General features: G+C 67.1%; 58 protein-coding genes (1 of these 58 cut by a window edge). 31 read left to right on the top strand and 27 right to left on the bottom strand.

Going from position 1 to position 54,817, the window contains the following annotated elements; all coding sequences use genetic code 11:
- The 5 genes from modB to VHL31_RS26295 all read right to left on the bottom strand — a co-directional run.
- Positions 1-335, bottom strand: the 5' end (the start) of a protein-coding gene (gene modB / locus VHL31_RS26315) for a molybdate ABC transporter permease subunit (protein WP_329664220.1). 367 nt of this gene lie to the left of the window's left edge; the window shows 335 of its 702 coding nt (coding positions 1-335); its start codon is at positions 333-335; its stop codon lies beyond the left edge, outside the window.
- A 75-nt stretch (positions 336-410) separates the two neighbouring features.
- A complete protein-coding gene (gene modA, locus VHL31_RS26310) occupies positions 411-1,196 on the bottom strand; it encodes a molybdate ABC transporter substrate-binding protein (protein ID WP_329664219.1) in 786 nt (261 codons plus the stop codon).
- A 58-nt stretch (positions 1,197-1,254) separates the two neighbouring features.
- A complete protein-coding gene (locus VHL31_RS26305; protein ID WP_329664218.1) occupies positions 1,255-2,574 on the bottom strand; it encodes an O-acetylhomoserine aminocarboxypropyltransferase/cysteine synthase family protein in 1,320 nt (439 codons plus the stop codon).
- 27 nt (positions 2,575-2,601) lie between these two features.
- Positions 2,602-2,838 carry a hypothetical protein gene (locus VHL31_RS26300; RefSeq protein WP_329664217.1) on the bottom strand — a complete coding sequence of 79 codons (237 nt, stop codon included), beginning with the start codon at positions 2,836-2,838 and terminating at the stop codon, positions 2,602-2,604.
- A gap of 74 nt (positions 2,839-2,912) precedes the next feature.
- On the bottom strand, positions 2,913-3,230 hold the full coding sequence (locus VHL31_RS26295) for a hypothetical protein (protein ID WP_329664216.1): 318 nt from the start codon (positions 3,228-3,230) through the stop codon (positions 2,913-2,915).
- A 51-nt stretch (positions 3,231-3,281) separates the two neighbouring features.
- Here VHL31_RS26295 and VHL31_RS26290 point away from each other — a divergent pair, with 51 nt between their 5' ends.
- Together VHL31_RS26290 and VHL31_RS26285 are read left to right on the top strand one after the other, a co-directional pair.
- Entirely contained in the window at positions 3,282-3,503 is a 222-nt protein-coding gene (locus tag VHL31_RS26290; RefSeq protein WP_329664215.1) for a hypothetical protein, read from the top strand.
- Positions 3,478-3,834, top strand: coding sequence for an MliC family protein (locus VHL31_RS26285; protein ID WP_329664214.1), 357 nt, complete (start codon positions 3,478-3,480; stop codon positions 3,832-3,834). The genes VHL31_RS26290 and VHL31_RS26285 overlap by 26 nt, the downstream gene beginning before the upstream one ends.
- A gap of 18 nt (positions 3,835-3,852) precedes the next feature.
- Here VHL31_RS26285 and VHL31_RS26280 read toward each other — a convergent pair whose 3' ends face one another.
- The 3 genes from VHL31_RS26280 to VHL31_RS26270 all read right to left on the bottom strand — a co-directional run bounded on the left by VHL31_RS26280 (position 3,853) and on the right by VHL31_RS26270 (position 6,672).
- Entirely contained in the window at positions 3,853-4,437 is a 585-nt protein-coding gene (locus tag VHL31_RS26280; RefSeq protein WP_329664213.1) for an HPF/RaiA family ribosome-associated protein, read from the bottom strand.
- A gap of 116 nt (positions 4,438-4,553) precedes the next feature.
- Positions 4,554-6,170 (bottom strand): FAD-dependent monooxygenase, encoded by a 1,617-nt coding sequence (locus VHL31_RS26275; protein WP_329664212.1) that lies wholly within the window; start codon positions 6,168-6,170, stop codon positions 4,554-4,556.
- 31 nt (positions 6,171-6,201) lie between these two features.
- Positions 6,202-6,672: a VOC family protein gene (locus VHL31_RS26270; RefSeq protein WP_329664211.1), complete on the bottom strand. Its 471-nt coding sequence runs from the start codon at positions 6,670-6,672 to the stop codon at positions 6,202-6,204.
- 149 nt (positions 6,673-6,821) lie between these two features.
- On the opposite strand from VHL31_RS26270, the gene VHL31_RS26265 reads away from it, so the two are divergent.
- Positions 6,822-7,004, top strand: a complete 183-nt coding sequence (locus tag VHL31_RS26265; RefSeq protein ID WP_329664210.1) for a hypothetical protein — start codon at positions 6,822-6,824, stop codon at positions 7,002-7,004.
- A 15-nt stretch (positions 7,005-7,019) separates the two neighbouring features.
- Here VHL31_RS26265 and VHL31_RS26260 read toward each other — a convergent pair whose 3' ends face one another.
- Positions 7,020-7,955 (bottom strand): acetamidase/formamidase family protein, encoded by a 936-nt coding sequence (locus tag VHL31_RS26260; RefSeq protein ID WP_329664209.1) that lies wholly within the window; start codon positions 7,953-7,955, stop codon positions 7,020-7,022.
- A 152-nt stretch (positions 7,956-8,107) separates the two neighbouring features.
- Between VHL31_RS26260 and VHL31_RS26255 the strand changes: the two genes are divergently transcribed.
- A complete protein-coding gene (locus VHL31_RS26255; protein WP_329664208.1) occupies positions 8,108-8,563 on the top strand; it encodes a YaiI/YqxD family protein in 456 nt (151 codons plus the stop codon).
- A 49-nt stretch (positions 8,564-8,612) separates the two neighbouring features.
- Here VHL31_RS26255 and VHL31_RS26250 read toward each other — a convergent pair whose 3' ends face one another.
- From VHL31_RS26250 to VHL31_RS26240, 3 genes are all read right to left on the bottom strand, one after another.
- On the bottom strand, positions 8,613-9,035 hold the full coding sequence (locus VHL31_RS26250; protein ID WP_329664207.1) for an organic hydroperoxide resistance protein: 423 nt from the start codon (positions 9,033-9,035) through the stop codon (positions 8,613-8,615).
- 108 nt (positions 9,036-9,143) lie between these two features.
- Positions 9,144-11,300 carry a calcium-binding protein gene (locus VHL31_RS26245; RefSeq protein WP_329664206.1) on the bottom strand — a complete coding sequence of 719 codons (2,157 nt, stop codon included), beginning with the start codon at positions 11,298-11,300 and terminating at the stop codon, positions 9,144-9,146.
- Positions 11,301-11,479: 179 nt separating this feature from the next.
- The gene (locus tag VHL31_RS26240) at positions 11,480-14,818 is read right to left on the bottom strand and encodes a DEAD/DEAH box helicase (RefSeq protein ID WP_329664205.1); all 3,339 of its coding nucleotides are present in this window, start codon (positions 14,816-14,818) and stop codon (positions 11,480-11,482) included.
- Positions 14,819-14,912: 94 nt separating this feature from the next.
- Between VHL31_RS26240 and VHL31_RS26235 the strand changes: the two genes are divergently transcribed.
- The 9 genes from VHL31_RS26235 (at position 14,913) to VHL31_RS26195 (ending at position 21,717) form a co-directional block, all read left to right on the top strand.
- Positions 14,913-16,097: an N-acetylglucosamine-6-phosphate deacetylase gene (locus VHL31_RS26235; protein ID WP_329664204.1), complete on the top strand. Its 1,185-nt coding sequence runs from the start codon at positions 14,913-14,915 to the stop codon at positions 16,095-16,097.
- A gap of 86 nt (positions 16,098-16,183) precedes the next feature.
- Positions 16,184-16,624, top strand: a complete 441-nt coding sequence (gene gspG, locus VHL31_RS26230; RefSeq protein ID WP_329664203.1) for a type II secretion system major pseudopilin GspG — start codon at positions 16,184-16,186, stop codon at positions 16,622-16,624.
- A complete protein-coding gene (locus VHL31_RS26225) occupies positions 16,593-17,048 on the top strand; it encodes a prepilin-type N-terminal cleavage/methylation domain-containing protein (RefSeq protein WP_329664202.1) in 456 nt (151 codons plus the stop codon). Before gspG ends, VHL31_RS26225 begins: the two co-directional genes overlap by 32 nt.
- The gene (locus VHL31_RS26220; protein WP_329664201.1) at positions 17,038-17,514 is read left to right on the top strand and encodes a prepilin-type N-terminal cleavage/methylation domain-containing protein; all 477 of its coding nucleotides are present in this window, start codon (positions 17,038-17,040) and stop codon (positions 17,512-17,514) included. The genes VHL31_RS26225 and VHL31_RS26220 overlap by 11 nt, the downstream gene beginning before the upstream one ends.
- Entirely contained in the window at positions 17,501-18,172 is a 672-nt protein-coding gene (locus tag VHL31_RS26215) for a prepilin-type N-terminal cleavage/methylation domain-containing protein (RefSeq protein ID WP_329664200.1), read from the top strand. The genes VHL31_RS26220 and VHL31_RS26215 overlap by 14 nt, the downstream gene beginning before the upstream one ends.
- Positions 18,169-19,374, top strand: a complete 1,206-nt coding sequence (locus tag VHL31_RS26210; protein ID WP_329664199.1) for a hypothetical protein — start codon at positions 18,169-18,171, stop codon at positions 19,372-19,374. Before VHL31_RS26215 ends, VHL31_RS26210 begins: the two co-directional genes overlap by 4 nt.
- The gene (locus VHL31_RS26205) at positions 19,371-20,624 is read left to right on the top strand and encodes a PilN domain-containing protein (RefSeq protein WP_329664198.1); all 1,254 of its coding nucleotides are present in this window, start codon (positions 19,371-19,373) and stop codon (positions 20,622-20,624) included. Before VHL31_RS26210 ends, VHL31_RS26205 begins: the two co-directional genes overlap by 4 nt.
- Positions 20,621-21,187, top strand: coding sequence for a type II secretion system protein GspM (gene gspM / locus VHL31_RS26200; RefSeq protein WP_329664197.1), 567 nt, complete (start codon positions 20,621-20,623; stop codon positions 21,185-21,187). The genes VHL31_RS26205 and gspM overlap by 4 nt, the downstream gene beginning before the upstream one ends.
- Positions 21,184-21,717, top strand: a complete 534-nt coding sequence (locus tag VHL31_RS26195) for a hypothetical protein (protein WP_329664196.1) — start codon at positions 21,184-21,186, stop codon at positions 21,715-21,717. Before gspM ends, VHL31_RS26195 begins: the two co-directional genes overlap by 4 nt.
- On the opposite strand, the gene VHL31_RS26190 is transcribed toward VHL31_RS26195, so the two are convergent.
- The 5 genes from VHL31_RS26190 to VHL31_RS26170 form a co-directional block, all read right to left on the bottom strand.
- Positions 21,714-23,531 carry an ATP-binding cassette domain-containing protein gene (locus VHL31_RS26190; RefSeq protein WP_329664195.1) on the bottom strand — a complete coding sequence of 606 codons (1,818 nt, stop codon included), beginning with the start codon at positions 23,529-23,531 and terminating at the stop codon, positions 21,714-21,716. The two genes, VHL31_RS26195 and VHL31_RS26190, sit on opposite strands and share 4 nt — an antisense overlap.
- A gap of 4 nt (positions 23,532-23,535) precedes the next feature.
- Positions 23,536-24,372, bottom strand: coding sequence for a phosphoenolpyruvate hydrolase family protein (locus tag VHL31_RS26185; protein ID WP_329664194.1), 837 nt, complete (start codon positions 24,370-24,372; stop codon positions 23,536-23,538).
- A gap of 10 nt (positions 24,373-24,382) precedes the next feature.
- Entirely contained in the window at positions 24,383-25,579 is a 1,197-nt protein-coding gene (locus tag VHL31_RS26180) for a Tm-1-like ATP-binding domain-containing protein (RefSeq protein ID WP_329664193.1), read from the bottom strand.
- Positions 25,580-26,567: 988 nt separating this feature from the next.
- Positions 26,568-27,659, bottom strand: a complete 1,092-nt coding sequence (locus tag VHL31_RS26175; protein ID WP_329664192.1) for a Gfo/Idh/MocA family oxidoreductase — start codon at positions 27,657-27,659, stop codon at positions 26,568-26,570.
- A 79-nt stretch (positions 27,660-27,738) separates the two neighbouring features.
- A complete protein-coding gene (locus tag VHL31_RS26170) occupies positions 27,739-28,122 on the bottom strand; it encodes a hypothetical protein (RefSeq protein ID WP_329664191.1) in 384 nt (127 codons plus the stop codon).
- Between the two features lie 714 nt (positions 28,123-28,836).
- Here VHL31_RS26170 and VHL31_RS26165 point away from each other — a divergent pair.
- From VHL31_RS26165 to VHL31_RS26155, 3 genes are read left to right on the top strand one after another with little or no spacing between them, the layout of a single operon-like run.
- Positions 28,837-29,625, top strand: coding sequence for an ABC transporter ATP-binding protein (locus VHL31_RS26165; RefSeq protein WP_329664190.1), 789 nt, complete (start codon positions 28,837-28,839; stop codon positions 29,623-29,625).
- A gap of 17 nt (positions 29,626-29,642) precedes the next feature.
- Positions 29,643-30,503 (top strand): ABC transporter permease, encoded by an 861-nt coding sequence (locus VHL31_RS26160; RefSeq protein ID WP_329664189.1) that lies wholly within the window; start codon positions 29,643-29,645, stop codon positions 30,501-30,503.
- A 26-nt stretch (positions 30,504-30,529) separates the two neighbouring features.
- On the top strand, positions 30,530-31,639 hold the full coding sequence (locus VHL31_RS26155; RefSeq protein ID WP_329664188.1) for an ABC transporter substrate-binding protein: 1,110 nt from the start codon (positions 30,530-30,532) through the stop codon (positions 31,637-31,639).
- A 68-nt stretch (positions 31,640-31,707) separates the two neighbouring features.
- Here VHL31_RS26155 and VHL31_RS26150 read toward each other — a convergent pair whose 3' ends face one another.
- The 5 genes from VHL31_RS26150 to VHL31_RS26130 form a co-directional block, all read right to left on the bottom strand.
- Positions 31,708-32,214 (bottom strand): DUF1993 domain-containing protein, encoded by a 507-nt coding sequence (locus VHL31_RS26150; RefSeq protein ID WP_329664187.1) that lies wholly within the window; start codon positions 32,212-32,214, stop codon positions 31,708-31,710.
- A gap of 98 nt (positions 32,215-32,312) precedes the next feature.
- Positions 32,313-32,771 carry a cyclic nucleotide-binding/CBS domain-containing protein gene (locus tag VHL31_RS26145; RefSeq protein ID WP_329664186.1) on the bottom strand — a complete coding sequence of 153 codons (459 nt, stop codon included), beginning with the start codon at positions 32,769-32,771 and terminating at the stop codon, positions 32,313-32,315.
- A gap of 156 nt (positions 32,772-32,927) precedes the next feature.
- Entirely contained in the window at positions 32,928-33,476 is a 549-nt protein-coding gene (gene ppa, locus VHL31_RS26140; RefSeq protein ID WP_329664185.1) for an inorganic diphosphatase, read from the bottom strand.
- 32 nt (positions 33,477-33,508) lie between these two features.
- The gene (gene hemF / locus VHL31_RS26135) at positions 33,509-34,345 is read right to left on the bottom strand and encodes an oxygen-dependent coproporphyrinogen oxidase (protein ID WP_329664184.1); all 837 of its coding nucleotides are present in this window, start codon (positions 34,343-34,345) and stop codon (positions 33,509-33,511) included.
- Positions 34,342-34,878, bottom strand: coding sequence for a tRNA (cytidine(34)-2'-O)-methyltransferase (locus VHL31_RS26130; protein ID WP_329664183.1), 537 nt, complete (start codon positions 34,876-34,878; stop codon positions 34,342-34,344). The genes hemF and VHL31_RS26130 overlap by 4 nt, the downstream gene beginning before the upstream one ends.
- 119 nt (positions 34,879-34,997) lie before the next feature.
- On the opposite strand from VHL31_RS26130, the gene petA reads away from it, so the two are divergent.
- The 10 genes from petA to VHL31_RS26080 all read left to right on the top strand — a co-directional run bounded on the left by petA (position 34,998) and on the right by VHL31_RS26080 (position 44,331).
- Entirely contained in the window at positions 34,998-35,549 is a 552-nt protein-coding gene (gene petA, locus VHL31_RS26125) for a ubiquinol-cytochrome c reductase iron-sulfur subunit (RefSeq protein ID WP_329664182.1), read from the top strand.
- Between the two features lie 75 nt (positions 35,550-35,624).
- On the top strand, positions 35,625-36,917 hold the full coding sequence (locus tag VHL31_RS26120) for a cytochrome b (RefSeq protein WP_329664181.1): 1,293 nt from the start codon (positions 35,625-35,627) through the stop codon (positions 36,915-36,917).
- Positions 36,918-36,921: 4 nt separating this feature from the next.
- Positions 36,922-37,848 (top strand): cytochrome c1, encoded by a 927-nt coding sequence (locus VHL31_RS26115; protein ID WP_329664180.1) that lies wholly within the window; start codon positions 36,922-36,924, stop codon positions 37,846-37,848.
- A 107-nt stretch (positions 37,849-37,955) separates the two neighbouring features.
- A complete protein-coding gene (locus VHL31_RS26110; RefSeq protein ID WP_329664179.1) occupies positions 37,956-39,380 on the top strand; it encodes an amidase in 1,425 nt (474 codons plus the stop codon).
- A 45-nt stretch (positions 39,381-39,425) separates the two neighbouring features.
- Positions 39,426-40,427, top strand: a complete 1,002-nt coding sequence (gene iolG, locus VHL31_RS26105) for an inositol 2-dehydrogenase (RefSeq protein WP_329664178.1) — start codon at positions 39,426-39,428, stop codon at positions 40,425-40,427.
- Positions 40,428-40,431: 4 nt separating this feature from the next.
- A complete protein-coding gene (locus VHL31_RS26100) occupies positions 40,432-41,223 on the top strand; it encodes an HpcH/HpaI aldolase family protein (RefSeq protein ID WP_329664177.1) in 792 nt (263 codons plus the stop codon).
- On the top strand, positions 41,223-42,176 hold the full coding sequence (locus VHL31_RS26095) for a hydroxyacid dehydrogenase (RefSeq protein WP_329664176.1): 954 nt from the start codon (positions 41,223-41,225) through the stop codon (positions 42,174-42,176). Before VHL31_RS26100 ends, VHL31_RS26095 begins: the two co-directional genes overlap by 1 nt.
- Positions 42,173-43,315 (top strand): Gfo/Idh/MocA family oxidoreductase, encoded by a 1,143-nt coding sequence (locus tag VHL31_RS26090; protein WP_329664175.1) that lies wholly within the window; start codon positions 42,173-42,175, stop codon positions 43,313-43,315. Before VHL31_RS26095 ends, VHL31_RS26090 begins: the two co-directional genes overlap by 4 nt.
- Positions 43,312-43,938 carry an MT-A70 family methyltransferase gene (locus VHL31_RS26085; protein ID WP_329664174.1) on the top strand — a complete coding sequence of 209 codons (627 nt, stop codon included), beginning with the start codon at positions 43,312-43,314 and terminating at the stop codon, positions 43,936-43,938. Before VHL31_RS26090 ends, VHL31_RS26085 begins: the two co-directional genes overlap by 4 nt.
- A 6-nt stretch (positions 43,939-43,944) precedes the next feature.
- Positions 43,945-44,331: an MAPEG family protein gene (locus VHL31_RS26080; RefSeq protein WP_329664173.1), complete on the top strand. Its 387-nt coding sequence runs from the start codon at positions 43,945-43,947 to the stop codon at positions 44,329-44,331.
- 281 nt (positions 44,332-44,612) lie between these two features.
- Here the strand turns inward: VHL31_RS26080 and wbaP are convergent, their stop codons facing one another.
- On the bottom strand, positions 44,613-46,088 hold the full coding sequence (wbaP, locus tag VHL31_RS26075; RefSeq protein ID WP_329664172.1) for an undecaprenyl-phosphate galactose phosphotransferase WbaP: 1,476 nt from the start codon (positions 46,086-46,088) through the stop codon (positions 44,613-44,615).
- A 123-nt stretch (positions 46,089-46,211) separates the two neighbouring features.
- Complete coding sequence (locus VHL31_RS26070; RefSeq protein ID WP_329664171.1) at positions 46,212-47,315, bottom strand: glycosyltransferase family 4 protein; 1,104 nt, start codon at positions 47,313-47,315, stop codon at positions 46,212-46,214.
- 70 nt (positions 47,316-47,385) lie between these two features.
- On the opposite strand from VHL31_RS26070, the gene VHL31_RS26065 reads away from it, so the two are divergent.
- Together VHL31_RS26065 and VHL31_RS26060 are read left to right on the top strand one after the other, a co-directional pair.
- Complete coding sequence (locus VHL31_RS26065; protein ID WP_329664170.1) at positions 47,386-47,556, top strand: hypothetical protein; 171 nt, start codon at positions 47,386-47,388, stop codon at positions 47,554-47,556.
- 29 nt (positions 47,557-47,585) lie between these two features.
- Positions 47,586-48,170 (top strand): glutathione peroxidase, encoded by a 585-nt coding sequence (locus VHL31_RS26060; protein WP_329664169.1) that lies wholly within the window; start codon positions 47,586-47,588, stop codon positions 48,168-48,170.
- Here the strand turns inward: VHL31_RS26060 and hutI are convergent.
- Positions 48,141-49,379, bottom strand: coding sequence for an imidazolonepropionase (gene hutI, locus VHL31_RS26055; RefSeq protein ID WP_329664168.1), 1,239 nt, complete (start codon positions 49,377-49,379; stop codon positions 48,141-48,143). The two genes, VHL31_RS26060 and hutI, sit on opposite strands and share 30 nt — an antisense overlap.
- Positions 49,380-49,452: 73 nt before the next feature.
- Between hutI and VHL31_RS26050 the strand changes: the two genes are divergently transcribed.
- Positions 49,453-51,135, top strand: a complete 1,683-nt coding sequence (locus VHL31_RS26050; RefSeq protein WP_329664167.1) for an adenylate/guanylate cyclase domain-containing protein — start codon at positions 49,453-49,455, stop codon at positions 51,133-51,135.
- 7 nt (positions 51,136-51,142) lie between these two features.
- On the opposite strand, the gene VHL31_RS26045 is transcribed toward VHL31_RS26050, so the two are convergent.
- Positions 51,143-51,838 carry an aquaporin gene (locus VHL31_RS26045; RefSeq protein ID WP_329664166.1) on the bottom strand — a complete coding sequence of 232 codons (696 nt, stop codon included), beginning with the start codon at positions 51,836-51,838 and terminating at the stop codon, positions 51,143-51,145.
- A 254-nt stretch (positions 51,839-52,092) separates the two neighbouring features.
- On the opposite strand from VHL31_RS26045, the gene VHL31_RS26040 reads away from it, so the two are divergent.
- Entirely contained in the window at positions 52,093-52,872 is a 780-nt protein-coding gene (locus tag VHL31_RS26040) for an ABC transporter ATP-binding protein (protein WP_329664165.1), read from the top strand.
- 58 nt (positions 52,873-52,930) lie between these two features.
- Complete coding sequence (locus VHL31_RS26035) at positions 52,931-53,710, top strand: transporter substrate-binding domain-containing protein (RefSeq protein ID WP_329664164.1); 780 nt, start codon at positions 52,931-52,933, stop codon at positions 53,708-53,710.
- Between the two features lie 25 nt (positions 53,711-53,735).
- On the opposite strand, the gene VHL31_RS26030 is transcribed toward VHL31_RS26035, so the two are convergent.
- A complete protein-coding gene (locus VHL31_RS26030) occupies positions 53,736-54,752 on the bottom strand; it encodes a DHA2 family efflux MFS transporter permease subunit (protein WP_329664236.1) in 1,017 nt (338 codons plus the stop codon).
- Positions 54,753-54,817 lie beyond the last annotated feature (65 nt).

Genomic DNA, 54,817 nt, shown 5'->3' with positions numbered 1-54,817 from the left:
ACGAGGAGCGGAAACCCCATGACGGCGCAGGCGAGTGCGGCGCCGGTCCAGCGGAACGCGAAGACAATGCCCAGATGCTCGGCCAGGAAGGCGCCCAGTGGGGCACGGCGGCCGAAGGTCAGGAGCAGCAGATAGCCAGTCACCACGGGGGGCAGGACCAACGGAAGGTGGACGAGGATGTCCAGGACTGCACGTCCCCAGAACCTGCCGCGGGCGAGCAGCATGCCCACCAGGATGCCGAACGGCAGGCTTGCCAGCATCGCCACGAGCGACACCCACAGGCTCAGCCGGACAGCCATCCACTCCTCCGGCGTGAGCGCCATCCAGCCGGTCATGGCGAACCGGACTCCAGGAAGGCCGGACAAGGGACGTGCGCGATCATGAGCCGGCCGGCCGGTTGCGTCGGACGCTCACGAGGCCGGAGGATGAAGCAGCTTGAAGCCGGCCTTGCGGAAGATGGGAGTGGCCGCATCACTCTTCAGGTAGGCCAGGAAGGCCATCGCACCGGGCTTGGACGCGCCCGCCCTGATCAGGGCCAGGGGATAGACGATCGGCGGATGGCTGGTCTCGGGGAACATGCCCACGATCTTGACGCCCGCCTCGGCGGCGGCGTCGGTCGCATAGACGATGCCGAGCGGTGCCTCCTCGCGCGCCACGAGGGCCAGCGCGGTCCGGACATTGTCGGACTGGGCGAGCCTCTGCTCGACGCTGTTCCACAGGTCCAGCTGCAGGAGCGCCGCCTTGGCGTACCTGCCGGCCGGCACCGAATCGACCTGCCCCGTCGCTAGCCTTCCCTCGCCCAGCAGGCCGGCCAAGTCGAGCTGCCCGTCGACCGTAAGTGCGCCTAGATCGCTCGCGGCGGGCGCCACCAGGACCAAGTCGTTGCCGAGAAGGTCGAGCCGGCTGGAGGCGTCGATCAGCTCACGCTCCGCAAGGTAGTCCATCCAGGGGATATCAGCCGAGAAGAACAGGTCTGCCGGCGCCCCCGCCTCGATTTGCTTTGCGAGCGCCGAGCTGGCTGCATAGGACGCAACCACCTCCGCACCGGTCGCCTTGCCGAAGACCGCGATGGCTTCGTCCAACGCGTTCTTCAGGCTGGCCGCCGCGAACACGGTGATCCGCTCCTCCGCACGCACCGCCGTCGTGAGCAGCAGGGCAACGACAAGAGCGAGGGCAGCGAGCGGGCGTCGGAACATGGAGCCTCCGCAGGCGATATTTCCAGACAGATACATCGCCTGCGGGGTGCCGCCAAGCTCATGCCGCGGCGCGGGTGATCCGGCTGGAGGCTAGGAGCGCCTGATCGAGGTCGGCCAGAATGTCGTCGATATGCTCGATTCCGATGCTCAGGCGGACATAGCCGTCGGTCACGCCCGTCTGCTGCTGCTCGTCGGCGCTCAGCTGGGAATGGGTGGTCGTGGCCGGATGGATCGCCAGCGACCGGGCATCGCCGATATTCGCGACATGGTAGAAGAGCTGCAGCGCGTCGATGAAGCGGCGCCCGGACTCGAGCCCGCCCTTCAGCTCGAAGCCGACCAGCCCGCCATAGCCGCCCTTCAGGTAGGTGTCCGCGCGGCGGCGGGCTTCCCCTTCCTGCAGGCTCGGATGGATCACGGTCGCCACTTCCGGGCGCCCCTTGAGCCAGGCTGCGACCGCCGACGCGTTCTTGACGTGCTCGCGCATCCGCAGCGGCAGGCTTTCCACGCCCTGGATGGCCAGGAACGCGTTCAGGGGTGCGATCGCCGAGCCCAGGTCGCGCAGGAGCGTGACCCGTGCCTTGATGATGTAGGCGATCGGCCCCAGCGGCTTGACCGCCTCGACCCAGACGGCACCGTGATAGCTCGGGTCGGGCTGGTTCAGCAAGGGCTGGCGGGCCGGCACGGCCGCCCAGTCGAACGTGCCGCTGTCCACGATGATGCCGCCGATCGAGGAGCCGTGCCCGCCGATATACTTGGTGAGCGAGTGCACCACGATCGCGGCACCGTGGTCGATCGGGCGGGCCAGGATCGGTGCCGCGGTGTTGTCCACGATCAAGGGGATGCCCAGCGGCCGGCCGATCTCCGCAACCTCGCGGATCGGGAAGACCTGCAGCTTGGGGTTCGGCAGGGTCTCGGCGTAGTAGGCGCGGGTGCGCTCGTCGGTGGCGCGGCGGAAGTTCTCCGGATCGGCCGGATCGACGAAGCGGACCTCGATTCCCTGCTGCTTCAGCGTGTTCGCGAACAGGTTCCAGGTGCCGCCATAGAGATCGGTGGAGCTGACGATGTTGTCGCCGGCCGAGGCCAAGTTCTGCACCGAGAAGGCCGAGGCCGCTTGGCCGGAGGACAGCGCCAGCGCCGCCACGCCGCCTTCCAGTGCCGCGATCCGCTTTTCCAGCGCGTCCTGGGTCGGGTTCATGATCCGCGTGTAGATGTTGCCGAGCTCTTCCAGGCCGAACAGCTTGCGGGCGTGCTCGGTGTCGCGGAACTCGTAGGAGGTCGTCTGGTAGATCGGGACGGCGACGGCCCCGGTGGCAGGGTCGCTGCGCCAGCCACCATGCAGCGCCAGCGTTTCAGGATGCTTGGACGTAATGTCCGACATGAGAACGGTCCTATGAGGAAGAAGATGTCAGTGCTGGGTGTCCCGGGCGGACGGGGCGCCGCGGCCGCCTGTCTCGCGCAGCGCCCGTTTCATGGCGCCGGCGGCCCGCTGCACCTGCTCAAGGCGGCGGAACCTGCTGCCGTCGAGCAGGCGGAAGGCCGGGTCGGCGGCAACGAAGCGAAAGACGTCACCGGTCCGCACCAGCAGGCCGACATGCTGGTTGTCCACCACGACATGAAGGGGAGATGATTGCGCGCAGATCATCGTTCGGATCCAGGGCAAAGCGATGGTAGCTAGGGCCGGATTGGTCCGGGTGCCGGCCAGATCAGCCGGCGTGGCTACAGGCTCGCAGGCCACAGGATCCCGATGAGGATGGGATGACGTTGGTTCGCATGGATCGGCTCGCCTTTCACAAGGTGAACCACGACCAGGTCGTGGCGCTTTAGCGTTTGTTGACGCGGCGCAAGCTGGGCCTTCAAATTGCCGCGGCCGGCCAACAGGCCGACACTGATAACTACTACCATGAGCAGCATTTCGTTCAACGACGCGCTGCCCGCATGAGAATCAGTAATACTAAGCCCTGCATCAACCTTGGGGCATGAACGAGGCCGGACAATGGTCGGGCGCCTTTGGGTCATTCCGCCGGCTTCGGCCACGATGCTGGATCCTCTGCGGGCCCGCGCTTCCACGTATGGGGCCTTGATGGCATGCCGGCAGGAGATGGGGGCTGCCTGCCTTGCGGCGCGACCGGCCGCCTTCTGGAGGATGCCACGGCTGGGCTGGATCCGTTCGGAAGCCCCTCCTATGACCTTGCGCTGGTGCAGGGGAAGCCCAAGGGTGGGCAGGGACGGGCAACAATGATCTGCGTCTATGACAAGGCGGGCGGAAAGGTGGAGGTCGGCAGTGCGATCGACGGGACGGACAATTGACGGTGGCGGGGCCGCCTTTCTCGGTGCGGCCCTGATGGCGCTGGGTGGATGCGCCACCCAGCCGGCGGACGATCCCGAGATCAAGGCCGTCTCGACCGTGGAGTATCGCTGCGAGGACGGTACCCGGCTCGGGATCTGGTTCGAGCCGGACACCGCGATCATCACTGAGAACGGCGGCGAGACCCTGATCCTCCCCCAAAAGCTCGCCGGCTCGGGGATCTGGTACGGTACCGACCAGTTCGACTTCCGCGGCAAGGGCGACCAGGCGACCTGGACGTCCGGCAGCCGGCCGCCCACCGAGTGCGCGGTGGAAAAGGCTCCGCCCGCCTGACGTCCTGCCGGGACAGGTTCAGGAGGCGGCGCGTTCCTTGGTGAACAGGCGGACCTCCGTCGCCCGCGGGCCCATCGGCCCCTCGGCCGGCGACGGGGTCACCTGGACCATGGCGCCGACCTCGATCTCGTCGAACCCGCCGCTCACGACGTCGTCCTTGGTGAAATGAAGGTCGGGCGAGCCCACGATCTCGATGAAGCCGTAGCCGGCATCCGGGAAGATCCGGACGACCTGGCCGGTACGCAGGGTGCCGCCGTCGATGTGACGGGCGTGGTCGCGCTGGGTCCGGACCGAGTCCTCGAGCTGGCGCTGCGCCGCGTCGAACGCGCGGTTCACGACCGCGGTATGGTCGTTCTTCACCTCGCGCCGCTCGGTGTCGCTCCGGCCGACGATCAGGTTACGGCCGGGTACCTCGACCTCGACCGCGACGGCGATCGCGGTCTTTCCGCTATCGGGGCTGCGGTGAGGCACCTCGACGGCGACCCGGCAACCGATCACATGGGGATGGTGTCGCTCCAGGCGCTCCGTCCGTTCGCGGATCATCGCGTCGAGAGAGGGTGAGGACTCCAGTCCCTTGTAGGTGATCTGCAGCTGCCGTTCCATGCGGAGCTCCCCGTTTCGTTCGAGTGGGCGAATGCAGGTCCTCAATGACGAACGTCGGTACGAGGTTCCAATCGATCAAGGGGCCATGCCCGCGGCTCACCGGCCCGGCAGCTGTATCAGGCGGGCGCCAGGACCTTCTCCAGGTACCGGATGGGGCCGTCGCCCTCCAGGCCGCGATAGCCGATATGGCCGTCGGGGCGAACCACCCAGGCCCGTTGGCGTCCGCTGCCGTAGGCGGCGGCGAACATGCCGTCGGCATCCTCGATCAGCGGGAGGAGCGGAAGGTCGGTACGCCCCTGGCCCGGTGCCACGATCCCGTAGCAGCGCACCCGCCGGCCGAACCGGTGCCGGAGCAGTGACGCCGTGGCTACCCCGCGGCCTGCCTCGTCGTCGTCCTGAACGTCGAGCAGCAGCACGTGCTCGGTCCCCCGCAGAAGATCGAACAGTCGCACCGGCATGCCAAGGCCCAGGCGGCGCAGGCCGGATGCATCCGGCGCCCGGTCGCCCGCGGCGGGACCATCGGCCTCGCCTGACATCTCGTCGACGACCCAGGCGCTGTCCCGATAGGCGATCGTCAGCTGGGAGTCCTCCAGCCGCGTATCGCTGCCGCGCTTGCCGCCGGTCTGGCCCGTCCGGAACGCCGCGGTCTGCGCGATCGTGCGCTCGAGCACGTCCATGCCGACCGGGCGACGCTCCGCCTCATAGCTGTCGAGCAGCGTTCCCGGTGCTTCGCCACGGACGACCAGGGCCAGCTTCCAGGCCAGGTTGTACGCATCCTGGATTCCGGTGTTCATGCCTTGGCCCCCTGTGGGGGGGTGGATATGGGCGGCATCCCCGGCAAGGAAGAACGGCCCCTTTCGATAGGCGTCGGCCAGGCGCATGCTGATCCTGAAGATCGAGGACCAGCGCAGGTCGGACAGCGTGACGCCCGGCATCAGCCGCTCGGTGATGGCCTGCAGGACCGCCAGGTCGGGGGGAGTCCGCTCCGCCTGGATCCCGTGAGCATCGTCCGACTGCTGGCCAGGCTCCTGGGCAAGCTCGGGCGGGGCGTAGGAGGTGAGCCGGTATCTTCCCTTGTCGGGCAGCGGCACCGCTACCAGGAAGCCGGTCATTTCCCCGTCCTCCATCTGCACGGCCCGGATCCCCACCCCACGCGGCACCGGCCAGTCGACCGCGACATCCCCCAGCATGAACTCCACCGGGTAGGCCTCGCCCGGAAAGCCGATGCCGGCTGCCTTGCGGACCATGCTGTGGGCACCGTCGCACCCGACCACGTAGCGGAAGTTGGCCTCCTCGGTGCGGCCGTCCTCGTGCGCGAGCCTGACCGCGACCCCGTTTAGGGAAGGTTCGGCGGACTGCAGGGACGTGCCGCGCTCGGGCAGGATGCCCAGGCGGCGAGCATGCTCGCCCAGCACGAACTCGGTCTCGTATTGCGGAAGGCCCAGGGTAAGCCCGTAGGGCAGGGCCGGCAGCCCCTCCGTGATCTCCTTGACCAGCTCGCCGTTCACGATCAGCCGCAGGCCGGTCAGCCAGAGCCCGCCTTCGATCATCGGACGGACGATGCCCATGTCCTCCCAGACTTCCAGCGTGCGCGGCGTGACGCCCAGAGCCTTGCAGTAGCCGGTGGGCTGCGCCAGCTGGTCGATGATCCGGCAGGTGGCGCCGTGGCGGGCAAGTTCGGCAGCCAAGGTCAGTCCGACCGGGCCCGCCCCGACGACCAGGATATCCGTCATGAAACCGCTTCCTTCTTGCCTGTGCGACCGTTCAGGTTGGGTAGCGGCGGTCAGGCCCGGGGATCCGCCCGGCATTGCCGAGCTCGATCACGTAGCCGAAGTCCTTTTCCGTATCGAGGTAGTAGTGCTCGTCCTGGTCGAACCGGCCGCTCTGGGTGACCGGGTAGCCCCGCCGCGCATAGTCAGCCACCGCCTTGGCGCAGTCGGCATGGAAGAGCTTCACGTGGTGGAGGCCCTCGCCCTTCTTCTCCAGGTGCTCGTCATAGATGCAGTAGCCGCTCACCGGCTGCAGCAGCTCGAGCTGCATCCCGCCGCTCCAGGCCAGCGCCAGGAGCGCCTGGTGGTCCGCGGGGCGACCGCGATACACGAAGTCGTCCACCTTCGTCGCATCGAACTCGTACACGTCCCAGGGTCCGATCCCGCAGACCTCCCAGTGGCGCTTCATGGCCGCCTCGATGTCGCGCACGACATAGGCGACCTGGATGATGCTTCCCTCGATCATGCCGTTGTTCTTTCTTCTCGCCGCACGGAGCTTCCCGCCCCGTCCTTCATCGTGCGCCCGCTGGCAGAAGGGCTCAACTCCGATCGTCGTCCGGACGGAACGACCCCGTGGCGCCGCCGTTCTCAAGGCAGGCCAACCGGAGTTCAGCCATGAGCAAGACGCCCCCGATCCCCGAGGCGAACCGCGATCCAGGCATGACCGGGCACACGCCCAGCCAGCCGAAGACCGGCCACACGCCGAAGGCGCCCGTGAACAGCAACCTCAAGGAGGTTGGTCGCCAGGGCAACATCAACCAGAACACCCACAATCAGGGCTACCAGCAGGGCCGCTGAGCCCTGGGGAGCGGCCTAGAGCCGCTCCTTCGCCAGCATCATGTGGCAGCCCTTCTGGCCGTCGACCGTCTGCGTGACGCGGAGGTCGGCGGCCAGCGAGCATAGCATGTAGGCCTGGTTTCGGGTCAGGGCCGTACGACGGCAGATATGCTCGACCATCTGTCGCACCGCCTGGGCCGCCGCATCGTCCAGGTCCTCGTGCAGGCCGATCGAGATCAGGTGCGTTGCATTTTCCGCGAACGGATAGGTGTAGCCCAGGTCCTTGCGGACGGTCAGCCGTACCGTGCCGGTCAGCGCCGTTTCCAGCGCAGTGATGCAGACCTCCCCATCGCCTTGCACGCCATGACCATCCCCGGCGCTGAACAGGGCGCCCTCGTTGAACACGGGCAGGTAGAGCGTCGCCCCAGGCTTCAGCTCCTTGTTGTCCATGTTGCCGCCGAACACGCGCGGCGGCGGTGTCGGCTGCCGGCCCCAGGCCTTGGGCGGGGCTACGGCGATGACGCCGAAGAACGGGTCGAGCGGCTGCTCCTTGCCCCAGGGCCAGGTCATCGTGCCCCGGTTGCGATCGATGGTCGGATGGATCGTCTCGTACTCGGTGAATTCGTCTGGCAGCGTGCCGAGCAGCGGCAGGATCGACACGAACCCCCAGTCATAGGGGAACTCGTGGGAGAGGATGTCGATCTGCAGGATGTCGCCGGGCTCGGCGCCACGCACATAGATCGGCCCGGTCACGAAGTGAGGGCCGTTGCCGGGCGTCCGCTCGAACGCGTCCAGATGCGCCTGCAGGACGCGCGAGCGATCCGCCGGCAGGCTGTCCAGGCCACCGGCCGGCCAACTGGTCAATGTCACCGTATCGCCGGAATCGACTTCGAGGATGGGCGGCAGGCTCGCATCGAAGAACCCGTAGATCATGTTCTCGGGTAGCGGCTCGATGACGTGGTGGCGGCTCATGGCGTTCTAGTTCCCCTGGGAGCTGCCCGCCAGCATATGGAGCGGCACAGGATCGGCAAGGCTAAGCCGCTGATATTCTTTGCTTATCATCGCGCCATGGCGCCCGCCCCGCGATCAGTTCATGATCACGGCGCGAGCATTGGGAAGGCAGCTTGAACACGATCTTCATCGACGCTGACGCCTGTCCGGTAAAGGACGAGGTCTATCGCGTCGCCGATCGCTACCAGTGGAAGGTGGTGGTCGTCGCCAACATGTGGCTGCGCGTGCCGGACCATCCGCGGATCACCCGAATGATCGTGAACGAGGGGCTGGACCGTGCCGACGACTGGATCGCCGAGCATGCCGCCGAGGGCGACATCGTGATCACGGCCGACGTGCCACTGGCCGATCGCTGTGTGAAGACGGGCGCACGGGTGATCGGACCGGCAGGCAAGGCCTTCACGCCCTCCTCGATCGGCGCCGACCTCGCCATGCGCAACCTGATGACGTCGCTGCGCGAGACCGGCGAGATCCGTGGTGGCGGGCGGCCGTTCGCCAAGGAGGATCGCTCACGCTTCCTCGTGGCCCTCGATACCGCCGTGCAGGCCATCCGCCGCACCGGGCGCTGAAAGCGGCCCGGCGCAAGCCGGGCGCGCTTCTACGGCGCTCGCGGGATCGTCAGACGATGTTCGTCTTCACGTCGACGTTACCCTTGATCGAGTGCGAGTACGGGCAGACCACGTGGGCATCCTTGGCCAACTGCTCTGCCGTGGCGCGATCGATGCCGGGAAGGCTGACGTCCATGGAGATCGCAAGACCGAAACCGCCCCCGTCCTCGCGCGGGCCGATGCCGACGCTGGTGGTGATCTTGGCATCGTCGCTGATCGTCACCTTCTGCTTGCCAGCGACGAACTTCAGCGCGCCCAGATAGCAGGCGGAATAGCCGGCGGCGAACAACTGCTCGGGATTGGTTCCGGCACCACCGCCGCCGCCCAGTTCCTTCGGCGTGTCGAGTTGGACGTCGACCTTGCCGTCCTCCGTCCGCGCATGGCCCGTCCGGCCGCCGGTGGCATAGGCCTTGGTGGTGTAGAGTATCGGCATGGATGTCCCTCCTGCATAAACGGGCGGCCCATTCGCCCCCATCCCTGCATATAGGACGTCGCGCTGGCGCGTCGACCTCGGGTTCCACACTGACAGCCGGCAACAACCTCAGGCGAGATCGCTGCCCAGCAGCCGGTCCAGGCCGACCAGGGTCAGGCGATGGGCGGTCGCAGGGCCGAGTTCCAATGCCGCTCCCAGGTCCAGGGTCAGGCTGGGCCTGCCGTCCACGCTACCGGTGATGACGCCGCGGTCGCCGGCGCCGATGACGCCATCGCCGTTGCTGTCCAGCATCGCGAAGGTTGGCGGGCGGTTCTCGGCACCCACGCCACTCCCACCGCGCAGGAGGAGCAGGTCCTCTCCCTGGACGAAATCCATGACGAGGTCCTGCTGGTCGCCCAGCAGCAGACCATCGGACGCATAGGCGCGGAACAGGAAGCGGTCCTCCCCCGCACCGCCGGCCAGCACGTCGCCGCCGCCCCCACCCGCGATCAGGTCATCGCCGGCACCGCCCTGGACCCGATCGTCGCCGCCCCCGCCGCCGATCTGGTCGTTGCCGCCGTCGCCGAGCAGGATGTCGGCACCGCTGCCTCCACCCAGCCAGTCGCGCCCAAGACCGCCATGGAGGAGATTGCTGCCGCTGGCGACGCGGATCACGTCGTCCCCGCCCTCGCCGAAGACTCGCACGCCGCCGCCGGCCACCTCAGCCCGGTCGGAGCCGCTGCCGAGATGAACGGCGGCATGGTCGAACAGGCCAGTGCCGAGCCTCACCCAGTCGTTGCCAGCACCCGCCAGGATCTCGGCCAAGCCGTCATCGTCGACGATGGCGTCGTCGCCGTCTCCGCCGTCGAGCAGGTCCGCTCCGGCTCCGCCTGAGAGGACATCCCGGCCGATGCCACCCTCCAGGACATCGTCGGCCAAGCCCCCGAGCAGGTTGTCGTCGCCCGAACCGCCCTGGAGGCGGTCCTGCCCGCCCTCGCCGATCAGGCTGTCGTCGCCATCGCCGCCGAAGATCCGGTCGTCGCCGCGACCGCCGATCAGCATGTCGTTGCCGCCCAGGCCCTGGATGACATCGGCGCCGCCCGCACCCGACAGGACATCGTCCAAGCCGGTGCCGCGCAACCCGTCATTGGCAAGGCCGCCCGATTGGTTGGTGCCGAACCGCACGGGGATCGACTGGCCCGGCGCGGCGCCGGGAAGCGGAGTGAGGCCGGTCTGGAAGTCGGTTCCCGCCAGGCTGGTCACGCCGAACAGGGTCACGGTCACCGCGGATGCCTCGGGCGAGGAGGCCGCCGCGCGGATGACCAGCGATTGCTCCGTCACCCCGTCGAGCGTCACCGCCCGGATCGAGATCCCGGCATCGCGGCTGTCCAGCAGCCCGTCCCCGTTCGTGTCGAACCGCCTGAAGCTGCGCCCCTCGAACGCCAGGCGGTCCTGGCCGCGCGTGAAGTCGGTGATCGTGACATCGCCCGCGGAGGGGCGGAACAGGTCGATCCCAGCGCCACCGGTCAGGACGGCACGTCCCGCGAAGCCTACCAGTGTGTCCGCACCATCGCCGCCGTCCAGGATGGCGACGTCGCCGACACCCAGCAGGCGATCGTTGCCGCTGCCGCCGTGCAGGTCGTTCCAGCGGCCGGTCCCTTCGATACGGTCGTCGCCATCATCGCCATAGGCGCGGACGACCAGGCTGGAGATGCCCGGGAACTCGTCGTCCGCAAAGCGCATCTGGTCGGCATCGCCGCCGCCCCGGGCGATCGCGATCTTCGCAGCCATCACGACTTGGTCGGCGCCGGTGCCACCGTCCAGATAGGCCGCGTCGGCGCCCTCGACGAAGAAGCGGTCGTCACCCGCATCGCCCAGTGCTACCGCGCCGTCGACACCCTGCAGATGGATCTGATCCTGACCGGCACCGCCGCGGGTCATGCCGCCGCCACCGCCATCGAGCAGCCTGTCGTTCCCGTCGCCGCCGTCGATCAGGCCGCCACCGGAGCGATCCTCGATCTGGTCGTCCCCGGCCTCGCCGATCAACTGGTCGTCGCCCGGCTCCTCGCCGATCGTGATCCCGCCAAGGTCGGGATCGACCGAGCCGTCGCCGCCGATCACGTCGTTGCCGAGACCGCCCACGATGATGTCGTCGCCGAGGCCGCCGGCCAGGATGTCCTGGCCGGCGCCACCGGTGATCCAATCGTGACCGGCCTTCCCCGCGATCACGTCGTCCTGGCTGCTGCCGGAAAGGCTGTCGTCATCGTCGCTGCCGGTCAGGCGCATCGGGGAAATCCGACTTGAGGCATCTCATTAAGAGAAATTTAGTGAAATGCTCACTGTCGGGCGTGTCGAAAATGGTGGTGGTCGTACCCGAAGGCTTGTTCGCCCGGAAGTTGAGAATTGTGGTCCGTGGCTCAAGCGGAGCGACAGGTGCCGGCGCTGAACCGGCACCTGTCGGCCGGTCAGGCCTCCAGCGGCGCGAACAGCTGGTCGATGTCCTGCTCGGAGAAGCTCAAGCCCCCGGACGTTCCGGTCAGGATGCCGTCCACCAGCGTCTTCTTCTTCTGCTGCAGCTCGATCATCTTCTCCTCGACCGTGCCGGACGAGATCAGCTTGTAGACGAACACCGTCTTGTCCTGCCCGATACGGTGGGCGCGGTCGGTGGCCTGGGCTTCCACGGCCGGGTTCCACCACGGGTCGTAGTGGATGACCGTATCGGCCCTGGTCAGCGTCAGGCCGGTACCGCCGGCCTTCAGGCTGATCAGGAAGATCGGCACCTCGCCCGCCTGGAACCGCTTGACCGGGGTCTCGCGGTCCTTGGTCCGGCCCGTCAGCTTCACGAAGTCGATCTCCAGCTCGACCAGCAGCTTCTCGATCAGGTCGAGCATCTCGACGAACTGCGAGAAGATGATGATCTTGCGGCCGTTCTCGATCATGTCCGGCAGCATGTTGGACAGGAGCTCGAGCTTGGCCGACTGCGAGAGGCCGAAGCTCTCCGCCTTGTCGCCCTTGAGCAGGCGCGGGTCGCAGCAGACCTGCCGCAGCTTGAGCAGGGCTTCCAGGATCGCGATGTTCGACTGCGAGATGCCCCGCTCGGCGATCTCCTGCCGGATGCGGGCATGCATCGCCAGGCGCACGGTCTCGTAAAGATCGCGCTGCGTGTCGGTCAGCTCGATCTCGCGCATGATCTCGTTCTTCTCAGGCAGGTCCTGCGCGACTTGGTCCTTCGTCCGACGGATCATGAACGGGCGCACGCGCGCGGCCAGCAGCTGCTGGCGCTCCTGGTTGCCGTCCTTCTCGATCTGGGTGCGGAACACCTTCCTGAAGTTCTCCCGGTCACCGAGATAGCCGGGCATCAGGAAGTTGAACATCGACCAGAGCTCGCCGAGATGGTTCTCGATGGGCGTGCCGGTCAGGCACAGGCGCTGCTCCGCCTTGATCTTGAACGCCGTCCTCGCGAGCTTGGTGGTCGGATTCTTGATGGCCTGTGCCTCGTCCAGCACCACCAGGCGCCAGTCGCGGGCCAGCAGCTCGTCCGAATCCCTAAGCAGCAGGGCGTAGGACGTGAGCACCACGTCATAGTCCTTGATGTGCTCGAACAGGTCGTGCCGGTCCTGCCCGTGCAGCACGAGCAGGCGGATGTTCGGCGTGAACTTCCGCATCTCCGACCGCCAGGTCGGGATCAGGCTGGTCGGCCCCACGATCAGGACCGGCTTGTCCAGCTTGCCCTGCTCCTTGAGCAGCGCGATGTGCGCCAGCGTCTGCAGGGTCTTGCCCAGGCCCATGTCGTCCGCCAGCACGCCCGAGATGTTGGCGTGGTGGAGGAACTGCAGCCAGTCAAGACCCTGCTTCTGGTAGGGCCGCAGCTCCGCCTTCAGCTGCTTGGGTGGCATGCATTTTGGCAATTCGCCTGTCGACGAGAGCTGGCGTGCCACCTGCCGGATGGCCTCGCCGCCGTTCCACACCAGCGTGTTCTTCGGCAGCTCGTCTTCCAGCTGCACGAGTCTGGTGGCCTCGGCCTTGGACAGGCGGAGCGCGCCGTCGTCGTTCACCTTGCCGGCTGCCAGCAGCTCGTAGAGCGAGCGCAGGATCGCAGCCAGCCGCTCGGCCGGGATCGGCAGGATGCGGCCGTCCGGCAGGTTGGCGTAGATCGGCTCCTCGCCCGCCTCTTCCAGGGCGGAGGGCGACATGCTCTCCGGTGCACGCTCGAACAGCTCGAGGATGACCGGCAGGAGCGGCATGCGCTCGCCGTCCACGTCGATCTCGACCTTCGCCTCGAACCAGTCGATGCCGCTCTCGACCACATCGAGATGCCAGCCATTGGTGACCTTGGCGACCCGGTAGGGATATTCCGGAGCGAAGATTACCTTCCAGCCCTCGCGGGCCAGGCGCGGCAGCTCCTGGTGGTTGAACTGCACCCAGCGGAAGGAGAGGTCGTCATCCTCCTCGCCTTCCTCGAAGGTGAAGTCCTGTCGGCAGGTCGGGTCGGCGAACTTGCCAAGGCCGGTTGGCCCAAGCGGCTGCAGGCCCAGCGCGTTCAGGCGCTCGACATAGGGCACCTCCAGCAGCGCATCGCGGGCGATCACGAGGAGGCGGTTGTCGGAGACGTGGTTGATCTCAGTCTTGCCGTCCTGCCAGCCGACCTGCGCGCCGGCATAGTCGAACGACAGGCGGAGCAGCGGCAGGTCGACGTCCTCGACCTCCTTGTTCCACCCGAGACCACGCTGCACCTGCACGCGCGGGCAATGGAGGTAGAGCACCGGCGTGGGCGCCACCTCGACCCGCTCGCGCTTCTTCAAAGGTTCGGGCAGCGGGATGTCCAGGACGGCCGCGACCAGCTTCTGGCGCACCAGGCCCGCCGTGGTGGCGGGCACGGCGGGCGCGTTCAGCAGGTGGCGGAGCTGGCGCACGTCCAGCCCGGTGTCGACCTTGCCGACGAAGCCTTCCTTGAGGTCGGCATACCAGGGCTCGCCGAGGTTCAGGACGATCGTGTCGTCGTTCGCGTCGTCGATCTCGCAAAGGGCCCGCTGCTGGCCCTCGCCATTGAAGCGCCAGACGATCTTGCCGGTGCGGTCGTCGCCCATCACCAGGGCGGGGTTGGTCGTGCTCTGCCAATGGCACCGGCCGGTCGCCAGCATCATCTTCAGCACCTCGCCGTCGGTCTGCCCGGACAGGCGGCGGACGTTGCCCTGCACGCCGGACAGCATCCGGCCGATCACCTGGTCTTCCAGGGTGACGAAGCGGGGCGCGTCCTCGCTGGCGATCTGCGTGATCGAGACCGGGTTGTCGCGGCCGTAGATCCCGTCGCGGAGCCTGCGGGCGCGGATCGTGCGGACGCTGAGCGGCTGCGCCACGCCCAGGTCGCGCCAGGACCGCTGCGCCGGCTCCAGCAAATAGAGGATCACGTCGTTGTCGGCATCGCCCGCCCGGGTCGTCCCGGTGATCGAGGCGAGCCAGGCCTCCAGCTCGCTGTCGATGGCGACCGTCTGCTCCTCCGGCTCCGGAGCGGCCGTCTTGTGCAGCGCATGCAGCAGCATCGCCACCGCATGCTCGCACTGGGTGTGGATCATGCAGGTGCAGGTCGAGGAGACCTTCACCCGGCCGCCTCGCCCGTTCTGCACCTGGATCCGCACGAGGTACGGCACCCGGCGGTCCGTTTCCTTGACCTTGCCGGAAACCGTTTTCCCGTCGCGCTCGACATCGAGCTCGACGACGGTCCCCTGCTCCTGGAGCGTTTCCCCGCGCTTCCAGGTTGCCGAATGGTAGAGCCGCTCTAGGTCGGCGCGAGTGAAAGGCAGCATGATTGTTTTTTGTCGTCAGCGCAGGTTGACGCTACGGTCTGCGGACCATCCGTAGACCGTTCAATAGGCCGATCGGAGCCTGCGACGCTCGTCGATGACGGGCGTTTCACGCACGGAGCGCGGAGGGGGTCGTGATGTCCCACAGGCGAGCGAACGACTGCTCTACATGAAACCAACTTCATCCGTGATCGACGGTCTCGTTGCGGTCGGTGACCAGTTCCACCCGGTGCTGGTGCAGTTCGGACACACAATCCTGAGCATCCAACCGCATGACACCGCAAGGAAAGATCGTTTCATCATTCCCGGCTTCATCGATGCCCATGTCCATGGCGGCGACGGAGCCGACGTCATGGACGGTGCCGATGCCGTCGAGCAGGTCGCAGCATTTCATCTGCGACACGGCACGACGACGCTGCTGCCCACCACGGTCACCGCTCCGGTGGAAAAACTGCTCGCCGCTTTCACCGGCATCGGCGATGCCAGGCGTCGCGACGACGGCGCCCGGGCGAACATACCCGGCGTGCATCTCGAAGGTCCCTTCATCAATCCCGACAAGCTGGGCGCTCAGCCGCCCTTCGCCATCGCACCCGACCTGGAACTGGTCGGCGAGCTATTCGGCCGTGCAACGATCATCGTTGCGACGATAGCACCGGAAATCGATCCCGGGCACAAATTGATGTCCGAATTATGCCGACGCGGTACGAGAGTGCAGATCGGGCACAGTCTTGCCGACTGCGCGACCTGCCGTGCCGCCCTGCTGGCCGGTGCCGCCGGCTTCACGCACCTCTTCAATGCCATGAGTGGCGTTGACCATCGGCGTCCGGGCGTCGCCGCCGCGGCGCTGGCCTATGCTGACCATGCCGAGATCGTCGCCGATCTGCTGCACGTGGCGCCCGATGCCATCCGGATGGCGCGACGGGCCATTCCTGGCCTCTACGCCGTCACGGACGCCATGGCCGCCGCGGGCTGCCCCGCAGGAGAATACAAGCTGGGCAGCCACTATGTGGTGTCCGACGGCACCTCTGCAAGGCTGGCCGACGGGACTTTGGCAGGCAGTCTGCTCACCATGGACAGGGCCTTCGCCAATTTGCTGCATCTTGGCCTGCCACTTGCGGAAGCGTCCCGCCGGACCTCGACCATCGCCGCCGACTACCTGGGGCTGGCCGACCGGGGCAGGATAGCACCCGGCCAGCGTGCCGATCTGCTGGTTGTCGACGCAGCGGGGAAGATCCAGGAGATCTACTTGGCCGGTTCGCCGATTTCACCCGCGATGCGCTGACGTCTGGTCAGAGTGCTTGCCCAACTGCACCGGTCTCGGCCATATGCGCGCGTTCGTCCGCCATGCTCCGTGGAGTGAGCTTGTTCATGTCGTCCACCCGTCGCCGCCACGCCAGCGCCGAAGCCGGCTTCACGCTGATCGAGCTGCTGGTCGTGCTCGTCATCCTGGGCCTCCTGGCGGCCCTCGCAGGACCGAGGGTGCTCGGCTACCTGTCCAGCGCACGCTCCGACACCGCCAAGCTTCAGATCGAGAACCTCAGCCAGGCGCTGGAACTCTACAAGCTGGACAACGGCGCCTATCCAAGCACCGCGCAGGGCCTGGCCGCGCTGGTGGCGGCACCGTCGGGAGCGCCTTCCTGGCGTGGTCCGTACCTGACGAAGGCCGAACTGCCGAAGGACCCATGGGGTCGCGACTATGTCTATCGTTCGCCCGGCCAGCAGGGCCCGTTCGACCTGGGCTCGCTCGGCTCGGACGGCACACCGGGCGGGCAGGGCGATGCGGCGGACGTCGGCAACATCGCGCGCTGACGGCGTCGTCGCGGACGAGGCCGGCTTCACCTTGATCGAGCTGCTCGTGGTCCTGGCGATCCTCGCGCTCGCGACGGGATGGATCGCCGTGCGCGCCGGGGCCTTTCTCGGCGGCAATGTCGGCACGGCTGCGGCCGATGCACGCCGCGCCCTGGTGAACTGCCGGACCCAGGCGCAGATCGCCGGGGTCCCGGTGCTCTGCAAGGTCGATGCCGTCGCACGCCGGGTCGGCTCCGTCACCTTGAAGGGCTCGCCGGACCGGCTGGAACTGGCGGGCGGGACCACCGACGGCTCCGTGCTCTTTTATCCCACCGGCGAGGCGTCGCCGGCCCGCCTCCTCGTGGGGAAGGGAAGCGAGGAGAAGTATCTCGACATTTCGGCCGTCACCGGTCGCGTGCGCGTGCTGGTGGACGATGCGGGCTGACCATCACGTCGCGGGCAGGCCACGGGCACCCATCGACACGGCCGGGTTCACCATCCTTGAGGTGCTGGTGGCGCTCACGGTGCTGGGGCTCGTGGTGGCGGTGCTGTTCGAGGGCATCGCCAGCGGCCTGCGCCGGACCAGCTACGAGGAAGCCCAGCTGGCCCTGGTGTTGGAAGCCGAGCGGATCATGGCGCGCATTGACCTGGACCTGGGCGGCGGTGTCGCGGTGCAGGACGGCACCGACGGCAACCTGCGCTGGCGGCTCGAGCGGCGCGAGGTGCCCACGGAGCCGGAGGACGAGGATCCTCCCGAGATCGGCGAGGATGCCGGCGAGGATGCCGACGATGCCGGCAAGGTGGTGCTGGTCGACTATGAGGTGACCGTGGAAGGCCCGGATGGACGGACCCTCACGGTCGGGACCCGGCGCGTGCGGACAGCGGAGGGCAATGCCGATGCGGCGCGCTGAGGCAGGCTTCACGCTGATCGAGCTGCTGGTCGCCATGACCCTGCTGGCGCTCCTTGCAACGATCGTGACCCGTGCGCTGGGCTCGACCAATCTCGCTGTCGGGCGCGGGGAGGAGCGGGTGTCGAATCTGGTGGCGGCCTCCGACCTGCAGCAATTGCTCGTGCGCGAGATCGGCCGGGCGCGGCCCTATGTGCCCGACCGGGCCGGTCGCCCGGTGCCGGTCTTCGCCGCGGAGCCCGAGCGCCTGCGATTCATCGAGGTCACGCCGGAAGGTCGGCCGCCCCCGCCCTTCCTCCTGGTGGAGCTGACGATCGAGGACCTTGCCGGCGCCAGCCGCCTGCTTCTGCGCAAGGTGCCGCTGACCGGTGGAATGGACGCGGTCGAAGCAGCGCTCGCGGCAGCACCGCCGACGGTGCTGCACGAAGGTGCCGCCTATCGCCTGCGCTATTACGGCACGTCCAGCGAGAACGCCCGGCCGGGCTGGGTGGACAGCTGGCCCAGGACGGCCGCAGACATTCCGCGGGCCGTGGCCCTGGCGATCACGCCCGCTGCCGGGACCGCCCTGCCCGAAATCGTGGCGACGTTCCCGGTGACGGGATCGGCCATCTGCGGCAACGAGAACATCGCCTGTCGCCTGCTTCCGGATAGCGGCCGATGATCCGGGACCAGCGCGGAACGGCGGTGCTCGTGGTGATCTGGATGACGGGCGTGCTGGCGGTAATGTCGCTGAACTTCGCGAGCCGCGTGCGCGAGGCCTCCCAGGAGGTCCGTGCCGCGGAGGCGCGGCTGCAGGCGGTGGCGGCGATCGACCGGCAGGTCGCGGAGACCGTCTACGAGCAGTTGGAGGCCCGCGAGGAGGAAGCGCAAGCCAGTCAGGACGCTGGCGACGGTACCGGGCAGGGCGTCGGAAGCGACCGGTATGCCGACGAGCAGGTGCCGGCCGGCGGCACGGTCGAACCCTCGGTCGAGCCTGCCGCAACGCCGGACGGCGAAGAACAGGCGGCCAGCGAAGGAAGCGACGACGGCAAGAAGTCGCTGGCCGAAACCATGGTCACCGTCCAGCAGCCGATCACGAAGACCGTGGCCGTCGGCAATGTCAACCTGTACCTCCATGCCGAGCCGGAGATGGGAAGGATCGACGTGAATCGTGGTGATCCACGTGTAGTGCGTGCTCTGCTGGAAAAGCTCGCCGACCGCGGGACCGCCTCCCGTGCCGTCGAGGTGATGCGCAGGGCGCAGGAGCGCGCGCAGCGCATCGGTGCCGTCAGCGGCGAGGAACCGCCGGCCTTCGCGACGGTCGAGGCATGGATCGCGGCCATCGAGCTGGAGCCCGCGACCGCCGACCGGATCCGGCCGTTCGTCACCACCTATACCGGTGCCAGGTCCGTCGACCTGGCCTATGCACCCCAGGAAGTCATCGACATTCTTCCCTTCCTTTCCCGCTCGCAGAAGGAGCGCATCGCCAAGGCGCGCGAGCGGTCGTCGGCCGCCTTGATGCAGGTGCTGGCCCAGATCGCCGAGGATCCCACCACCGCCCAGGACGAGGCGGAAACGGAGGGCGAGGCCCAGCAGGCGACGCGACAGGTCATGCGCGTCACCGTCGAAGCGACCGTGGAGGGCGTGCTGCGGCGGACCGAGCGGATCGTGCTGGCGTTCAGCGATGAGGGAGGTGGTGGTGGCGGCAGCGGCGGCCCCGCTGCTGCCGAGGAGGTGACCGAGACCGTCGGGATCGGTGCACCGCCGCCCGATCAGGCCGTGGCGGCACCCCCGCCTTTCATCGTCCTGGACCGCATGACTCTCGACATGACCCCGGCCGCCGCCGCCAGGGCGGCAGCTCCGCCCAAGGAGGAAGGGCTGTGACCGCCGCTCTCCTGGATCCACCCGAACCGACCAGCGGCCTGGCGCGCTTCTGGCAATGGTGGACCGACGAGTTGCGGGCCCTGATGCCGCGCCGGCGGCGCGATCCGTTGCTGCGCAAGGCGGTCATCCTGGTGGGCGACGGTCTGGGTTTCCGGGTGATCGTGCGGCGGGGATCGGATCCTGTCGACATGGGCCGCCTCGACCAGCCGCGGCCCAGCCGGATCGACATCAAGCGCGGTGTGAGCGATCCACGCCTGGTGCCGGACGAGCAGTCGATCGCGCTGGCCGGCCGCATCAACCGGAGCGGCCTGCCGGTCGTGCTGCGTCTGCCGGCAACCGAGGGGCTCGTCGCCCACGACGAGCTGCCGGCCGCCGCCGAGCGCCACCTGCAGGACGTGATCGGCCACCGGGTCGACGTGCTGACGCCCTGGACGGCGGAGCAGGTGGCCTTCGATACCCGGGTGATCGGCCGGCTTCCCGAGCAGGGCCGCATCCAGGTGGAAGCCGCGTTCGCGCCGCGGGACACCGTCCAGCGCCTGGGCGCGCTGCTGGCTTCGTTCGGAGTCCGCCCGGCCGTCGTCGACATTGCCGGCCGTTCGGTGGACGACCTGCCGCGCATCGACCTCCTGCAGGGCACCGGCCGGCGCCGCTCGCGCTTTGGCATGCTGGTGCTGGTCAGCCTGGCGATCGCCTTGCCCGTCCTGTCGGCTGCGCTGTTCTACGACGTGTGGCAGCGCTCCTTCCTGGTGGAGGAGCGCCAGCAGCAGGAGCTGGTTCTGGCCGGGCGCATGGAGGAGGTGGCTGCGGCCCAGGCGCAGCGGATGCAGGCCCTGGCCGATGCCAACTTCCTCCATGCGCGTCGTGCCGAGCGGCCTTCGCCCCTGGTGGCGCTGGAGATCGTGGCCCGCGAACTGCCGGGCGATGCCTGGCTGTCGCGCTTCGAGCTGTCCGGCAACAAGATCACCATGTCGGGCGAGGCGAGCGAGGCGCCGCGGGTGCTGGCCCTGATCGGCGCCGACAAGCGCTTCAGCAACGCGGCACTGGGCAGTTCCAGCACGCGTGGCCCGTCCACGGCCCCGGAACTGTTCGGGATGCCGGTGGACCGGTTCACCCTCAATGCGCTCCTCGACCCGAACGCCATGGTCGAGCCGCTCCCGCCGGTGAGCGAGGAGTCGCTGCTGGAGCCGGGGCCCGAGGGCCTCGATTTGGAGGAAAGCCTCGATCCCGCTGACGAGGGAGGCCCGCCGTGAACGCTCTCCTCCAGCGTCCGGGCATCGCTCGTGTTCTGGCGCTAGCCATCCTCGCCTGTGTGGTGGCGGCCGCCATCGGATCAATCGTGACGCCGCTCTGGCTGATCGACCGCCAGCACCGCAAGCTGGCCGAATCGGAAACCCGCCTGCGCGTTTCCCATGCCGAACTGGCGGAACGCCTTCGCACGGCGCAGGCGGATGAGATCCCGGAACTGCAGGGAACGATCGAGGCGGAAAGCCCGTCTCTGGCCGGCGGCATCATCCAGGAGCTCGTCGGCAACACGGTGCTGATGTCAGGCGGGGAGCTGCGTTCGGCGGAACTCCTGCCCACCCATGCGGAGGACGGGTTCACCGCCGTTCCGATCCGGGTCACCTTCAACGGCGATTCGCTCATGCTGCGCGAGTTCCTCTACCGCATCGAGACCTCGTCACCCGTGCTCGTGGTCGACCGCCTGGACGTGACGGCCGAACAGAACATGGACGACACGTCGAACCCCTGGCAGGGCGACGTCCAGATCGCGGCCGAGATCGTCGGCTGGATGCGGTCGGAGGCCCCGCCATGAAGGGTGTCAGCCCGGTCACGATCGGCCTCGTCCTGCTGGCCTTGCCCATCCTGGTCTGGCTCTGGTGGACCTCGGGCGAGGAAGAGGCGCCCATTGCCGCCGTCAGCCGCCGCGAGATCCCGGCCGGCGGCGGGCAGCCGGCCGGAGCGGGAGCGAACGCGACGCCGCGCGAGCTGCCGCCGATCGAGACCTTCTCGGCGATGATCGACCATCCGCTGTTCGCGGCGACCCGCCGGCCGCCCGGCATGAGCTCGGTCGAGGAGGAGCCGCCGCCGCCGGAGGACAGCGCCCTGCCGCCGCCGCCCGAGGACAATATCGCCGATCGCTACCGACTGGTCGGCACGGTGCAGGAAGGTGGCCGGATCACCGCGTTGCTGGCCGCGACCAACGGCTCGTTTGTGCGCGTGCGCCGCGGCGACCGGGTGGAGAGCTGGACCGTGGGCGCCATCAACCGCCAGCGCGTCCTGATGGTGAAGGGCGAGAGCGCGACCGAGCTCACGCTCGAGCCGGTCGGCGCCCTGAGCCCCTAGCCCAGCGAGATCGCCTGGGCCTCGTCGGCGCGCTCCTGCCGGTCGGCCTCTTCCTGCTGCGCGCGCCACAAGGCCGCATAGCTGCCGCCCTTGGCCAGCAGCAGGTCGTGGCTGCCCCGCTCGATCACCCTGCCTTCATCCAGCACGACGATCTCGTCCGCGTCCCGCACCGTGGACAGGCGATGGGCGATGATCAGCGTCGTCACTCCATGCGAGGCCCTGGTCAGGCTCTCCTGGATCATCTGCTCGGTCCGCGTGTCGAGCGAGGACGTCGCCTCGTCCAGGATGAACAGGCGCGGATGCTTGAGCACCGCCCGCGCGATCGCGACGCGCTGCTTCTCGCCGCCCGAGAGCCTGAGGCCGCGCTCGCCCACGATCGTGTTCCAGCCATCCGGCAGGGCGGCCACGACCCGGTCCAGCCCAGCGATCCGCGCCGCCTCCGCGACCTCGTCCGGCGTGGCCTCCGGCCTGCCGAATGCCACGTTGCTGGCCAGCGTGTCGTGGAACAGCACGGTGTCCTGCGGGACGACGGCGATGGCATCGCGCAGGCTCGCCAGCGCGATCTCCTCGATCGGCAGACCGTCGATCAGGAGGCGGCCACCTGTCGGCTGGTAGAGGCGGAACAGCATCCGGGCCAGCGTCGACTTGCCCGACCCGCTCCGCCCGACCACCGCCAGCGTCCTGCCGGCCGGCAGGTGCAGGTCGATGCCGCGCAGCACCGGTCGCCTCGGATCGTAGCCGAAGGTCAGCCCCTCCATCCGCACGTCGACAGGTCCGCCGGCCGGAAGCGCGCGCGTGCCCGAGGACAGGGCCGTCTCGGTGGGTTCGCCCATCAGGCGGCGCAGGCGCCGGGTCAGGTCGAGCGCCTGGGTGAACTCGCGGGCCATGTGCCCCAGCCGCTCCACCGGCCCGATCACCTGCAGCACATAGGCGTTGACGAGCACGAAGCCCCCAGGACTGAGCCGCCCTGCCGCCGTCTCGCGCGCCGCCAGGAACAGGGCCGCCCCCAGGGCCGCGCCGAAGATCAGGGCCAGCAGTACCCCCACGCTCGAATGGATCCGATAGTAGCCGCGCCAGGCGGAGGAGCCACGCTCCAGCGAATCTTCCAGCTGCCGAATGATCCGGGTGCTCCGCCCGAACAGCTTGACCGTCTCGTGGTTGAGCAGCGCGTCGGTGGCCACGCCCATCGCCTCCGCGTCGCCGGTCGATGCCGCGAGATGCCGCTGCCGCTGCTCGGCCAGGCCCCAGTAGAACACGAAGCCGTAGGCGGCCATGAACGCGACCAGCACGAGCAGGATGTTGGTCGGGATGTCCACCGTCAGCAGCACCGCGAGCGTGGCGCCCACCTCGACCACGAAGGGCAGGACCGAGTGGACCATGGCGTCCAGCATCCGCCGCCAGCCCAGCAGCCCGTCGGACACGGTGCGGTTCAGCTCGCCGGTGCGCCGGCCGAGATGGAAGGCATGGGGCAGGTCCAGGACATGCGCGTAGGTCTGCTGGGCGAGTGTCCGCTCGACGAAGCGCATGACGCCACCATAGAGGTAGTACATGCCGTGCCAGGACGCCCGCCCGAGGCTCAGGAGAGCGGCATAGGCCAGGACGGCCACGGTGGCGCCGGTGAGGTCCGCCGCCGTCAGGTCATCGACCGTATGGCCCAGTGCCAGGGGTGCGACCGCATGGAAGGCCGAGCCCAGCGACACGAGGCTCACCACGGCCACGACCCGCCAGCGTTGCCGCCAGCTCAACAGTCCCCAGACGACCTTCCCGGAATCCCACAGGCTGGTCCAGAACGGCTCGGCTCTTTCTGCGTTCAATCGTCTACCCGCCGAAGGTGACCGCCTTGAACTTCCTGGTCTGCTCGGTGAGCGCCCGCTCGGTCGGCAGGCGTTCCATCGAGGAGGCACCGTAGAAGCCGTTGCAGTGGCTCGTGCGGGACAGAACGTACTGGGCGTCCTCAGGCTCCGAGATCGGCCCGCCATGGCAAAGGACGATCACGTCCTTGCGGACCTTTCGTGCCGCTTTCGCCCACTGGTCGATCAGCCCCGGCGTCTCCTCCAGCGTCACCGCCGTCTCCGCCCCGATGGTCCCGCCGGTGGTGAGCCCGAAATGGACGACGATGATGTCGGCCCCCGCCTTGGTCATCGCGACCGCCTCGTCCTCGTTGAACACGTAGGGCGTGGTCAGCATGTCCAGTTCGTGCGCCGCCTGGACCAGGTCCACCTCGAGGCCGTAGCCCATCCCGGTCTCTTCCAGGTTCACCCGGATCCGCCCGTCGAACAGGCCGACGGTCGGGAAGTTCTGGATGCCGGAAAAGCCCATGTCCTTCAGGTCGCGCAGGAACTTGTCGCGGATCATGAACGGGTCCGTGCCGTTCACGCCCGCCAGCACCGGCGTCTTCTTCACGACCGGCAGCACCTCGCGTGCCATGTCGACGACGATGTCGTTGGCATTGCCGTAGGACAGCATGCCGGCCAGCGACCCGCGCCCGGCCATGCGGTAGCGCCCGGAATTGTAGATGACGATCAGGTCGATCCCGCCGGCCTCCTCGCACTTGGCGGACAGGCCGGTACCGGCGCCGCCACCCACGATCGGGATCTTCTTCGCCACGAGGTCGCGGAAGCGCTCGAGCAGTGCTGAACGTTCGAAACGGGGCATGGATGTCTCTTCAGCCAGTGATCTCGTGGAATGCATCGACCAGTGCTTGGGCGAAGGCCGGGTCGTTCAGCGCATGCGGCAGTTCGACCAGCCGCCGGTTCGGCGCCTCCTGCCAGCCCGACCGGATCGCGTCGAACAGGGCTTGGTCGGCCGCCGGATCGTGGAACGGCATGCCCGGCACGTCGATCACCGAGACGCCGCCCAGCGGCAGGAAGAACCGGACCGGCCCTTCCATCCGGTTGATCTTCCCCACGATCCACCGGCCGATCCGGGTGTTCTCCTCCGGCGTCGTCCGCATGAGCGTCACCGTCGGGTTGTGGACATAGAGCAGCCGGTCCTCGAACTTCGCCGGCACGCTAGCCCGCGGCCCGAAATTCACCATGTCCAGCGCCCCGACCGAGCCGATCCAGGGCGTGCGCGTGCGGATGATCGCGTCCAGCCGTTCCGGGCCGGCCGAGAGGATGCCGCCCACCAGCTCGTCGGCGATCTCGGTGGTGGTCACGTCGATGACCGCGCGTACCAGCCCGCTGTCGATCAGCTTCTCCATCGCCTGGCCGCCTGCGCCGGTCGCATGGAAGACGAGGCAGTCGAACCGGTCCTCCAGCGCCTTGGCCACCGCCTGCACGCAGGGCGTGGTCACCCCGAACATCGAGAGCGCCACGGCCGGCCTGTCCGCCTGGGCAGGGACAGGGATGGACCATTTCATCATCCCGGCCAGCGCATGGGCGGCATTGCCCAGCACGGTGCGGCTGATCGAGTTGATCCCCTGGACGTCGGTCACTGCGTTCATCATGCAGATGTCGGACGCGCCGACATAGGGCCGCACGTCACCCGACCCCAGCGTGCTGACCAGCAGCTTGGGCACGCCCACCGGCAGCGCCCGCATCCCCGCCGACACGATGTTGGTGTTGCCGGACCCGCCGCCGCCGATCAGCCCGCCAAGGTCCTGCCGGCCCGCCACGAACCGCGCGAACGCGTCTGCCATGGCCGCGACGGCACTGCCCCGGTCGCCGGTGAACACCGCCGCCTCGCCGCCGGGATGGCACGCCGCCACCTCGCGCGCCGTGACATCAGCGCCTTCGCCGCCGCTGGCGGTCCCGACATCCACCAGCACGGCGGGTACGCCCGCTGCCTGGATCAGGTCGCGCAGGTAGCGCATCTCCGGGCCCTTCGTATCGAGGGTCCCGGCCACGTAAGCCTTCGTCATGCCGGCGCCTCCCCAGGGCCTGTTGCGCAAAGAGCAGATAGCGGCCTCTCCGGCATCCGGAAAGGCCGCAGGCTGTCCTCCTGCGTTGACAAGCCATCCCACGCATGTCTGACTGGGGGCAGTTAGCAACCAGGAAAGGAGGTGATCCGATGTCGAGCGTTCGGGTGTCCGTTACGACTGTGGTGACGTCGATCACGTTCCTCGTGAGCCACTGACTGACGTCGTTCATGCCACGCCCGTAACTGGGCACTGACGCAGTATCTCGGCAGGCCGCTTCCGCTAGGAGGCGGCCTGTTCGATTCTGGGGCTTTAGATGTCGGATTCGAGAGGGAGCGGCAAGCGCAACGGCGGCTTGCCGCTGGCAATGATCATAGCGCGCGATCGTCACTGATGCGCCGCAACCGAGCGCATCAATCGTACTTCCAGCCAAATAGTGAACGTACTTGGTCAATCGGCTCGACGGCAATTGGTCAATAGCGTCCCAATTTGAAGTTGGGGTAGTACCGGAGGCGGCTAGATCAGCGATGCGCTAGTAGACGATTGTGATCTGAAGATTCTTGACCATTATTATGCGCTGACCTTCACGGGTTCGTGGCATTGAGCCGGCGCGTCTCGGCAGCCTTTCTGGCGGCGGCGCTCCGCTTTCGCGTGAGGGCTGCCTTTGCGCCGGCATCCTTCATCCTGGCCTTATGACTTGGCTCGCCACGAACGGCTTGCCAATGAGCTTGTAGGGGCCTGATCGCCTCCAGCGGATACAGCCCAGCATCATACATCCAATGGTGCGTCTGGCATAGACGGGCCAAGTTGTCGGGAGAATTGTTCCCGGCGTCGTGGTCAAGGTGGGCGACGGTCAAGCAGGTGGCGAGTTGTAAGCCGCACACCGCGCAGCACTTAAAAGGATAGTGCTCGTTAAGAACCTGGCGGGCCTTTGCTTGATCGCGGATCGGTGTCGGCTGTGCGTTTTTCACAGTGGCACTGCCCACTGATGTCACAGCTCCACCGCCCGCTTCTCGTCAATCGACTGCTGCGCCGCCAGCACGATCTTCAGGCTGTTGACCGCGTCGTCCATCGATTCCGTCAGGTCGATGTCCTCCACGATCGTCTTCAGGAACCATGCCTGCTCGCGGTCGCACAGATCCTGGTGCGTCGGCTCGTCCTCGGTGGAGATCCACTCGTCCGGCCGCTTGAAGTGGTTGTTCTCGTCCAGTTCGGCGTGGTGCAGCTTGATAGCGTTGGTCTTGGTGTGCTGGTCGATGTCGGCGCTGTCGGAGATCTTGTCCGGCTTCGCCTCGCTCTGCCCTTCCTGCGGCTTGTAGGCGATGCTGGCCGAGCCTTTCGGCCCCACGATGTCCTTCACGAAATAGGCCACCTCGGACATCATCGGGCCCCAGCCTGCCTCGTACCAGCCGACCGAGCCGTCATCGAACTGGACGTGGAGGTGCCCGTAGTTCTGCACCTTCGTTTCCGACGAGAGCTTCGCGCCGATGCCGTGGACGCGCACCGGCTTGGCCCGGGTCAGCTGGCACATCACGTCGACATAATGGACGCCGCAGTCGACGATCGGGGTCAGGCTCTCCATCAGCGCCTTGTGCCAGGGCCAGGCCTCGCCCGACGACTGCTGGTTCAGGTTCATCCGCATGACCAGCGGCTTGCCGAGCGTGCGGCCGATCTCGACGAACTTTGCCCAGGCCGGATGCACCCGCAGGATGTAGCCCAGCACCAGCTTGCGGTTGGTCTCCCTGGCCTTGGCGACCACCCGGAGGGCGTCCTCGTGGGTGGTCGCGATCGGCTTTTCCATGAACACGTGCGCGCCGGCTTCCATGGCCCGGATCGCGAACTCGGCATGGGTATTGGGGTAGGTGTTGATTGAAACGGCATCCGGCTTCGCTGCCGCCAGCGCCTCCTCATAGTCCTCGAAGAGCGGCACGCCCTGCAGCTCGGCGGGCAGCTTGTCCTTTCTGGCCTTGATGGTCCGGCTCATCAGGCCGACCAGCTCGAACCCGTCCAGCTTCTGGTAGGCCTTGGCGTGGCTCACCCCCATGTTGCCCACGCCGACCACAAGTACCTTCACCGGTGCCATGCCGCATCCTCCCCCAAGATCCACGGGCGGATCGTAGGCGAAGCGCATCCGGCCGCAACATCGGACGCTGGCGTGGCGCCTACTTCGTGCGCTTCAGGATCCGGCAGACCGCGATCGCGTCGTCGCCACCCTCGATGTAGCAGGCTTCCATCTCATCCGGCCCGGTCAGCATATGGAGGTTGCTGCCGAGCGTGCCGCTGGTGAGGATGGTCTTGCCGTCCTGCCTGATCACGCCGACCGTCGGCTCCTCGTCGTTGGGCCACATATACTGTCCCTTGAAGACCGCACCTTGCTGCTCGGTGATGACCAGGGTGGCCGGGCGGTCGGTCTGCCAGCCATCGCTGACGCTGACGGCTGGCCCGACGCCGGTCCAGGTGCCGACGAGATCGGGCATCTCGGCTGCCAGCGCGGGCGGCGCGCACAGAACGGCCAGGGTGGCGACGATAACGGATGAACGAGCCATGATTGCTCCCGGTGGATGGATTGCGTGGTCCGGCGCCCGATGGTGGGCCACCAGGTTAGCGGGTGCAGCGTGACCCGCCGAGGCCGCAGCCGGGACGGAGGTCATTTCCGGCGGAGGAGGCGCGCACAGACCGAGCGGGCCGACGGTCCTGCCTCCGCGTAGCAATGGTCGAAGGTGTCGTTGTCGACGGAGGCGAACGATTGGCAGCCCTTTTCATCAGCCCGGGAATCAGGTGGCCGTCGGGCGTCAGGGTGCCCCGACGCTGCTTCCTGACATTCCTGCCAGGGACAGTTGATCCGCTGCAACGGCGGAGGCCGACGATAAAGCACGTCCTAGAGCCATAAAGACGGCCTTCATCGCCATGGTGCCTCTGCTTCATGCATTCGCGCGTGCGTGTATACAGAAGGTGGATGTTGCCTGCCGTCAACCGGAACATTTCCAATAGTCGCATGGCAGGAAGCGGAAATGGGCAGCGACCTTACTTGGTGGGCTTTCCCATGCCCTGTCCACGCAGGGACGGGAGCAGCGGAAGTCTTCCTTCATGCCATGCGGAGTCGCACCCGCCCTGTCCTGACAAGCGGTCTCCGGGAGGCAATTCTTGTCAGACTGTCTTGACGAGCCGGCCCGGCTGTTGCGACCTTCACATTCCATGAGGGGAAGCGTGCATCACAACATGGCGGGCACCGCATACGGGCCGGCATCGGGGAAGGCTAGATGAGCAGCGTCGCGTCGCGCCGCCCCAAGCTGTCGGTCCAGGAGGCGGGCAAGTTCTACGACACCCCGACCGGCCGAACCCATGCGCTCGACCGGTTCTCGATGGACGTGTTCGACGGCGAGTTCATCTGCGTGGTGGGGCCGTCCGGGTGCGGCAAGTCCACCCTGCTCTGGTCGATGGCCGGCCTCCATGCGCTCTCGTCCGGCAAGATCCTGTTGGACGGCCAGGAGGTCGTCAGTCCCTCGCCGCAGATCGCGATGGTGTTCCAGGAAGCGAACCTGCTGCCCTGGCGCTCGCTCCAGAAGAACCTGGAATTGCCGTTCGAGATAAGAAAGCAGGCGCCGGCCCATGACCGGATCCGTGGTCTGGTCGACCGCGTGGGCTTGAGCGGCTTCGAGACCAAGTTTCCCCGCGAGCTGTCCGGCGGGATGCAGCAGCGTGCTTCCATCGTGCGCGCGCTGTCGGTCGACCCGTCATTGCTCCTGATGGACGAGCCGTTCGGCGCGCTTGACGCGTTCACCCGCGACGAGATGAACCTCCTCATCGAGGAGATCTGGCTGGAGACGAAGAAGACGGTGGTCTTCATCACCCACTCGATCCCCGAGGCGGTGTTCCTCGCCGACCGGGTCTATGTGATGTCGGCCAGGCCAGGCCGCCTTTCCAAGGTCTTCGACGTCGACATCCCGCGTCCCCGACCGCTGGAAGTGCAGAGCGAGGCGCACTTCGTGGAGCTGGTCGCGGAGATCAAGCGCTCGATCGAGCACAAAGCCCCCGCCCGCGCCGCCTGACCGGAAGAAGCAGCCGCATGGCCACCGTCGACCGCCAGCTCGCCGACAAGATCCCGAGCTTCGAGAAACAGCCTGGCTCCGAGGTCGCGGGTGTCGGCAATCTTTCCGGCGTGGCCGGGCAGCTCGGCCTGATCAAGTCCAGCCGGGAATGGGCGCTGATCGCCTTCGTGGCGATTGCCCTGATCGGCGGGATGGAGTTCCTGCTGCGCTTCTACGAGGTGCCGACCTACATCATGCCGACCCCCAGCCTGATCGGCATGGCGCTGGTGACGGACTTCCCGCTGCTCGCCCCGCATGTCGGGCACACGCTGGTGGAACTCCTGTCCGGCTTCGCGATCGGCGGCGTGATCGGCTTCCTCCTGGCGGTGCTGGTGACGCAGTTCCCGCTCCTGGAGCGGATCATCGCACCCTATATCCTCCTCCTGGTCACCACGCCGATGCTGGCGCTGGTCCCGCTTTTGATCCTCAAGCTGGGCTTCGGCTACAGCCCGCGCATCATCGCCGTTGCGCTGGCGTCCGGTCCGATGGTGATGATCAACTCCGCCACCGGCTTTCGCCGCACCGACCTTGCCAAGATCGCGCTCGCCCGCAGCTTCGGCGCGTCCACCCTGCAGATCTTCATGAAGATCCGCATCCCCATGGCGATGCCGATGGTGATCGTGGGGCTGATGATCGGCTCGATCTTCGGTCTGCTCACGGCCGTGGGCGCGGAGATGGTCGGCGGCAGCTTCGGCCTGGGCAACCGTTTGACCTACTACAGCTCGCTCATCCAGATGCCGCAGTTCTTCGCCTGCATCGTGCTGTTGGCGATCATCGGCATCTCGATCTACGTCTTCTTCTATTGGCTTGGAAAGAAATACGCCGGCTGGGAATCCTGACGGCGGCGCATGGGAGGGGAATGCCGATGTTCGGTCTGGACAGGCGTCAATTCGTCGGACTCGGTCTGGCTGCCGCCGGGATGATGGCAGTACCCAGGTTCCTGATGGCGCAGGAAGCCACCGGCACCGTCCGCTGGGTCAGCCCGCGCGGCACCATCGAGGTGCTGGACGACTATCCCTACTGGGTCGCCCAGAAGTTCGGCTGGTTTGGCGACATCGAGACCACGCTCGAGCCCGGCCCCATGGAAGCCACCGCCACGATCAAGCTGGTCGACCAGGACCAGGCCGATGTGGGATTCCCGAGCCCCGGCGTGTTCTCGCTGGGCCTGGAACAGGGCATGCCGCTCGTATCGGCGTTCCAGATGGGCGCCTACGACGTGTTCAGCTTCGCCTTCCAGAAGGGCAAGAAGCCGGCCTCGGCCACCGACCTGGCCGGCAAGAAGATCCTCCTGGGCTCGATCGGCTGGAAGGCCATCGTCGACCCGATGCTGGCCCAGGTCGGCGTCGATCCGACATCGGTCGAGTACGCGGAAGCCGGTGGCCTGTGGGGTCCCGCCCTGCAGCAGGGCCAGGGTGATGCGGCCCTGTGCTGGGAAGGCCTGCGCGCCCAGTGGTTCGGCCAGGGCCTCGATTTCGACTACATCCTGCCCTACGAGTTCTCGAAGTTCCCGGCCAACACCTTCGTCATCCGCGCGGCCGACCTGACCGATGCCGCGAAGAAGCCGCTCTACGAGGCCTACTTCAAGGCCTGGGCGATGGGCCTGGAGTTCGGCCACCAGAACCCCCGCGCCGCCACCCAGATCGTGCTGGAACAGTTCCCGGCCCTGGCCAGCACGCTGAAGCCCGACATCGCGACCGAATCAATGATGCAGCTGGCCAAGGTCTTCCGCGGCCCCTGGGACCAGCGCCAGGGCTGGGGCTGGCACGATCTCGCCCAGTGGCAGGGCTATTTCGACGTCATCTACAGGATCAAGCAGATCACCAAGGAGATGAAGTCGGGCGACGTCTGCAAGAACGACTACACCGCCGCAGCCAACCAGTTCGACCAGGCGGCGGTGAAGAAGGCATCCGACGAGTTCCAGTTGTCGTCCGACTTCCAGGCCGTAGACGTGGCCGCGATCCAGGCGCGGCTCTGAGCTGGCGTTGCCGTCTGTCGTGCCCGCTTCGGCGGACCACGACAGACGGATGAACGTCGAGCGGACGCTCAGAAGCTCCCCAGATAGTCCATCTTCCCGATCGGCACGCCCTGCTCGCGCAGGATCGCGTAGGCGATCGTGACGTGGAAGAAGAAGTTGGGCAGCGCGAAGTCGAGCAGGTAGTCCTGGCCCTTGAAGCGCATCTCGTTGCCGCGCGGCCGCAGGATCACCTCGCGGTCCTCGCTGCCCTCGACCTTCCCCGCCGGCACGCTTTCCAGGAATGCGATCGTCTTCCTGATCCGGTCCTGCAGTTCATCGAACGTCGTCTCCGTGTCGGGAAAGCTCGGCACCTCGACCCCCGCCAGTCGGGCCGCCGCTCCCTTGGACGTGTCGCTGACGCTCTGGATCTGCCGGGCAAGCGGGAACATGTCGGGCGCCAGGCGGGCCTCGATGAGCAGCGAAGGCGCCTCGGCGCGCTCCTCGGCGTGCGCGACGGCCTTCTTGAGGATCTCCGACAGGTTTCGGAGATGGCGGATGAAGACCGGGACGGACGCCTGGTACATCGAGAGCGGCATGGGACGGTCCTTCATGGGAACGACGTGACGCCTTGATGTGGGGCGCGTCCAATCGATCCGAAGCCCTGCGGCGCGGAGAAGAGACCGCGGGAGCCGCCTCAGACCGCGGCGTGGGCCAGTTCGTAGCTCTCGGTCTTGACGAAGGACTGGCGGGCGCAGACGTCCTGCTCCAGTTCGCGGCGCACGGACGCGAACAGGTCGCGCGCCGACACCATCCCGACCACCGTCGTACCGTCGACCACCGGGAGGTGCCGGAAGTTGCCCTCCTGCATCCGGGCCAGGGCCTGCATGGCCGTCTCGTCCGGGCGGATCGTCTTCGGGCGGCGGGTCATCACCAGGCCCAGCGGGATCGACGGCAGCTCCAGGCACATGGCGATGCACCGCGAGAGGTCACGCTCGGTGAAGATCCCGAGCAGTTGGCCCTCTTCCACGATCATGACCGCGCTGATCTGCCGCCGATGCATCAGCTTGGCTGCTTCGGCCACGCTTGCAGCCCTCGGCAGCATGGCCAGCTGCTGCTCGCCCGTCACCACATGGGGAACGATATGTCGTTGCACGGTGATCCTCCCTGGCGAAGGGGGAAAGGGACACCGGCTTTTGGTCTCCGCCGAACCGAGAATGGCCGGTGAACCGCTACTGACCATTCTCAGTGTTGGGGATACGAGCCTAGCAGTCAAGGCCCATGACTATTGTGCCGTAGTAACAGGATTCTGTCAGGAACCTTTCGAAATCTTGAAATTCTTGGCACGTTCGATTGATTCTTGAATAACGACCTTGGCTTCGTCGACGTCGCCCCAGCCGATCACCTTGACCCACTTGTTGGGCTCAAGGTCCTTGTAATGCTCGAAGAAGTGACGGATCCGGAGCAGGTCGATCTCCGGGATGTCGAGATAGTTGTGCACCTTGCTGTTGATCGGCGTGATCTTGTTGTTGGGCACGGCGAGGATCTTCTCGTCCATGCCAGCCTCGTCCTCCATCTTCAGCACGCCGATCGGCCGCGACGGCAGGATCGCGCCGGGCATGACCGGCATGCGGCCGACCACCATGACATCCAGCGGATCGCCGTCGTCGGACAGGGTGTTCGGGATGAAGCCGTAATTGCAGGGATAGAACATCGTCGTGTAGAGATAACGGTCGACGAAGATCGCACCCGTCTCCTTGTCGTACTCGTACTTGATCGGATCGGAGCGCAGCGGCACCTCGATCAGCACGTTGATTTCGTGGGGAGGGTTCTTCCCCGGCGGGATGCGCTCGATATCCATGTTGATGCCTCGTTGGGGCAGACGGGAAGGTATCAGGGCCAGGCGGCGGACGGCGGCAGCGACATGAGCACCGCCTCCGGGTTTCCGCCGGTCTTCAGCCCGAACTGGGTGCCACGATCGTAGACCAGATTGAACTCCACGTATCTCCCGCGCTTCACCTGCTGGACCTGCCGGTCCTGCTCGGTCCAGGGCTGGTGCATCCGGCGCCGGACGATGCGCGGGTAGACGTCGAGGAAGGCCAGCCCGACCTCTCGCGTGAAGGCAAAGTCCTGGTCGAAATCGTCTTCCAGATAGTCGTAGAAGATACCGCCCACCCCGCGCGGTTCCCCACGATGCGGGATGAAGAAGTACTCGTCGGCCCATGCCTTGTAGCGGTCGTAGCGGCCGGGATCGAACTTGTCGCAGGCACCTTTCAGCGCCGCATGGAAATCGGCGGTGTCCTCGTCGACCGGAAAGATCGAGTTCAGGTCGGCGCCGCCGCCGAACCAGCGCTTGGTCGTGACGATGTGCCGGGTGTTCATGTGGACGGGCGGCACGTGCGGGTTGGTCATGTGCGCCACGAGCGAGATGCCAGAGGCCCAGAAGGCCGGATCCTCCGCCGCGCCCGGGATCGCCTTGGCGAACTCAGGTGCGAAACTGCCGTGCACGGTGGAGACGTTGACGCCGACCTTCTCGAAGACCCGCCCGCGCATCAGGCTGATGACGCCGCCGCCGCCGCCAGGTCGCTGCCAGGGCCGTCGCTCGAACCGGGCCGGGACCGAAGCAGGGTCGAACTCCGCCTCGATCGCCTCGAATGTGGCGCAGATCCGGTCGCGCAGGTCCTGGAACCAGGCAGCGGCCCGTTCGCCTTCTTCCTCCTGCTTCGTCACGTCATCCGTTCCCGCTCGATCCGATCCAACAGCCCCGTCTGCGTGGCGGCATAGCCGGCAACCATGGCCGCCGCCACCACCACGTTCAATGAACGCGCCGAGGGACGCATGGGGATGCGGACCTGCTGATCGGCCTGCGCGCGGACATCCTCCGGAACGCCGCCACTCTCGCTGCCCAGCAGGAGAATATCATGCGCCCGGAACGCGAACCGGTCGTAGCGCTGCGTCGCCTGCGTGCTCAACAGGACCAACCGACGCGGCGGATCCGAACCCGCCCGCCAACGCAGGAACGCCGGCCAGTCCGCGTGGCGGCAAAGGGCCGCCAGGTCCAGATAGTCCATCCCGGCCCGGCGCATCCGCTGGTCGTCCAGGGGGAAGCCGCAGGGCTCGATCAGGTGGAGGCGGAGGTCCAGGCATGCCGCCAGCCGGGCGGCGGCTCCGACATTGCCGGCCTGGTCGGGCTGGAACAGGGCGATTTCGACCGGCATGAGCCCGACGTCTGGAGGGTAGCCTCCCTGGAGTGATTCACACATCTGGAAATTTCCGAACAGCATCATGGACTTGTGCGACCGATCGTCGCTTGTCGGGGCGGATGGCGCTCCGTATCTTCCGGCCACTTTTCTGCACTTGCCCCATGGAGAGGCGCATTCACATGGCCGATTCGACGGTTCGACACGGCGAGGGCGGCGCTACCAGGCGCGACGTGCTCGACGTCGTCACGTGGTCAGCCCTGGCCATCGGCGGAGCTACGCTGGTCTGGCCGCTCATCAACAGCATGAATCCGTCGGCCGACGTGTTGGCGCTGTCGTCCACCGAGGTGGATTTGTCCCAGATCCCTGAAGGCGTCGGCATCACCGTCATGTGGCGGGGCAAGCCGACCTTCGTTCGCCATCGGACGGCCGAGGAGATCCAGGAAGCCCGGGACGTTCCGATCGAGCAGCTCAAGGACCCGCAGACCGATGCGGAGCGGGTGACGGCGGGCAAGGAGCAGTGGCTGGTCGTAGGCGGCAACTGCACCCATCTCGGCTGCGTGCCGCTTGGCAACAAGCCGACCGACAACCGGGGCCCGTTCGGCGGCTGGTTCTGCCCGTGCCACGGCTCGGAGTACGACACGTCCGGTCGCATCCGGGTGGGGCCTGCGCCGACCAACCTGCCGGTACCCGAACACTCGTTCGTGTCCGACACGGTCCTGCAGATCGGTTGAGCTGACACAGGCGACATGAACAGGCCGGCATCCCGCGAGGCATAGGGAGGTCGGTCCGGGAGCAAAGGGACGAAGATGGCGGGCTCCGGAAAAGTAGTCTTCAAGAGCGGGCTTCTCCGCTGGATCGATGATCGTCTGCCGATCGTCAGTGCGCTGTACAACGACGCCGTCATCTATCAGACGCCTCGAAACCTGAACTACTGGTGGAACTTCGGGTCATTGGCGGGCATCGTGCTGATGCTGCAGATCGTCACGGGCATCGTCCTGGTGATGCAGTACACGCCGGCCACCGTGATGGCGTTCGACAGCGTCGAGCGCATCATGCGCGACGTGAACTATGGCTGGCTGCTGCGCTACGCGCACGCCAACGGCGCCTCGATGTTCTTCGTCATCCTCTACATCCACATGCTCAAGGCGCTCTACTACGGCTCCTACAAGATGCCGCGCGAGCTCCTGTGGATGCTGGGCGTCGTGATCCTGCTCCTGTCCATGGCCACGGCCTTCATGGGCTACGTGCTGCCCTGGGGTCAGATGAGCTTCTGGGGTGCGCAGGTCATCACCTCGCTGTTCGGCGCCCTGCCGCTGATCGGCGATCCGATCGTGACCTGGCTGTGGGGCGGTTTCGCCGTCGACAATCCCACGCTCAACCGGTTCTTCTCGCTCCATTATCTCCTGCCATTCGTCATGGTCGGCGTGGTGTTCCTGCACCTGACCGCCCTGCACGTGAACGGCTCGAACAACCCGGTCGGCATCGACCTGTCCGCCAAGGACAAGATCCCCTTCCACCCGTACTACACGGTAAAGGACATCTTCGGCCTTGCCGTGTTCATGCTGGTGTTCTCCTACTTCGTGTTCTTCAACCCGAACGTGCTGGGCCATCCGGACAACTACATTCCGGCCAACCCGCTGATCACGCCCGCGCACATCGTGCCGGAATGGTACTTCCTGCCGTTCTACGCGATCCTGCGCTCGACCGTGTACGACAGCCTGTTCATCGTGCTCTACCCGCTGAGCTTCATCGGCATCACCGAGAAGCTGATGGGCGTGATCGCCATGTTCGGCTCCATCGCGGTGCTGTTCGTGGTTCCCTGGCTGGATCCCAGCCGCGTGCGCAGCGCCAGCTTCCGCCCGATCTATCGCTGGGTGTTCTGGCTGCTGGTCATCGACGGGATCGTCCTGGGCTGGGTCGGCGGTCAGCCGGTGACGCCGACCGTGGTGCTGATCGGCCAGCTCGCGACCTTGTACTACTTCGCTCACTTCCTCGTGATCCTGCCGCTGCTGGGCCGGTTCGAGCGTCCGTTACCCTTGCCGGACAGCATCGGTACCCCCGTGCTGCGGCGCGATCTTGCTGCTCAGCCGGCGGAGTGACCTGATGACCTTCGTGAAGCTCTCCGCGGCCCTGGTCGCGGGCCTGCTCTGGACCGGCATGGCCGTTGCCCAGGAGAACGTGCCCGCCAACGACCAGGAGAAGAAGACCCTGGAAGGCACCGCCGACAAAGGCGGCGAGGCCGGCAGCGGCCAGCAGACCGAGATGACTGGTGCCGCCCCGGCCTCGCCGCCTGGTGCCGAGCACACGGCCGACGTGAACCAGGAACTGGAGATCCGCCACGACACGGTGGAACTGAAGGAGGAAGACTGGCCGCATGCTGGCGTCTTCGGCACGTATGACCGTGCGGCGCTGCAGCGCGGCTTCAAGGTGTACGAGGAAGTCTGCCACGGCTGCCACGCCGCGAAGTACCTGACTTTCCGCTCGCTGGCCGACATCGGCTTCAACGAGGATGAGGTCAAGGCGATCGCCGCCAAGTACGAGGTGCAGGACGGTCCGGACGATGCCGGCGACATGTTCCAGCGCCCGGCCCGTGCCTCCGACCGCATGCCAGCGCCGTTCCCGAACGACAACGCCGCCCGCGCGGCCAATGGCGGTGCGCTGCCGCCGGACCTGTCGCTGATGGCCAAGGCCCGGCAGGACGGCGACAACTACCTCTACAGCCTCCTGACAGGCTATGCCGACCCACCTCCCGGCGAGGAGGTGGCGGAAGGCCAGTACTACAACACCTACTTCCCCGGCCATAAGATCGGCATGCCGCCTCCGTTGTCCCCCGACCAGGTGACCTATGACGACGGCACCACGGCATCGGTCGACCAGATGTCCCGGGACGTGACTCAGTTCCTGTCCTGGCTGGCCGAGCCGAAGATGGAGGAACGCAAGCAGACCGGCATCAAGGTCATGCTTTTCCTCCTCATCCTCTCCGTCCTGCTGTACTTCTACATGCGCAAGGTCTGGTCGGACGTGCACTGAGCCGTCTGCTCGTCTCGATGCCGTAGTGCGGGGCCGGTCGATCGACCGGCCCCGTTGCATTTTGCGCCCCTCTGCGGCACGGCTGGACGCAGGAGGACGCGAGCACGATGGAAGAACTCTGGCGCCGGTCCGCGCGCGACATGGTGGCGGCCCTGCGGCGTGGCGACGTCCGGCCCGTGGACGCGATCGAGGCCTCCCTGGCCCGCATCGCCACCGTCGATCCCCTGGTCAATGCCGTCCCGACCCTGTGCCGCGAGCGTGCCCTGGCCCATGCGGCGCGCCTGGAGAGCCTGCCCCCGGACCGGCGCGGGCCGCTTGCCGGCCTGCCCGTCCTGGTCAAGGACCTGGTCGACGTCCAGGGCGTCCGCACGACCTATGGCTCGCCGATCTGGCAAGACCACGTGCCGGAGCGTTCCGACGTGTCGGTCGAGCGGATCGAGGCGGCCGGCGGCATCGTGCTCGGCAAGACCAACACACCCGAGTTCGGCGCCGGCGCCGTCACCTTCAACGAGGTGTTCGGCGTCACCTCCAACCCGTGGGATACCGGCCGCACCCCTGGCGGCAGTTCCGGCGGCTCGGCCGTGGCCCTAGCCACCGGCGAGGCCTGGCTCGCCACGGGCTCCGACCTGGGCGGCTCGCTCCGCACGCCCGCCTCGTTCTGCGGCATCGTCGGCTTCCGCCCGTCACCTGCCCTGGTCCCGACCGGCCCGCAGCCGGACCCGTTCCAGACCCTCGCCGTCGACGGCCCGATGGCCCGCGACGTCCGCGACCTCGCCCTGTTCCTGGACGTGATGGCCGGCCACGAATCGCGCGATCCTTTGTCGTTTCCCGTGCCGGCCGGCACCTATGCCAGCGCCGCGGCGGCGGCGCGCCTGCCTGCACGGATCGCCTTCTCGACCGACCTTGGCGGAATCACGCCGGTCGATGCCGAGGTCGCCGAGGTCTGCGGCACGGCCGTCGAGAAGCTGCGCCAGGCCGGCATCGCCGTGGCCGAGGCCACTCCGGATTTTCGCGAAGCCACCGAGGCCTTCACCGTCCTGCGCGCCGCCCAATATGCGACGAACAGCGGGCCTCTCCTGGAAAACCACCGCGACAAGCTCAAGCCGGAGGTGATCTGGAACATCGAGAAGGGCCTCTCGCTCGATGCCGGCACCATCGGCAAGGCCGCCCGCGCCCGCGGCGATCTGCAGCGCCACGCCGCCGCCTTCCTGGCCGACCATGAACTGCTGCTGACACCTGCCGCGATCGTGCCGCCTTTCACCCACGGCATCCGCTACCTGGCCGAGCTGAACGGATACCGCTTCCCCTCCTATATCGACTGGGTCGCGATCGCCTACGCCATCACGCTCACCGCTTTGCCGGCCATGTCGATCCCCTGCGGCTTCACACGCTCAGGCCTGCCGGTCGGCCTGCAGCTGGTCGGCCGCCCGCGCGGCGAGGCGGGGCTGCTGCAGCAGGCCGCGGCCATCGAGGACCTGTTCGGCCTGGCCGGCCGCGTGCCGATCGATCCGAAGCCTCCCGCTTCGACCTGAGCGCTGCTAGACCTGCAGGCGGACGAGAAAGAACAGGGAGGCATCATGGTCCGTTTCGGCTTGTTCGGCTGTGGCCGCATCGGGCGCATGCATGCCGACACGACCGCGCGGCACCCGCGTGCGACCTTGAGCATGGTCTACGATGTCGTTCCGGCGGCCGCCGATGCCGTCGCCAGCAAGCATGGCTGCACGGCCGCCAAGGACGTCGATCAGATCCTGGAAAGCGGCGAGGTCGACGCCGTCCTGATCGCCTCCTCGACCGATACCCATGTCGACCTGATCACCCGCTCGGCCAAGGCGAAGAAGGCGATCATGTGCGAGAAGCCGATCGACCTGGACATCGCGAAGGTCGATGCCTGCCGGGCCGAGATCGCCCCTTATCAGCCGATCGTGCAGATCGGCTTCAACCGCCGCTTCGACCCCTCTTTCAAGGCGGTGAAGAACGGCATCGCGTCGGGCGAGGTCGGCAAGCTGGAACTCCTCGTCATCACCTCGCGTGACCCGGGCCCGCCGCCGGCCGCCTACATCAAGGTCTCGGGCGGCCTGTTCCGCGACATGATGATCCACGATTTCGACCTCGCCCGCTTCATGCTGGACGAGGAGCCGATGGCCGTCTCCGCCATGGCCTCGGTCCTGGTCGATCCCGAGATCGGCAAGCTCGGCGACATCGATACCGCGATGGTGACCCTCAAGGCCGCATCGGGCGCCCTCGTCCACATCAACTGCTCCCGCCGCGCCGTGTACGGTTACGACCAGCGCGTCGAGGCGTTCGGCGAGAAGGGCATGCTGCAGGCGGACAACCGCCGTGCCACCACCGTGCGCCGCTATGGCGCCGACCACACCGACATGCGTGACCCGCTCCTCGACTTCTTCATCGAGCGCTACGCCGAGGCCTACACCGCCGAACTCGACGCCTTCATCGACGCGATCGAGAACGGCGCACGTGTGCCCGTGGGCTTCGAGGACGGCAGGCGCGCGCTCATCCTTGCGGATGCGGCGCTCCAGGCGCTCAAGTCCGGCAAGACCATCGACCTCCAGTGGGACTGAGCACATGAAGCCCAACGGGCTCCGGCAGATCTGGGCGGACAACAAGGCAGCGCTAAACGGCTGGCTCGCCATCCCGTCCTCCTTTTCCGCCGAGATCATGGCGCACCAGGGCTTCGACACCCTGACCGTCGATCTCCAGCACGGCGTGGCCGACTACCAGACCGCCATCACCATGCTCCAGGCCGTCGCCACCACATCGACGGTGCCCTTGTGCCGGGTGCCCTGGAACGAGCCTGGCATCGTCCAGCGCATGCTCGATGCCGGCGTGATGGGCGTGATCTGCCCGATGGTGAACACCCGCGCCCAGGCCGAGGCGTTCGTCTCCGTGATGAACTACCCGCCCAAGGGTACGCGCTCCTTCGGTCCCATCCGGTCGCTCTACGCCTACGGGCCCAGCTATCCGACATGGGCCAACGACGAGATCGTCTCCTTCGCGATGATCGAGACCCGCGAGGCGCTCTCGAACCTGGACGACATCCTGAGCGTACCCGGCCTGGACGCCGTCTATGTCGGCCCCTCCGACCTCGCGGCATCGCTCGGCTACACGCCCCGCTTCGACCCGGAGGAGCCGGCCGTGGTGGATGCGATCAGGCACATCATCGCAAGGGTGAAGGCGCATGGCCTGAAGGCCGGCATCCACAACGGCACCGCCGCCTATGCCAAGAAGATGATCGAGGCCGGCTACGACCTCGTGACCGTGGGCTCCGACGCCCGCTTCGTGGCGATCGAGGCTGCCAATGTTGCCGCCGCCATGAAGGACCGCCCGGCACCCGGTGCCTCGTCCGGGACCTACTGATGCCGCATGTCCTGGTGGTTGGCCGCGTCGTCGAGGAAGGGCTAGCTGTCCTGCGCGCCCGGCCCGACGTCACCTTCGACCGGATCGACGAGGGCGACCCGGAGGCCGTGCGCGCCCTGCTGCCGAAGGCGGACGGCCTGCTGGTCCGCACGATGAAGATGCCGCCGGACCTGCTCGACACGGCGCCCAACCTGCGCGTCGTTTCCCGCCACGGCGTCGGCTACGACAACCTGGATGTCGGCTATCTCGTCCAGCGCAGGATCCCGCTCGCCATCGCCGCCACCTCCAACGCCGTGTCGGTAGCCGAGCACGCCTTCTGGATGATGCTGGAGCTGGCCAAGCGTGGACGCGAGCACGAGCAGGCCCTGCGTTCCGGCAATTGGGCTTGGCGCCTGGGCAACCACGCCATCGAGCTTGGCGGGCGGCGCGTGCTCCTGGTCGGCTGCGGCCGCACCGGCCGCGAACTCGCCCGCCGGGCCCTGGCCTTTGACATGACGGTGGACGTGTTCGACCCCTTCGCCGAGGCGCCCGAGGGCTGCCGCAAGGTCGAGGAGCTGGAGCCGGCGCTGGGCGATGCGGATTTCGTCAGCCTGCACCTGCCGCGCACGGCTGCCACCGTGAACCTGTTCAATGCCGCCATGCTCGCGCGCATGCGCCCAGGAGCCGTGCTGGTGAACACGGCGCGCGGGGGCATCGTCGACGAGCGGGCCCTGGCCGAGGCGCTTGCCAGCGGCCACCTGCGCGGCGCCGGCCTGGACGTGTTCGACCAGGAGCCGCCGGCACCCGGCAACCCGCTCCTGGCGGCCCCGAACGTCCTGCTCACCCCGCACACGGCTGGCGTGACCGCGGAGGCGATGCTGCGCATGGCGATCGAATCCGCTGTGAACGTCCTGGCGGGCATCGACGGCAAGCTCGACCCGGGCGTGGTGGTCAACCGGGAGGTCCTGACGTGAACCGTCTGAACATCGGCCTGATCGGTTCGGGCTTCATGGGCCGTAGCCATGCGCTGGCCTGGCGTGCCTCGGGATCGACCTCTCCCCTCGACGTGACGCCACATCTCGAACTGCTGGCGGATGTAGATGCCGCCACGGCCGGCAAGGCCGCCGCCGGCTTCGGCTTCGCCCGCTCCACCGGCGACTGGGAAGCGCTGGTCGCCGACCCGGCCGTGGACCTGGTCGACGTCACCACGCCCAACATCCTCCACGCACCGATGTGCCGAGCCGTGATCGCGGCAGGCAAGCCGCTCTATTGCGAGAAGCCGCTGGCGCCCGACGCGCGGACCGCCTTCGCGCTGGCCCGTGAAGCGGAAGCTGCGGGGGTGCCGACCTTCGTCGGCTTCAACTACCTCCGGAACCCGCTCACGGAGCTGGCCCGCGAGATCGTCCAGAGCGGCGAGATCGGCGAGGTCTGGAACTTCCGCGGCATCCACGCCGAAGACTACATGACCGACCCAAAGTCCTTGTGGACCTGGCGCCTCGATCCAAAGGGCGGGGCAGGGGCGGTGGCCGACCTCGGCAGCCACATCATCAGCCTTGCCCGCTACGTGGTAGGCCCGATCGAGCGGCTTTGTGCCGACGTCGATACGGTAGTCGCGGAACGCCCGACCCGGGAAGGCGGCCGCCGCCCTGTCGAGGTGGATGATCAGGCCCGAGCCCTGGTGCGCTTTGCCAACGGCGCCAAGGGCACCATCGAGGCGTCCTGGGTCGCGACGGGGCGGAAGATGTACCTCGCGTTCGAGCTGGTGGGCTCCAAGGGCTCGATCTGCCTGAACATGGAGCGGATGAACGAGCTGAAGCTCTACGTCACCGGCCGCTCGCCGGTGACCGATGGCTGGATCGAGATTCCTTCCACGCCCGCGCACAAGGACTATGCCGGCTTCATCCCGGCACCCGGCCACCAGCTGGGCTTCAACGACATCAAGACGATCGAGGTCGCGGAGATCGTCCGCACCCTGACTGGTGCCGCGGGGCAACGTGTCCCGGACTTCCGCGAGGCCGCTGAAATCCAGGCCACGGTCGACGCGATTCTCCTGTCCGCCAAGTCGGGCGGCTGGGTTTCCGTCGACGGCGTCGCGAAAGACGCCGGCCGATGAACCCGGACCCGCCGCCAAGGGCGGGAGAGTACCGCACCATCTATGCCGACCCGCCCTGGACCTTCGGCACCTGGTCCGAGCGCGGCAAGGCCCGCAGCGCCGAGGCCCATTACGACACGCTGACCCTGGACGGCATCGCCGCCTTGCCGGTCGCCGACTGGGCCGCGAAGGACGCCGTTCTGCTGATGTGGGTCACCGACCCCCTCCTGCCGCGCGGCCTGGACGTGATCCGGTCCTGGGGTTTCACGTACAAGACGGTGGGTTTCCACTGGACGAAGCAGAACCGCACCGGCCCCGGCTTCTTCACCGGCATGGGCTTTTGGACCCGCGCCAATCCCGAGCTCTGCCTGCTCGCCACCCGCGGCAAGCCCAGGCGAAAATCGGGCGCGGTGAAGCGGCTGGTGGTGGCGCCGCGCCGTGAGCACTCGCGCAAACCGGACGAGGTTCGCGAACGCATCGAGCAGCTCTGCGAGGGGCCTTATCTCGAGATGTTCGGACGCGACAGCCGTCCCGGCTGGGATGTCTGGGGCAACCAGGCCGGCCTGTTCGACCGTGGCACCGTGAAGACCCGCCGGCGTCCTTCGAAGGAGCCGCCGGCCCTGCCCTTGTTGGCCGAGGAGTAGCCGCCCGTGACGACCGAACTGTTCACCCTGGTGGCGCTGGCCATCCTCGCCCTGGTCATGCCAGCCTTCTACGGCAGCCTGCGGGTCAAGCAGGTGGGCTCCGGTCCCCTGCTCGGCAACCGCGAGGGCCTGCCGCCGCCGACCGGTGCCGCCGGCCGCGGCCTGCGCGCCCACCAGAACCTGATCGAGAACCTGGTCCCTTATGCGATCGTCATCCTGACCGCCCATGTCATCGGCGCCAACAATGGCGTCACCGCCGGTGCGGCCATCGTCTTCCTGATCGCCCGCCTCGTCCACGCCGGCAGCTACTTTGCCGGCATCACGATCATCCGCACGGTCGCCTATGCCGTAGGCCTGATCGCCATCATCGCCATCATGACCCAGCTGTTCTGATCGCCCGCCAACAGGTTTAGGACCGCCAACCTATCCATGCTATCCTGCAGCCATCCTCCGTCTGCAGGATTCCGGGCATGTTGTTGTCTTCCCTGCCATCCGGCATTGCACGAACGAACCCGAGCCAGCTGCTCGCCCGCAGCGAAACTGCACGAACGAACCCGAGGCACCGCCCTGGTCCGTCACCTGCCGCGCAGGCGGGGGACCGACGGCCAGCCGCCGTCCCGGCGCATCGTCGCGTCGAATGTGCACGAACGAACCCGAGCTGGACCGGCGATGCCTCAGTAGGCCCCGCGCCCGAACACCACGATCGGGATCGTCTTCAAGAGGATCACCAGGTCGTACCAGACCGACCAGTTCTTGACGTACCAGCAGTCCAGGTGGACCCGGCGGCGGTAGTCGATGTCGTTGCGGCCGCTGATCTGCCAGAGGCCCGTCAGGCCGGGCGTGCTCTCGAAATAATAGGGCAGGCTGTCGCCGTAGCGGGCCAGTTCCTCGGACACGACCGGACGCGGTCCTACCAGGCTCATGTCGCCGCGCAGCACGTTCCAGAGCTGCGGCAGCTCGTCCAGGCTGGTCTGGCGCAAGAAGCGGCCGATCGAGGTGATGCGCGGGTCGCTTTCCAGCTTCTGCCGCTCCTCCCACTCCCGACGCCGGTCGGGGTCACGCTCCAGCAGCTCGCGCAGCCGTTCCTCGGCATCGGGCACCATGGTGCGGAACTTGTAGCAGATGAAGGGCTGGCCGCGCCGCCCGATCCGCCGATGGCCGAACACCACGCCCCGGCCGGTCTCCCGTACCTGCAACGCAATCCAGGCGAACAAGGGCGACAGGACGACGAGAAGGATCGACGCCATGACGAGGTCGAAGGCGCGCTTGATGCCCCGGTTCCAGGCGCTGGCCAGGTTGTTGTGCAGGCGCAGCGCCAGCACGTCGTGGCTGAAGAAATGGGGGACGCTCGCCGTGGCGACCGGGAGGCCACGGATGGGCGAGACCACGTCGACCGAGCGGGAGCCCAGGGCGATCCGCTCGACGAGGCTGGCATGGCGCTCCGCCTCGCCAAGTTCGAGGGCGATCACGACATGCGGGGTCCCCAGCTCTGGCGGGAGCAGGCCCGGCCAGGGCAGGGTGTTCAGGACCGGCAGGTCCCCGTCCTCGACCTTCAGGCTGCGCGGCGCGTCGCTGCCGGGCGGCACCACGAAGGCGATCGGCTCGAAGCCCAGCATCGGCTCCGACCAGAGGGCAGAGGCAGCGTCCACGGCATTCGGCCCGATGCCGACGATCACGGTCGGCCGCCGCCAGGCCCCCATCGCCATCAGCGCGTGCTTGGCCGCCATGCGCGTCAGCGGGATCGCGAGGACCAGGAAGGCCCAGTTCGCCAGGAACCAGTGGCGGGACATCTCCGTGCGAGACAGGAACAGGCTGGCAGCGTCGATTAGCGCCATCACGCCCAGCACGGACAGGATGTCGCCGACCTCCAGCCAGAAGGGCCGCCGCCTTGCGTAGTGACCGAGACGCCAAAAGGTCCCCACGGCCGCGATCGTCAGCGCAGCATAAACCCAGGGTCGCTCATCGGCGGACATGTGGCCGAGCAGGACCGGTGGCAGGGCTTCCTCGACGCTATAGTGCGCGACCAGCCAGCGCGTGCACCAGAAGGCAAGCGCGAACAGGGTGGCGTCCAGAAGCGGGAAGAACCATGCCTCCCGGGCCGACCGGCGTGAACGTGCCGCGACTTCGAACCGTTCGAGCGTTGACGCCATGCCGTTCATCACCCGCCGATATCGGGCCGCGGCGACGACCATCGATACCGGAAGCAAGCTTCGATGCGCGATCTGTTAGAGCGCGCACGCCTTTAGTGCTAGAGGTCTCAAGCACTACGCGAACTACAACCTTGCACCCGTGACGTGGTTGCATATTCGCAGGTACAGTTCGTGATACGCATCGACCATGCCTTCCAGGCGACAGCGTTCGGCCACGGCTGCACGGGCATGCCGGACCATTGTGCCGGCCAGGATCGGGTCCCTCAGGATCCGCCCGACATCGTGCGCGAACCCTTCCAGGTCGTGTGGGTCGCTGCGCAGCAGCCCGGATACGCCGTGCTCGACCAGCTCGGGCACCCCACGCACCGAGGCAGCCACCACCGGCACGCCGATCCCCATCGCCTCGGCCAGCGCCACCGGAATGCCTTCCCAGAGCGAAGGCAGCACCAGGACTGCCGCCCGTGCCAGTTCCGCCAGTGCCTGGCCACGCTCCAACGGCCCGGTGATCCGCAGCCGGCCGTCCACGCCCGCCGCGCGTGCCCGTGCCCAAAGCGCGCCCTCCAGAGGTCCGCCGCCGATCATCACCAGGCGCGCATCGCCCAGCTCCGGCCGGGTCAGGAGGTCGACCGCCAGCTCGGGGTTCTTCTGCGGCACCAGCCGGCCCAGGAACGCGACGAGCCCAGGATCGGCCGCGGCCACAGCCGGCAGGGAGGCGATATCCAGACCGTTATAGACCACCTGATCGACGGCGCGTCCTGGGTCGAGCCGCCAGGCGGCCGCCAAGGCACGATCGGCCGCACAGACCCAGGTGACCGCACTGGCCCGCCGTCCGATCCGCCATTCGGCCATGGCCGCGGCGAGCTTGTGCGGCCAGGCCTTGGTCGCAAAGTGGTAGCCATGGACGGTATAGGCGAACGGCGGGCCGTTCGGCCGGTCCAGGCTCCGTGCGACCGCCAGCCCTGCCCGGCTGCCATGGGCATGGAGAAGGTCGGGCCTGACCCGGTCCAAGAGCGCCTTCAACGCGGCCGGTGCCCGGCGATCCAGCCGGCCCCTCCACAGGTCGAGGTGATGGACTTCGATCCCGTCCTGGCTCGCTGCTTCCAGCACGTAGCTCGACGGCGCGCTCGCCAGGACGACGTCGTGGCCATGGCGCGCGCGCAAGCCGCGGCAAAGGTCGAGAACCACGCTCGTCCCGCCCCCTGGCCGTCCGTCGGCCACGATCTGCATGATCCGCATGCCTTGCCCCCAGCCCTCTTCGGAGCGACATGCGGGGGAGACGTCAAGAGCGGGCGCGCGGATGGGTTACGAGCAGGTCTTCCCGGTCATCGCATCCCTGGCCATCCTGGTTTGGCTGGCGCCTGCGGTCTTCCGCATGAGCCCGGCCATGCGCGAACGGAGCGCCAAGCTGGCGTTCGGCCTGATTGTGGTCGGAATCGGCATCGCCCTGGTCGCGTTCGCCGTAGGATAGGTGGGACAGCCGCAACAAGGACACTCGCCATGGCAAGCAACTCTTCGTTGATCCCGGCTGCAGCCCTGCTGCTCCTGGCGATGCTTTCGCCGGCCGCCGCTGCCGAAAAGACGGCCTGGGACTTCTCCCTGACCCGGATCGAAGGCGGGGCGCTGCCGCTGCAGGAGTTCGCGGGACGGCCGGTCCTGCTGGTCAACACGGCGTCGATGTGCGGCTTCACCTACCAGTACGAGGGGCTGCAGGCGGTCTGGGAACAGAACAGGGAGCGCGGCCTGGTCGTGCTGGGCGTCCCGTCGGGCGACTTCGGCGGGCAGGAGTACGGTACCAGCGGCGAGATCAAGGAGTTCTGCGAGGTCAACTTCGCCATCGACTTCCCGATGACCGAAAAGGAGCATGTCCGTGGCACGGACGCCCATCCGCTCTACCGCTGGCTCGTCGCCACGCTGGGGCCGGAGGCGGAGCCCAGGTGGAACTTCCACAAGATCCTGATCGGACCGGACGGTCTGCCGCGCGGAGCCTGGGGCAGCCGCACTGAGCCGGACGACCCGTCCATCACTGCCGCGATCGACCAGGCCCTGCAGGCGTCAGCCAAGCCCGCGCCGGGTGGCGGCTGAAGGCCTGCCGGCCACAACCCGCTCGACCAGCAGCCTGTCCCCGAAGCCCAGCCAGTAGCAAAGCTCCGCTGGCCTGCTGATCCGCCACAGGGTGAGGTCGGCCCGCTTGCCCACCTCGAGCGTGCCACGGTCCTTCTCGAGGCCCAGCGCACGCGCCGCATAGACCGTCATACCCTGGAGCGCCTCGTAGGGCGTGAGACCGAACAGGATGCAGGCCATGTTCATGGCGAGGAGTGGCGAGAGCATCGGCGAGCTGCCGGGGTTGGCATCCGTGGCCACGGCCATCGGCACCCCGTGCCGGCGGAACAGGTCGATCGGCGGCAACTGCTTTTCGCGGAGCATGTAGAAGGCACCAGGCAGGACCACCGCGACCGTGCCGGCTTCTGCCATCGCACGCACGCCAGCCTCGCTCGTATACTCGAGGTGATCGCAGGACAGGGCGCCGAAGCGGGCCGCCAGCGCGGCGCCGCCCGTGTCGGACAGCTGGTCGGCGTGCAGCTTCACCGGAAGACCCTTGGCCCTGGCCGCCTGAAACACCCGTTCGGTCTCGGCGGGCGAGAAGGCGATGCCCTCGCAAAAGCCGTCGACCGCGTCGGCCAGGCCCTCGGCCGCCACGGCGTCGAGCATCGGCCCGCAGACCAGATCCACATAGTCGGCGCGTGGCAGATCGACCGGGAAGGCATGCGCGCCCAGGAAGCTGGTCACCACCGACATGTCGGCCGCCCGCTGAAGTGCTCGTGCCGCCCGCAGCATCCGCAGCTCCGCCTGGGTCTCCAGGCCATAGCCGGACTTGATCTCGACAGTGGTGACACCCTCGGCCAGAAGGCGTGCGAGACGCGGGCGGGCGAGGGCGACCAGGGCTTCAAGGTCGGCTGCCCGCGTGGCCTCGACCGTGCGCCGGATGCCACCGCCGCGCCTGGCGATGTCCACATAGGGCACGCCTTCGAGCCGCTCCTCGAATTCGCCGCAACGGTCGCCCGCGAACACGGCATGGGTGTGGCAGTCGATCAGGCCTGGCAGCAGCCATGCCCCGGCGCCATCATGCACCTCCATGACTGGCATGTCGGGAAGATCCGCGCGACGACCGATCCAGGCGATCCTGCCGTCCCGGACCGCCAGGGCACCGTCCCGTATTTCACCACGCTCTGTTGCGTCCGGCGTCATCGTCGCAAGATGGACGTTGACCCATATACGATCGAAGTGGTCCATGGGTCGTTCCCTGATCGCTGCGTGCGCACTCTCGTAGCAGGAAGACGACAAGCTGGCCAAAGCGGGCACGAAGATGGCACGCACCTCGGCGCTGATCGAACCCGGCCGCCTGCGCCTCTATTCGGGGCTCGTCCTGTTCCTGTTCACGTTGACGCACCTGATGAACCACGCGCTGGGGCTGGTATCCCTCGAAGCGATGGAACTGGGGCGGGTGGTCTTCCTGGCGGTGTGGCGCTCGCCGCTCGAATGGATCCTGTTCGGTGCCTTCCTGGTGCATCCGGTGCTGGGTCTGCGCAAGGTCTGGCAGCGTCGGACGCTGCGCATATCGGCGGGTGACTGGCTGCAGATCGCATCGGGCCTGATCATCCCCTACTATCTGACCATTCACGTGCTGGGCACCGGTGTGCTGCATTATGTCCAGGGCCTGGATGACAGCTACGCCTATCTGCTCAATCTGCTCTGGCCGGGCGGCATCCAGCGGCAGACGGAACTGCTGCTGGTCGTCTGGGTCCATGGCTGCATCGGCGTGCATCATTGGCTGAAACTGGAGCGTTGGTACGGCCAGGCGAAGCCAATCTTCCTGACCCTCGCCGTGCTGCTCCCGACGCTGGCCTTCTTCGGCATGCTCGAAGGTGCGCGGGAAGTGGCCGCACGCGCCCAGGCCGATCCTGCCTGGATCGCTGGCCTGCGGCAGGTCCAGAACTGGGGCGGCAATGCCGAGCGCGCCTGGATCTATCGGCTGGAGGATCACCTCCTCCTGGCCTTCTACGGGCTGATCGCGATCGCCGCGCTCTACAGGCTCGGGCGGCGCATCGTCATCGCCCGCACCGGTTCGGTCGAGATCGAGTTCCCGAACCACCGGATCGTGCGGGTGCCCAAGGGTTCCACTGTCCTCGAGGCAGCCCGGTCGGCACGGCTTCCCCATGCGTCGGTCTGCGGCGGCCGCGGACGCTGCTCGACCTGCCGCGTCAGGGTCTCACGCGGGCTTGAGCGACTGTCCGGCCCATCCGGATCGGAAGCCCGGGTGCTAGCTCGGATCCAGGCCCAGCCCGATGTTCGCCTCGCCTGCCAGATCCGGCCAACCCATACCCTGCAGGTCACCCCACTCGTCGCCGTCGATCGAGCGGCCGACGAGGTCCGGCGGCCAATGGATCCTGGCCAGGGCACGGAGCGCGAACTGGTCGTCATGTTCGCCGACCTGCGGGGGTTCACCCGCATCTCCGAGCAGCATCTGCCCTACGACGTCGTCTTTCTCCTGAACCGCTGGTTCGCCCTGTCGGGCCAGGTGGTCGAGCGGATGGGAGGCCGCGTCGACAAGTTCATCGGCGACGGGGTCATGGCCCTGTTCGGTCTGGATGACGGCCCTGAGGCCGGGGCGCGGGCGGCCCTGAATGCAGCCAAGGCGATCTCGGTCGGTCTCGAGCGGATCTCGGCCGAGATGCGAGGAGAGCTCAAGGAGCCGTTGCGCCTGGGGGTCGGGCTCCATGCGGGTAACGTCATCCTGGGCGAGTTGGGCTGGGGACAGACGATCGGCCTGACCGTGATCGGCGACGTCGTGAATGTTGCGAGCCGGCTGGAAACAGCCTGCAAGGAATTCGGCGCCGAAGCGGTGATTTCGGCCGACGTTTTTCGCCTGGCCGGAATCGAGCCGCCGTTCGAGCCGACGCTGTTCGAGGTGCGCGGCCGGCAGAGGTCCCTCCAGGTCGTGGCGGTCCCTCGGCTGGCCGAGCTGGATCGCAAGTTGGCAGTATCCTGACGCCGGATCAGCGCTTCGGGCTGAACACGCCCTTGTACAGAAGAGCGGCGACGACGGCACCCACCAGCGGGGCGATCATGTAGAGGATGAAGTTCGAAAAGTCGCCGGTCGCTACCATCGGTCCCAGCGCCCGGGCGGGGTTGAAGGCCGCACCGGTGAGCATTCCGCCCGTGATGATGTTCAGCACCAGCGTGAAGCCGATGGCGACCGGCGCCAGGTCGCCCCCACGGCCAGCCACGGCCGTATTCAGGATGGTGTTGACCAGGAAGAACGCGAGAACTGCTTCGATCACGAAGCCCGCGAACCAGCTCACCGTGACGGTCACGGTGCCGATCTGGCCGGAGAACAGCCCAGGCTTGCCGAGACCCGTCTCGGCGCCACCCAGGACCATGAGCAGCAGAAGCCCGCCGACAATGCCGCCCAGCAGCTGGGAGACGATATAGGCGACCGCGTCGGATACGCTGATTTCGCCGGCGGTGAGCAGGCCGACCGTCACGGCAGGGTTGAAGTGGCCGCCGGAAATGGCGCCATAGGCATAGGCGAAGGTCAGGATGACAAGGCCGTGCGCAAAGGCAATCGCGATGATGCCGGCGAAGCCTCCCGTGCCGCCCCCGATCACCGCGCCTGCTCCGGCGCCGATGAAGATCAGTGCAAACGTGCCAATGAACTCTGCGAGCAATTTTTGCGGCAAGCTGTACGTCATGAAGCATCTCCTCTCTCGGCCGACCTGATCTCCGCCTGGCCGGTACGCCCGACATCCCGCCTTCCGGCCTCCATGGAACCGGTTTGCTGCGTGTGCCGACGATGGCGGATCATAGATTGTACGGCTAGAGGATGGAGAAAGTTCTTCGTGATGGAAGTACAGATCGTTGTGCGAATCCCAAGGACGGAACGGCTTGACGCATGTCCGGGCGCCCCTCACGCTTCACCCTGAAACCAGGAGCCGGCCCCTCGCCGATGAGCGAATCGCACCAAGCCCTCGTCGCGCAGGACATCCACAAGACGTTCGGGGCGCTGGAAGTCCTCAAGGGCGTCTCGGTTCGGGCCAACAAGGGCGACGTGATCGCCATGCTCGGATCGTCAGGTTCGGGCAAGAGCACCTTCCTGCGCTGCCTGAACCTCCTCGAGATGCCGGATTCCGGCCGGATCATCGTCGGCGGCGAGGAGATCAGCCTGGTGGCCGACAAGACCGGCAAGCTGCGGTCGACCGACCGTCGTCAGGTGGAACGGCTGCGCACACGGCTCGGCATGGTGTTCCAGCAGTTCAACCTCTGGTCCCACATGTCCATCCTCGACAACGTGATCGAGGCGCCGATCCACGTGCTCAAGCTGCCACGCAAGGAGGCCATGGCCCGGGCGGAGGCGCTCCTGAACAAGGTCGGCATCTGGGATAAGCGTGACGCCTATCCCTCGCACCTCTCCGGTGGTCAGCAGCAGCGTGCGGCGATCGCCCGGGCGCTGACGATGGAGCCGGACGTGCTGTTGTTCGACGAGCCTACCTCAGCGCTGGACCCGGAACTGGTAGGCGAGGTCCTGAAGGTCATGCGTGACCTCGCGATGGAGGGTCGCACCATGATCGTGGTCACCCACGAGATGGGCTTCGCACGTGAGGTCGCGAGCGACGTGATCTTTCTGCACATGGGCAGGATCGAGGAGCAGGGTCCGCCATCCTCCTTCTTCGGGGCGCCTCGCTCCGAGCGTGTACGACAGTTCCTCTCAGGCAATCTCAAGGGTTGACCAGCGTGGGACGGCGGGGCATCCGTGCGATGCTCATCCGTCAACGGGTTCCCTAACCATGCGCTATCGATTGTCCGCGATCGCCATTGCCTTCGTCATGGCCCTGCCGGCCTTGTCTCACGCCGCCACCCAGAACCTGAAGATCGCCGTGGACGGCAGCTATCCTCCCTACAGTACCGTCGACAAGAAGGGAAAGCTGTCAGGGTTTGACATCGACATGGCCGATGAGATCTGCAAGCGCCTGAAGGTGAAATGCACCAAGGTGCAGGTGACCTGGGACCAGATTCTGGACGCCGTGAACAAGCGCAGAGCCGACATGGTCGTGGCATCCACCTCGATCACTGACGGACGCCGCCGTCGCGGCATCATGTTCAGCGAGCGTTACTATCACACGCCTGCCATGTTCCTTCGTCGCAAAGGCGATGAGGTTGAGGGTATTTGGAAGTCGTTGCGGGGAAAGACGATCGGCGTCCAGGCGAAGACGACCCACGACCAGTTCGTGACGTCCCAGTTCACCGAGGTCGCGACGATCGAGCGGTACACGACCTTGCCCGAGATGGTGCAGGCCCTGGTCAACAAGAAGGTCGATGTGATCCTGGCCGATGCATGGTCGCTGCAGCAGACGGCGATCAAGGGTAAGCACGGCAAGAAGCTGGAGTTCACCGGCCCGCCCTACAACGATCGCCGCTGGTTCGGCGAAGGTATCGGCGTGATCGTTCCCCGTCATGATCCCGACCTGAAGGTCAAGGTCGACGAGGCGATCGTGTCGATGCGCAACGACGGCACCTACATGACGATCGCCAAGAAGTACTTCAGCTTCGATCCCTACGGGAACTGATCTCGGCCCGACCTCTGGTATGCCGCTAGTGCGCCTCGGCCGGCGCTCCGGCGGCTTTGGGCCGATGCACGAGCGGCATGAGCAGCAGGGCCGCGAAGAACACGAACGACATCAGCAGGAAGGCATCTGCATAGGTGAGCACGCTCGCCTCCTGCTGGGCCATCCCGATCAGCGAGCGGAGGGCCGCCTTGTCGGGATCGGTCGTGAGCAGATCGGCGAACCGGCCGCTCATCGCGTCGAGCGTCGAGGTGACCACGTTGCGGGATAGCGTCAGCTGGTCGAGGAGATGGCGCATGTGATGGGCCATGCGATGATCGATCACTGTATTGATCATCGCGAGGCCGATGGCTCCGCCCAGGTTGCGCATGAGGTTGTAGAGGCCCGACGCGTTCTTGATCTTGTCCGGTGGCAGGGTGCCGAGGGCGAGGGTGTTGATCGGCAGGAAGCAAAGCATCAAGGACACGCCGCGGATCGCCTGCGGCAGGAAGAGTTCACCCAATGAACTCTGGTTGGTCACGAAGTGATTGAGATAGACGCCGAGGCCGAACAAGGAGAGGCCCAGCGCCAGCATGAGGCGCGGCTCCAGCTTCTTGCTGAGAATGCCCGCGATCGGTGCCGACATGAACTGGAACAGGCCGGTCACGAACATGATCTGACCGATCTGCAAGGCGTTATAGCCACGCACGCTGCCCAGGAAGAGTGGCAGCAGATAGACCGAGCCATACAGGCCGATCCCCAGCACGAAGCTCAGCGTGCAGCCGATCGCGAAGTTGCGATCGCGGAACGCCCACAGATCGACGATCGGCTGGCGGTAGCTGAGCACCCGCCAGAAAAAGAAGATGCCGGCTGCCACGGCCATGACGAAGGCATAGCGGACCGTCTCGTCCTCCAGCCAGTCCCAGCGGGGGCCTTCGTCAAAGACATACTCCATGGAGCCCAGGAAGGCTGCCATGGCCAGCAGGCCAAGCCAGTCGAAATGGGGTGGACGCCCTCTGCTCCCGTTGCTGACCTTCCGAGCGCAATAAGAGCAGTTCCGCCCAATGGAGATTGGCGATGCAAGTGGTCCGGATTGGCCTCGATGTAGCGAAGAACGTGTTTCAGGTGCAC

This window comes from Geminicoccus sp. (assembly GCF_036263595.1).
Classification (GTDB): domain Bacteria; phylum Pseudomonadota; class Alphaproteobacteria; order Geminicoccales; family Geminicoccaceae; genus Geminicoccus.
This window is presented reverse-complemented; position numbering and strand designations above follow the sequence as displayed.

What these genes read in the sequence shown, in the direction of transcription:
- VHL31_RS26225 (WP_329664202.1), top strand. Translation starts at nt 16,593, where the DNA reads ATGCGGCGGACGTCGGCAACATCGCGCGCTGACGGCGTCGTCGCGGAC.
- VHL31_RS26275 (WP_329664212.1), bottom strand. Translation starts at nt 6,170, where the DNA reads ATGACGGATATCCTGGTCGTCGGGGCGGGCCCGGTCGGACTGACCTTG.
- VHL31_RS26100 (WP_329664177.1), top strand. Translation starts at nt 40,432, where the DNA reads ATGAAGCCCAACGGGCTCCGGCAGATCTGGGCGGACAACAAGGCAGCG.
- VHL31_RS26270 (WP_329664211.1), bottom strand. Translation starts at nt 6,672, where the DNA reads ATGATCGAGGGAAGCATCATCCAGGTCGCCTATGTCGTGCGCGACATC.
- VHL31_RS26245 (WP_329664206.1), bottom strand. Translation starts at nt 11,300, where the DNA reads ATGCGCCTGACCGGCAGCGACGATGACGACAGCCTTTCCGGCAGCAGC.
- VHL31_RS26180 (WP_329664193.1), bottom strand. Translation starts at nt 25,579, where the DNA reads ATGACGAAGGCTTACGTGGCCGGGACCCTCGATACGAAGGGCCCGGAG.
- VHL31_RS26185 (WP_329664194.1), bottom strand. Translation starts at nt 24,372, where the DNA reads ATGCCCCGTTTCGAACGTTCAGCACTGCTCGAGCGCTTCCGCGACCTC.
- VHL31_RS26115 (WP_329664180.1), top strand. Translation starts at nt 36,922, where the DNA reads ATGACCTTCGTGAAGCTCTCCGCGGCCCTGGTCGCGGGCCTGCTCTGG.
- VHL31_RS26240 (WP_329664205.1), bottom strand. Translation starts at nt 14,818, where the DNA reads ATGCTGCCTTTCACTCGCGCCGACCTAGAGCGGCTCTACCATTCGGCA.
- VHL31_RS26065 (WP_329664170.1), top strand. Translation starts at nt 47,386, where the DNA reads ATGGGTTACGAGCAGGTCTTCCCGGTCATCGCATCCCTGGCCATCCTG.
- VHL31_RS26195 (WP_329664196.1), top strand. Translation starts at nt 21,184, where the DNA reads ATGAAGGGTGTCAGCCCGGTCACGATCGGCCTCGTCCTGCTGGCCTTG.
- modA (WP_329664219.1), bottom strand. Translation starts at nt 1,196, where the DNA reads ATGTTCCGACGCCCGCTCGCTGCCCTCGCTCTTGTCGTTGCCCTGCTG.
- VHL31_RS26305 (WP_329664218.1), bottom strand. Translation starts at nt 2,574, where the DNA reads ATGTCGGACATTACGTCCAAGCATCCTGAAACGCTGGCGCTGCATGGT.
- VHL31_RS26265 (WP_329664210.1), top strand. Translation starts at nt 6,822, where the DNA reads ATGAGCAAGACGCCCCCGATCCCCGAGGCGAACCGCGATCCAGGCATG.
- wbaP (WP_329664172.1), bottom strand. Translation starts at nt 46,088, where the DNA reads ATGGCGTCAACGCTCGAACGGTTCGAAGTCGCGGCACGTTCACGCCGG.
- VHL31_RS26045 (WP_329664166.1), bottom strand. Translation starts at nt 51,838, where the DNA reads ATGACGTACAGCTTGCCGCAAAAATTGCTCGCAGAGTTCATTGGCACG.
- VHL31_RS26085 (WP_329664174.1), top strand. Translation starts at nt 43,312, where the DNA reads ATGAACCCGGACCCGCCGCCAAGGGCGGGAGAGTACCGCACCATCTAT.
- VHL31_RS26130 (WP_329664183.1), bottom strand. Translation starts at nt 34,878, where the DNA reads ATGTGTGAATCACTCCAGGGAGGCTACCCTCCAGACGTCGGGCTCATG.
- VHL31_RS26165 (WP_329664190.1), top strand. Translation starts at nt 28,837, where the DNA reads ATGAGCAGCGTCGCGTCGCGCCGCCCCAAGCTGTCGGTCCAGGAGGCG.
- VHL31_RS26290 (WP_329664215.1), top strand. Translation starts at nt 3,282, where the DNA reads ATGCCGGCAGGAGATGGGGGCTGCCTGCCTTGCGGCGCGACCGGCCGC.
- hutI (WP_329664168.1), bottom strand. Translation starts at nt 49,379, where the DNA reads ATGGACCACTTCGATCGTATATGGGTCAACGTCCATCTTGCGACGATG.
- gspG (WP_329664203.1), top strand. Translation starts at nt 16,184, where the DNA reads ATGTCGTCCACCCGTCGCCGCCACGCCAGCGCCGAAGCCGGCTTCACG.
- VHL31_RS26235 (WP_329664204.1), top strand. Translation starts at nt 14,913, where the DNA reads ATGACGGGCGTTTCACGCACGGAGCGCGGAGGGGGTCGTGATGTCCCA.
- VHL31_RS26280 (WP_329664213.1), bottom strand. Translation starts at nt 4,437, where the DNA reads ATGGAACGGCAGCTGCAGATCACCTACAAGGGACTGGAGTCCTCACCC.
- VHL31_RS26040 (WP_329664165.1), top strand. Translation starts at nt 52,093, where the DNA reads ATGAGCGAATCGCACCAAGCCCTCGTCGCGCAGGACATCCACAAGACG.
- VHL31_RS26155 (WP_329664188.1), top strand. Translation starts at nt 30,530, where the DNA reads ATGTTCGGTCTGGACAGGCGTCAATTCGTCGGACTCGGTCTGGCTGCC.
- VHL31_RS26060 (WP_329664169.1), top strand. Translation starts at nt 47,586, where the DNA reads ATGGCAAGCAACTCTTCGTTGATCCCGGCTGCAGCCCTGCTGCTCCTG.
- VHL31_RS26160 (WP_329664189.1), top strand. Translation starts at nt 29,643, where the DNA reads ATGGCCACCGTCGACCGCCAGCTCGCCGACAAGATCCCGAGCTTCGAG.
- VHL31_RS26150 (WP_329664187.1), bottom strand. Translation starts at nt 32,214, where the DNA reads ATGCCGCTCTCGATGTACCAGGCGTCCGTCCCGGTCTTCATCCGCCAT.
- VHL31_RS26250 (WP_329664207.1), bottom strand. Translation starts at nt 9,035, where the DNA reads ATGCCGATACTCTACACCACCAAGGCCTATGCCACCGGCGGCCGGACG.
- ppa (WP_329664185.1), bottom strand. Translation starts at nt 33,476, where the DNA reads ATGGATATCGAGCGCATCCCGCCGGGGAAGAACCCTCCCCACGAAATC.
- VHL31_RS26210 (WP_329664199.1), top strand. Translation starts at nt 18,169, where the DNA reads ATGATCCGGGACCAGCGCGGAACGGCGGTGCTCGTGGTGATCTGGATG.
- iolG (WP_329664178.1), top strand. Translation starts at nt 39,426, where the DNA reads ATGGTCCGTTTCGGCTTGTTCGGCTGTGGCCGCATCGGGCGCATGCAT.
- VHL31_RS26220 (WP_329664201.1), top strand. Translation starts at nt 17,038, where the DNA reads ATGCGGGCTGACCATCACGTCGCGGGCAGGCCACGGGCACCCATCGAC.
- petA (WP_329664182.1), top strand. Translation starts at nt 34,998, where the DNA reads ATGGCCGATTCGACGGTTCGACACGGCGAGGGCGGCGCTACCAGGCGC.
- VHL31_RS26050 (WP_329664167.1), top strand. Translation starts at nt 49,453, where the DNA reads ATGGCACGCACCTCGGCGCTGATCGAACCCGGCCGCCTGCGCCTCTAT.
- VHL31_RS26070 (WP_329664171.1), bottom strand. Translation starts at nt 47,315, where the DNA reads ATGCAGATCGTGGCCGACGGACGGCCAGGGGGCGGGACGAGCGTGGTT.
- VHL31_RS26170 (WP_329664191.1), bottom strand. Translation starts at nt 28,122, where the DNA reads ATGGCTCGTTCATCCGTTATCGTCGCCACCCTGGCCGTTCTGTGCGCG.
- VHL31_RS26300 (WP_329664217.1), bottom strand. Translation starts at nt 2,838, where the DNA reads ATGATCTGCGCGCAATCATCTCCCCTTCATGTCGTGGTGGACAACCAG.
- VHL31_RS26175 (WP_329664192.1), bottom strand. Translation starts at nt 27,659, where the DNA reads ATGGCACCGGTGAAGGTACTTGTGGTCGGCGTGGGCAACATGGGGGTG.
- VHL31_RS26120 (WP_329664181.1), top strand. Translation starts at nt 35,625, where the DNA reads ATGGCGGGCTCCGGAAAAGTAGTCTTCAAGAGCGGGCTTCTCCGCTGG.
- VHL31_RS26110 (WP_329664179.1), top strand. Translation starts at nt 37,956, where the DNA reads ATGGAAGAACTCTGGCGCCGGTCCGCGCGCGACATGGTGGCGGCCCTG.
- VHL31_RS26035 (WP_329664164.1), top strand. Translation starts at nt 52,931, where the DNA reads ATGCGCTATCGATTGTCCGCGATCGCCATTGCCTTCGTCATGGCCCTG.
- VHL31_RS26260 (WP_329664209.1), bottom strand. Translation starts at nt 7,955, where the DNA reads ATGAGCCGCCACCACGTCATCGAGCCGCTACCCGAGAACATGATCTAC.
- VHL31_RS26095 (WP_329664176.1), top strand. Translation starts at nt 41,223, where the DNA reads ATGCCGCATGTCCTGGTGGTTGGCCGCGTCGTCGAGGAAGGGCTAGCT.
- VHL31_RS26215 (WP_329664200.1), top strand. Translation starts at nt 17,501, where the DNA reads ATGCGGCGCGCTGAGGCAGGCTTCACGCTGATCGAGCTGCTGGTCGCC.